The sequence below is a fragment of the Winogradskyella ludwigii genome (assembly GCF_013403985.1).
GTDB classification, from domain to species: domain Bacteria; phylum Bacteroidota; class Bacteroidia; order Flavobacteriales; family Flavobacteriaceae; genus Winogradskyella; species Winogradskyella ludwigii.
This window is the reverse complement of sequence record NZ_JABFDF010000008.1, coordinates 115,344-173,014: the sequence shown is the minus strand read 5'-3', so window position 1 is coordinate 173,014 and position 57,671 is coordinate 115,344. Positions and strand designations below refer to the sequence as shown.

Below are 57,671 nucleotides of genomic sequence, written 5' to 3'. Positions count from 1 at the left end.
ACGACAGCCGTGTAATTACAACAGGTTTACCGTTTATGCTTATTTCTCCAGATGCAAGATCTGCTTCTATGGGAGATATGGGAGTTGCAACGTCAGTAGATGGCTTTTCGCAGCAATACAACCCAGCAAAATATGCGTTTTCAGAAACTAAACAAGGAGTTAGTTTAAGTTACACTCCTTATTTAACACGATTGGTAAATGATATTTCATTAAGTTATGTGACGTATTTTAATCGTTTAAACGATTACAGTGCGTTTTCAGCAAGTCTTAAGTATTTTTCACTTGGAGAAATTGTATTAACGCAAGATGCTAATGATCCTGGAACAGCGGTAAAACCTAATGAATTTGCAATAGATGCAGCCTATTCGTTACGATTAGGTGAGCAGTTTTCTATGGCTGTTGGTTTACGTTATATGCGCTCTGCTTTACGACTAGGTGCCGTAGATTCTAATGCTAACGCAGGTAGTACATTTGGAGCAGATATTACAGGATATTACCAAAGTGAGGAAGAAGCGTATAATGATTTTAATGGGCGTTGGAGAGCTGGTTTTGCTATCCAAAACTTAGGACCAAAGTTCACTTATGATGATGCAGGACAAGATGTATTTCAGCCAACCAATTTAAGACTTGGTGCTGGTTTCGATTTTATTTTCGATGAATATAATAAATTAGGTGTATCTGCAGAGGTTACTAAGTATTTAGTGCCAACACCTCCTATTTATGGAGATAAAATTGTGTTTACTGATGTTGATGAAGACGGAGTCTTTAATGAAGATGCTGGTGATTTTCAAACAGACGATCAGTTAGCTGCATCTGAAGATAATGTTATAATTGATGGTCAAAGTAATGATGTTAGTTTTTTAAATGGGGTATTTCAGTCATTTAGTGATGCACCAGGTGGTTTAAGTGAAGAGCTAAGAGAATTTACTTGGGCATTAGGAGCAGAATACACCTATCAAGATAGTTTTTCTTTCAGAACAGGTTATTTTAACGAAGCAGACGATAAAGGTGCTCGTAAGTTTTTCGCTCTTGGAGCAGGATTTAAATACACCACTGTAAATATTGATTTATCGTATTTGTTTTCAGCCTCAAAAATTCAGAGTCCATTAGAAAATACATTACGTTTTTCTTTAACCTTTAATTTTGGTGCTGGAGAATATGATGAATATTAAAATTTATTAGTAAATTTCGATATAAAAAAAACTATTGTTTAACAGAACAATAGTTTTTTTGTCTAAACTAATTTGCAAACCATGAAGGAAGTAAAAATAGAAACCATATTACAAGTCTTTACAGATGTTAATGAACTTTCTAAGGACATACAGAATTTAATGGCTACTGCAATAGAAGCAAGAGAGAATGCTTATGCGCCTTATTCTAAATTTAATGTAGGAGCCGCAATCTTGCTCGATAATAATGAAGTGGTTATAGGAAGTAATCAAGAAAATGCGTGCTATCCTTCAGGCTTATGTGCAGAACGTACAGCCATTTATTATGCTGGTGCTAAATATCCAAAAGCAAAGATTTTAAAGATGGCCATAACAGCATCTTCACAAAATCAATTAACAGACAAGCCCATTCCTCCATGCGGTGCCTGTAGGCAATCTATCGCAGAATACGAAATAAAACAAGACCAACCCATAGAATTGTACTTCATGGGAGCTGAAGGCAAGGTGATAAGATCAAATTCTCTAGCGAATTTATTGCCACTTCTTTTTGAAAATTCAGTGTTATAGGCTTTTCATTGCAAAAAAATCAGTAATCACTTCTTTTTTTTATGAGATAGTGTTTCTTCATTGTTGCCTAAAGTGTTATTTTTGTTAATTGATATTAAAGAACTCATCAAGAAATGCAAAAGATAACCAAAGAAGTTTACCTAAAGTGGTACGAAGACATGTTATTCTGGAGAAAGTTTGAAGACAAACTTGCTGCAGTATACATTCAACAAAAAGTTAGAGGATTCCTTCATTTATATAATGGACAAGAAGCTGTATTAGCAGGTGCTCTACATGCTATGGATTTAACTAAGGATAAAATGATAACGGCATACCGTAATCATGTTCAGCCAATAGGTATGGGAGTAGATCCTAAACGCGTCATGGCAGAATTATTTGGAAAAGCTACAGGAACGTCAATGGGTCTTGGTGGATCTATGCATATTTTCTCAAAAGAACACCGTTTTTATGGAGGTCACGGTATTGTAGGTGGTCAAATTCCATTAGGAGCAGGTATTGCTTTTGGAGATAAGTATCATGATAAAGATGCTGTAACTATTTGTTGCTTTGGTGATGGTGCTGCAAGACAAGGATCGTTACACGAAACCTTTAACTTAGCTATGCTTTGGAATTTACCAGTAGTATTTGTTTGTGAAAACAATGGTTATGCGATGGGAACTTCAGTAGCACGTACTGCAAACCATACAGATATTTGGAAACTAGGATTAGGTTATGATATGCCTTCTGGACCGGTAGATGGAATGAATCCGATTAAAGTTGCCGAGGCTTTTGATGAAGCTATTCAACGTGCAAGAAAAGGTGGTGGACCAACATTCTTAGAGGTTAAAACATACCGTTATAGAGGTCATTCAATGTCTGATGCACAACACTACAGAACAAAAGATGAGGTAGCTGAGTACAAAAAGATAGATCCAATTACACAAGTAAAAGATATTATTCTTGAAAACGAATATGCTTCTGAAGCAGATTTGAAAGCAATTGATAAGGATGTGAAAAAACGCGTTGCAGAATGTGAAAAATTTGCAGACGAATCTCCATATCCAGATAAAAACATCATGTACGATGTTGTATATGAGCAAGAAGACTATCCATTTATAGACCACAAAATTAAGTAAGCTATGGCAGAAGTAATTAACATGCCGCGTTTGAGCGACACAATGGAAGAAGGTACAGTTGCCACTTGGTTAAAAAGCGTTGGTGATAAAGTTGAAGAAGGTGATATTTTAGCAGAAATAGAAACTGATAAAGCAACGATGGAGTTCGAGTCTTTTAACGAAGGAACTTTACTTCATATTGGAATTCAAGAAGGTGAAACTGCAAAAGTAGATACCCTTTTAGCTATTATTGGTGAAGAAGGCGAAGATATTTCTAGTTACTTAAATGGAAGCGCATCAGAAGCATCTGAAGAAAAAATAGAAGATACTGAGAGTGCTGCTGAAGAATCTCAAGAAGCGGAATCTGCAAGTGAAGTTGAAATTCCAGAAGGTGTTACAGTGGTTACCATGCCGCGTTTAAGCGATACCATGGAAGAAGGAACTGTAGCTACTTGGTTAAAGAATATTGGAGATGAGGTTGAAGAAGGTGATATCTTAGCTGAAATCGAAACAGATAAAGCGACTATGGAATTTGAGTCTTTTCAATCTGGGAACTTATTATACATTGGTTTAAAAGAAGGTGAGTCTGCTAAAGTAGATTCATTATTAGCGATTATTGGTCCTAAAGGAACAGATGTTTCTGGGATTGCTAAAAACTTTAAAGCCGAAGGTGAAGAGGTTAAGAAAGAAGCTCCAAAAGCAGAAGTTAAAAAGGAAGCTCCAAAAGCTGAACCTAAAAAAGTAGAAGCAAAGAAAGAAGCACCAAAGGTTTCTAAGCCTACATCAACATCAGGACGCATTTTTGCATCTCCATTGGCTAAGAAAATGGCTGAAGAAAAAGGTGTAGATTTAAGTCAGGTTAAAGGTACTGGTGAAAATGGACGAATTGTAAAGAAAGATATTGAAAACTTTACACCAGCAGCACAATCAGCTTCGCTTGGAAAATTTGTACCAACAGGACAAGAAGATTTTGACGAAGTACCAAACTCAAATATGCGTAAAGCAATTGCTAAAAATTTAGCAAAATCTAAATTTACAGCACCACATTATTATTTAAATGTGGAATTTGATATGGAGAATGCTATAGCGTTTAGAGTACAGTATAATTCTATTCCTGATACTAAAATCTCATATAACGATATGATTGTAAAAGCTTGTGCTTTAGCTTTAAAACAGCATCCACAAGTTAACTCTCAATGGTTTGATGATAGAATGCAATTAAACAATCATGTTCATGTTGGTGTCGCAGTTGCAGTGCCAGATGGTTTATTAGTACCAGTAGTGAAATTTGCAAACGAGCAGAGTTTAACACAAATTGGTGGTGCAGTAAGAGAATTAGCAGGAAAAGCAAGAAATAAAAAGTTAGGTCTAGACGAAATGGAAGGTAGTACATTTACCATTTCTAACTTAGGTATGTTTGGTATTGATAGTTTTACGTCAATTATTAATCAACCTAATTCAGCTATTTTATCTGTTGGTAATATTGTTGAAAAGCCAGTAGTTAAAAACGGACAAATTGTAGTTGGTAACACTATGCAACTTTGTTTAGCTTGCGATCACAGAACAGTAGATGGAGCTACAGGAGCTCAATTCCTTCAAACATTAAAAGGGTATATTGAAAATCCGGTAACTATGTTAGTATAATACATGCTATGTAGTATAACGTATGTTTTTAAAGATAAAACCTGTTTCATGAATTTGAATCAGGTTTTTTTATTGTAAAAGCCATATTATAAGATTATTTTCGATGTTCAATTAAACTAAAAACTAATACCATGAAAAATTTAAAAGCAATCCTGTTAATTGCATGTCTTTCTCTATTGACTATTGGAAATGCGCAAAAGAAAAAAGTAGCTGTCGTATCATTTTATGCAGATAAAATGATAGATCTATCTGCTCTTGATGCTTCTGCAGATTTACTTGCAAAAAACTCAAACTTAAGTGATGATCCAGATTTTAACTTAACTGAGCCACTTAATAAATTGCACAAGGCTTTTTTAAGTGAATATATTGAGAATTTTGATTTTGAATTTATAGCAGAATCCGATGTGTTTTCTAATGAAAAGTATAAGACATTTAAACCTACTTATGAAGAACCCGGTAGTATTAATAAAGATATAGAATCAACGACATCTATCGAAGGTTATAATGTAATTCCTAATTACAGACAGAATGTTAAAGATTTAAAAGAAGTAGCTGAAGATTTAGGTGTGGATGCCATTATGTTTATTCATTTAGATTTTGGCTTTGTTAAAACCGGAGTTGGTAGTTTTGGATATGTTAGCATCCAAGCAAGGTTTAGCATGGATTTATACACTAAAGACAATAATAGTATCTTTCAATTTCATGAGGTCGCTGGATCATCTAAAAAAGCAGCTATGGTAAAAGGAATTCCTGTAATGAAAACAGATAAAATTCAGCCAATGTGTGAAAGTGCAGTAGATAAATTAATGAAAGATTTAAATAAAAAAGTAGCGCGTTTAGCAAAAAAAGCAAATAAAAAAATGTAATCTTTTATTCAAAATATTTTTTAAAACCTATATCATTAGTTTGGTGTAGGTTTTTTTATCTTTAAACCTTAATAATATAATATGATGAAGAAATTACTTTCAATACTTATAATAGCACTAGTTTGCTCATGTTCACTTGGTCAAAAAGGAAAAGATGGTGCACCTGGTAAACCTGCTGAAATTCTAAAACCTACCATCACAAAAGAAGCTATTAAAGCAAGTATGGAATATTTAGCTTCTGATGAATTAGAAGGTAGAGCAACAGGAAGCCAAGGTATAGAGAAAGCAGCCGTTTTTATCGAAAATTATTTTAAGACTAATAATATTCAACCTTATTTTGAAACGTATAGAGATTCATTCAAATTAGATAATGTAGATGGTTATAATATTGTTGGGATGATTGAAGGAAATGATCCTATACTAAAAAATGAATTTGTCATTTTAGGTGGTCATTATGATCATATAGGAAAAGGAAAAACTGTAGAAGGAGATTCTATTGCTAATGGCGCAAATGATGATGCTTCAGGAACTATTGCAGCTATGGAATTTGGAGCTTATTTTTCTAAGACCAAGACTAATAAACGTAGTATTTTAATTACGCTTTATGCAGCGGAAGAATTAGGTTTAAAAGGCTCTGGTCATCTAGCTACGCGTCTAAAAGCAAAAGGTATCAATGCGTATACTATGATAAATTTTGAAATGATTGGTGTGCCAAGAGATTCAACTGAGGTAATGGCTTACATGAGTGGTTACGAGCGTTCTAATTTTGGTGAGACTTTAAATAGATATGCAGGAGAAGAGGTTGTTGGTTTTTTTCCAGGAGCAAAAAAGATGAGTTTATTTTTTAGATCAGATAACTTTCCTTTCTTTAAAGAATTGAATATGCCTGCACATGCCATTTCTACTTTCGATTTTACCAATTTTGATTATTATCATCACGTAGATGATGAAGCCGATGAAATGGATTATGACCACATGGCCAATTTTATAAACAAGATGATTCCTGCTTTAGAAGGAATGATGAACGCAGCAACAAAAGAAGTGGTATTAAAAGAAGAAGTTTTAAAAGATGAGTAAAAATATAATTATTACAGGCACAAGTCGTGGAATTGGTTTTGAATTGGTTCATTTATTAGCCAATCAAGGTCATAATGTGTTAGCATTATCTCGTAATGCTAACCCTGTTTCTAACCTTCATTTTGATAATATTTCGTCATTTGCATTTGATTTATGTAATGAAGAAGATTACCAGAAAGTAGTAGACTTTGTAAAGAGTGAATGGAAGCACGTCGATATTTTAATTAATAATGCTGGTGCGATTATAAATAAGCCTTTTGCAGAAACTACATTTAAAGATTTTGAAAAAATATACCAAACAAATGTATTTGGTGTGTCAGAATTAACAAGAACCGTTTTGCCATTTATGAAAAGTGATGGACACGTTGTAACTATTAGTTCAATGGGTGGTATTCAGGGCAGTATGAAGTTCCCTGGATTATCTGCCTATAGTTCTAGCAAAGGAGCTGTAATAACCATGACAGAATTGTTAGCTGAAGAATATAAAGAAACAGGTCCGCAATTTAATGTATTAGCATTGGGAGCTGTGCAAACAGAAATGTTGGAAGAAGCTTTTCCTGGTTATATAGCAGGAACGACACCAAAAGAGATGGCAGAATATATTCAAAATTTTGCTTTAACCGGAAACAAGTATTATAATGGTAAAGTATTACAGGTCTCTAATTCTACTCCTTAATCGTTTGATTAATTACTAATTAATGAGTAATATAAGTTTACCGTATCACTTAATTATTGCAGGGCTAATCTTCAGTGTTATTTTAGCAGTGTTATTTTATAAGCGTAAAAAAATATTTAAATCAGGAAAGCTGAAATGGTTTTGGATAAGTTTTACTGTTTTTTGTATGATTTACCTAATTCTAGTTGGTGGAGCAGCTTATTCAGATATTTCTTCAAAATTAGCTTTACAACAATTTGATTTGAATGGAGACGGATTTTTCAATGGAAATGAAATTACATCGGAACAAAAGACAGCAATGACAAATGTGATTTCTGATACAAGTAGTACTTTAGTGATTTTTACAGGATTAATTTTTTCTGGAATGATTTCAGTTCTAATTTTTATAACAGGAAAAATATATGAATATATCAAACTGAAAAAGGGTAGTGCGTAAAGCCTTTTATTAGATGTCTTCAAACCTCCTCAATCTATTTTGTGTTGTTATCAATTCAGATTTTAAACTATCAATTTTATTTAAAAGATTAAAGACAGCATCAATACCTTCAAAATTTAATTGAAGTTCTTGGTGTAGACGAATCATTTTTTCGACATCTGCTATTTTATCTTGGTGAATGCAAAAGGTTTTTTTTACTGAAACAAATTCTATAAGTCCATAATCATTGAGTCCATTAAAAAAGGACATTTCTAATTGGTAATGTGTGCATAAACTTGTTATTGGTATAAGTTGAGTCTCTTTCATAACTATTGTAATTTTGCTAGTTCTTCAAAAAGTTCTTTTTGTTTATCAGATAGTTTTTTTGGCAGTTTAATAGTGTAAGTAATATACAAATCTCCAAATTCACCATCTTTTTTGTATTTAGGGAATCCTTTGCCTTTTAATTTTACACGTGTGTCGTTTTGCGTAAGTTCTTTTACGTTTAATTTTACTTTACCATCAAAAGTGTCAATGGTAACCTCTCCTCCAAGAACCGCTTTATATAGATCTAAATTAATGGTTTTGTAAAGATTAGCCCCATCACGTTTAAAATCGGTATTGTTTGTAATATTAAATTCAATTAATAAATCTCCGTTTGGTCCGCCATTTACACCTTCACCACCTTTACCTTTAATTTTAATAATTTGTCCGTTAGTGACTCCTGCAGGTATGGTCAATCTTATATTTTTTCCGTTTACGGTTAATACACGCTTTTCTGTAGTGTAAACATCTTTAAGGTTAAGCTGAAGTGTTGCATTGAAATCTTGACCTCTAAATCTTGCACTACTACGATTATTCCCATAGCTTCCGCCACCTCCAAACATAGATTCAAAGAAGTCAGAATACTCACCATTTCCAAAATCTTGAGATCCAGAAGTACGTTGATAGTTTTGTTGCGATTCACGATGTTCTCGTTGTGCCTGCTCGTGAGCTTCACCATGTTGCCAGTTTTCACCGTATTTATCGTATTTTTTTCGATTCTCCTCGTTACTCAATACCTCGTTGGCTTCGTTAATTTTCTTAAATTGTAATTCGGCCTCCTTGTCGTTAGGGTTTAAATCAGGATGGTGCTTTCGGGCTAATTTCCGATACGCTTTTTTTATGTCGTTTTTAGATGCATTTTTATCTACACCAAGTGTTTTATAATAGTCGATAAATGCCATAATTCTATGTTATAAACGTGTTTTTTATTCTGATTAAGTACCATTACTAAGTTACGAATTTTTTATGCCAAAATCAATAGTTTTCCTGTTAAGAATAATCTAAAAATAATAATTTTAAGAAGTGTAAAAATCTTGTTTTGAAGGGAATAAAGAATTGTGAGGATTTAAATTTAGATCTCGATTGTGTGTTCGTTATTCTAAATAAATATAAAATAATTTAAGAGTTAATTTGAAGTTTTGGATTCGTTGTAAAAGAATAGAAAAGTTATAATTTTACACTTATTTTTGTGATAATGGAAAGACCTCTTTTAAATTTTATTCCTACTGCGTCACAACCATTAGTTACTGAGCTTTTGGCTATTGATAACTTAATAGTGAAAGTGAAAAACGAGCGTAAAACGCGTCATGGTGATTATAGAGAATTACCAAATGGGAAGCATCAAATTACCGTAAATTCTAATTTGAATAGCTACAGGTTTTTAATAACCTTAATTCATGAAATTGCACATTTCGAAGCTTATAGAAAGTATGGTCGTTTTATAAAGCCACATGGAAAAGAATGGAAGCAGACATTTCAACACTTGATGTTGCCTTTTTTACATCCAGAAATTTTTCCATCAGAATTATTACCTTTATTAGCCAAACATTTTAAAAACCCAAAAGCCTCTAGCGATACCGATACAGAACTATCATTTGCTTTAAAGCAATTTAATGAAGACAACGATAAGACCTATGTTTTTGAAGTGCCATTGGATAAAACATTCAAGATTCACAACGGAAGAGTGTTTAAAAAGGGAAATAAAAGAAGAAAACGGTATGAATGTATGGAAGTTACAACAAGTAAATTATATTTGTTTAACCCAAATGCGGAAGTAGAGCTTATAGATTAATAAAAAGTAGAGATGAGTAGCAAAAAATCAAATTATTATGCCATACTTATGGCAGGTGGAGTTGGATCAAGGTTTTGGCCTGTAAGTACACAAGAATTTCCAAAGCAGTTTCACGATATGTTAGGAACTGGAGATACATTGATACAAAAAACATTTAACCGTTTAGCACGATTAATTCCAGAAGAAAATATATTTATTCTAACTAATGAACGTTATAACGATCTTGTGTTTGAGCAATTACCGAGCGTTACCAAACGACAGGTAGTTTTAGAACCAGCAATGCGAAACACAGCTCCTTGTATTTTGTATGCATCATTAAAAATTCAGAAAGAAAACGAAGATGCTGTAATGATAGTCGCTCCAAGTGATCATTGGATAGAAGATGAACAAGCATTTTCTGACAATGTAAAAACAGCGTTTGATTATTGCGAATCTAATGATGCTTTAATGACATTAGGTATTACTCCAACATTCCCAAATACAGGATATGGTTATATCGAATATGATAAAACAGCAACTACAGAAATTAAATCGGTAAACCAATTTAGGGAAAAACCAGATTATGAAACGGCAAAATCGTTTATAAGTCAAGGCAATTTTTTATGGAATGCTGGGATTTTTATGTGGAGTGTGAAATCTGTTGTTTCGGCTTTCAAAAATAATCAACCAAAATTGTTTCAATTGTTTGAAAGTGGATATAGCGTTTATAATACGGATCAAGAAGATGCTTTTATAAAAGATAATTACAAAAACGCAGAAAATATTTCTGTCGATTATGCTTTAATGGAAAAGAGTAATAATGTTTATGTGATTCCTGCAACCTTCGATTGGAATGATCTTGGTACCTGGGGAAGTCTATATGATAAATTAGATAAGGATAGCGATGCTAATGCAATTGTTAATGCTAAGACTTTATTAGAGGATTCTAGTGGAAATATGATACGCTCTAAGCAAGGTAAAGTTGTCGTTGTAGATGGTTTAAAAGACTATATCATTGTAGATAAAGAAGAAGTTTTACTTATCTATCCGAAGTCAAAAGAACAGGATATTAAAAAAGTACTTCAAAATGTAAAAGCGAAATTTGGAGAACATTACGGTTAAACGTTTTTGATTCCATTATATGTAGATCTGTCTAAATTCTGATTTTAGAACCATGAGTGAAGAAAATAAATTTAACTTTTCTGAGGAAGAGGAGCAGCGTATCACTAACGAAATGAATAAGGATAAAGCTGTTGAAGAAAAGAAAGATGCTATTAAAAAAGATGCACAAGGCCTATTTGCAAGTGTGAAAACTTTTTTGAGTGAACTTCTAGATTTTAGAGAAGACACAGATAGAGACGCTACCATTACGGCTATAAAAGCAGATATTTCGTTTAAGGGAGCAACGGCTTGGATTTTGGTCTGTTCTATTTTTGTGGCATCTATTGGTCTTAACGCAGATTCTACAGCAGTTGTAATTGGTGCCATGTTAATTTCACCATTAATGGGACCTATTTTAGGTATAGGGTTGTCTATTGCTATAAATGATATTGATACGTTAAGAAAATCACTTATCAACTTAGCCACCATGATTGTGCTAAGTTTATTAACGGCCTTTTTATTCTTTTGGTTATTTCCACTTAGTGAAGATACTAATGAATTAATGGGACGTATACGTCCAGATATTCGAGATGTACTTATTGCATTTTTTGGAGGTTTAGCCTTAATAATAGCGCGGACCAAAAAAGGAACTATAGCTTCTGTTATTTTTGGTGTGGCAATTGCTACAGCATTAATGCCGCCATTATGTACAGCGGGTTACGGACTTGCTATAGGAAATTGGGAGTATTTTGGTGGAGCCATGTTTTTGTTTACCATTAATACTATATTTATTGCATTAGCAACATTCTTGGTGCTAAAACTTTTACGTTTCCCGATGCTTAAATATGCTAATTCGGCAAAGCGTAAGCGTATTTCTAGAATTGCGATGGGTGTTGCCATTATTGTAATGATTCCTGCGATCTGGACATTTTTAACGGTATTACAAGAAAGTAAAATTGATAGAGCTTATAAGAGTTTTATTAATGATGAAATTACTGAAAATAGAAGTCTATGGCTATATGATGAAGATCTTGATATGGATACCAAAAAGATAAACTTATATTTTAACGGTGAAATTAGTGATGAAATAGTTACGGCTTGGCAAAATGCTAAGAATAAATCTGAAGATCTGAAAGGGTTTGAGCTAGTGGTTAATGCCAATAAAACAAGAAGTGTAGATCGTATGGCGCAGTCATTAGATAGAGCTTATGCCGATTTAGATAGAAAAGATAATGTGATTGATGGTCTTCAAAAACAATTAGAAGAACTGAAAGTAAATATCTCTAATTTAAATAGAGTTATAGAATCTAAAAATACAAATGGAAATGCAGTCTCATTTACTACGCTGTCTCGAAATGCTAAAGTTAAGTTTAGTGACTTAGAATTTTTTGGGTATGCAAAAATGCTTGAATCTAAAGATTTTATTAATATAGATACCACTACTGTCGCTAATGTTAGATGGAAAGTATCGTTGCCAGATAGTACTGTTTATACAAGAGAAAGAGAACTTCAAAAATGGCTTAAAAACGAGCTGAAAGTAGATACTGTTTTTATCAAAAGAAATTAAAACCTAAATAATATTGAAAAGGGTGCTAATTATTTAGCATCCTCTTCAAGGTACATTTTACGTACTTTTCTAAATAATTCTGAAGAATAGACGAAGTCAGTAACGGCTTCGTTTTCAGTTTTAAATATAGTTTCATTAGAGCCTTCCCATTCTAATAATCCATCTTTTAGGAATACAATTTTCTTTCCTATTTCCATTACAGAATTCATATCATGTGTATTAATCACTGTAGTAATATCAAATTCTTCAGTGATTTCTTGAATTAAGTTATCAATTACTATAGCTGTTTTAGGATCTAGACCAGAGTTTGGTTCATCACAAAATAAAAATTTAGGTCTATTTACAATTGCTCGTGCAATGGCAACCCGTTTTTGCATACCTCCAGAAGCTTCACTTGGCTTTTTATTATGAGCGTTATCCAAGTTTACACGTTTTAAAACAATGTCTACACGATCTTCCATTTCGCTTTTACTTTGTTTAGTAAACATGCGCAGCGGAAACATTACATTTTCGGCAATAGTCATAGAATCAAAAAGTGCACTTCCTTGGAAAACCATTCCCATTTCTGAACGTAAACTCGTTTTTTCATTTCTCGTTAATTTGCTAAAATTTCTACCTTCATAACAAATAGAGCCTTCTTCATATTCAAACAATCCCAAGAGACATTTTAGAAATACTGTTTTACCAGATCCACTTTGTCCAATAATTAAATTAGTTTTTCCTTTGTCAAAAGACGTTGTAATGCCTTTCAAAATATGAGCATCTCCAAACGATTTATGTAAGTTTTTAACCTCTATCATAATTATCCAAGTAATAAGCTGGTTAATAAAAAGTTAACAAGAATAACCATAACGCTAGTCCATACAAATGATGTTGTACTAGCTTTACCAACTTCTAAAGCTCCTCCTTTCATAAAGTAGCCGTAATAGGATGGGATGGTTGCTAATAAGAACGCAAAAACAAAAGTTTTTACAAAAGCATATATAAAGTGAAATGGAATAAAGTCCATTTGTACTCCTTCAAGATAATCTTCCATTGTACCATAACCACCATATACACAAGCCATAAGTCCGCCTAGAATACCAAGAAACATAGCAATAGAAATCACAAATGGATATAGTGTTAATGCAATAAATTTAGGAAAGACAAGATAGTTAATAGCGTTTATGCCCATAACTTCTAAAGCATCAATTTGTTCTGTAACACGCATAGTACCAATACTAGATGTGATAAAAGAACCTACTTTACCTGCCATAATTATAGAGATAAAAGTGGGAGCAAATTCTAAAATAATAGATTGGCGCGTTGCAAAACCAACTAAGGATTTTGGCATTAATGGACTCGTCATGTTTAACGAGGTTTGAATGGCTACAACACCACCAACGAAAAATGAAATAAAGGCTACAATTCCTAAGGAGCCAATAATTAGGTCATCAATGTCTTTTAGTATTAAAGGTTTCATCACGGACCATTTTGTTGGTCTGCGAAAAATATCTTTAATCATTATAAAATAGGTTCCTATATTTTGTAGGTAAGTCATCTTAAAATTTATTAATGCTAAAGTATAAAAAATGATTAGTTATTAATGTTAATTTAAACTAAGATAATTTTAAAATTGTACTTTTGAGACTCAAAATAATGTTTTATTCAAATGAAAAATTTCTTCACTTTAGTTGCTGCTCTATTTTTATTTATATCCTGCGGAGCACAAAGCAACACTACAGATTCTAAAAGTCAAAAGACAACTATAGAAACTAACGAAGGGCCAAAATTAGTGGTTGGTATTGTAGTAGATCAAATGCGTTATGATTATTTAACACGTTTTCAATCTAAATTTGGTGATGGTGGTTTTAATCGTATGATTAGTGAAGGTTTTAACTGTAAAAACAACCATTTTAATTATGTGCCAACATATACAGGTCCAGGACATGCCTCTGTTTATACAGGAACAACACCAAAAACCCATGGTATTATAGGTAATAACTGGTACGATAAGGAAACTAAAGAAATGGTGTATTGTGCAGGCGATGATAATGTGACTTCTGTAGGAACAGAAAATAGAGCAGGTAAGATGTCACCACACAGAATGCAAACAACAACCTTTGGAGATGAGAATAGACTTTTTACTCAAATGAAAGGTAAAACAATAGGAGTTTCTCTAAAAGATAGAGGCGCAATTTTACCTGCTGGACATACAGCAAATGCAGCCTATTGGTTTCATGGTAGAGATGAAGGGAGTTGGATTTCAAGTTCGTTTTATATGAATGAATTACCACAATGGGTTAAGGATTTTAATATTTCGGAAAAAGCAGAATCGTATTTAAAAGAATGGGATACGTATTATGATATAACAACGTATACGGAAAGTGGAGTTGATGAGAATACTTTTGAAGGTGGATTTAAAGGCAAAGACAAAGCCACCTTTCCTTATGATTTAAAAACCTTAAGTAAAGACAACAGAGGTTTTGATATTTTAAAGGCAACACCTTACGGAAATAGTTTAACCACAGATTTTGCAATGGCTGCCATTAAAGCTGAAAATTTAGGACAAGATAATATTACAGATGTGTTAGCGGTTAGTTTTTCTGCGACGGATTATGTAGGTCATAATTTTGGTGTTAATTCTAAGGAAGTTCAGGATACTTACATTCGTTTAGATAAAGATTTAGAACGTTTATTTAATTATTTAGATTCAACAGTTGGATCTGGAGAGTATACTGTTTTCTTAACCGCAGATCATGGTGCTGTAGATGTGCCTTCTTATTTAAATTCTGTAAAAGTGCCTGCAGGTTATGTAGATAACAAGGGTAGAAAAGTTAAATTAAATGCTTTTTTAAATACAACTTACGGAACAAAAGATATTGTAGAAAATATTAGTAACGATCAAATATTCTTAAATAGAGCTAAAGTAAAAGAGTTAGGTCTAAAGCTTAGTGATGTTCAAGATGCTATTGCAATGGAGGAGTTAAGTTATGCAAGCGTATCTAAAGTTTATACAGCAACTACTATGAGTACAACGAGTTTTTCAAAAGGAGTAGAAGAATTATTACAAAATGGTTTTAACCAAAAGCGTTCTGGTGACGTGATCTTAGTTAACGACGCTGCTTTTATTTCATATGGTAAAACGGGTTCTACACACGGAAGTGCATTAAATTATGATACTCATGTGCCATTATTATTTTTTGGAAAAGGCATTAAACATGGTGAAACATTTACTAAAACTGTAATTCCGGATATTGCACCTACAATTTCTGCGTTGTTGGGAATTAGTTTTCCTAATGGAGCTTCTGGTGAGCCTTTAGGATTTGTGATTGATTAATTTATAGATTTGAAAAGAAAACCAATTTACACCATACTTGCCATTATCATAGTTATTGGCATATATAGCTACGAACATTTTTTAAATTCTGAAGAAAAAGCCGAAATTGTAAGTGAAGGCCAAACCGTTAAAGAAAGTACCAACGAGTACTTTTTACCTACGAGTACAACAAATCAAATTATACACCATCAAAATTATTCTTTGTCTTATAATGAAGCTCATGAACAAGCCGAATGGGTGGCTTATGAGTTAAAAACATCTCATTTAAGTTCTACAAATCGTAAAAGACCCTATTTTGAGATTGATGGAGCCGTAAAAACAGGAGCTGCACATTGGCGCAATTATAAAAAATCGGGTTACGATAAAGGTCATTTATGTCCTGCAGGAGATAGACGCTTTACAAAAGAAGCCCATGATGAAACCTTTTTAACAAGTAACATAACTCCGCAAGAACATAAGTTTAATGCTGGAGTTTGGAACCGATTAGAACAAAAAGTAAGGTATTGGGCAAAAAAAAATAATGGTGTTTTTGTAGTTACTGGAGGTGTTTTAGAATCTAATTTAAAATCCATTGGAGATGAAAATGTTTCTGTACCTAATCAATTTTATAAAGTGATTTTAGATAACACAAATGGAGACGTTAAGATGATAGCCTTTTTAATGAATCATAAAGATTCAAATTTACCATTGTACAAATTTGTAGTTTCAGTTGATGAGGTTGAGGGGTTAACAGGAATTGATTTCTTTCCGGAACTAGAGGATAATATAGAAAATAAATTAGAAGCTTCTAGTAGCTATAAGCGTTGGAGTTTTTAATAAAAGTCAAATGTGTTTTGTGATGCTTAATGATATTAAGTATACAATTATAGGAACTTACTTTTAATCCCTTTCCAGCGTAAATCCCTTATAAATTTTCCTTCATCTTTAGAAACAAGAAATTCTATTTTATTAGATTTAGCTCTAAAATAGCCAGACATATAATCTTTAAATAATCTGAAACTTCCTTTTTTGTTCGCTAGTTTAATTGCCGAAATTAAAGTGATCGAAAATCCATAGCGCATTTTATACATAGCCTCACCTTGCATGTACTTAGAGGCTTTATTGTAAGATTGTCCTGTAGGTTTTAAATGCTTTACATGAAGTGTTTCATCTGTTAGAATTCCCCAACCATGATATTTGGCTAATAGCTCATCAACGGTGTCCCAACCCATGGATGGTTTTAAGTGACCTATTTGGTTAAAGCAGTCTTTTCGGTAGGCTTTTAAAGCCCCTCTTATATGGTCTTTATTGGTTAAGTTTTCGAGAATCCATTTGTTGTTTTTTTCAACATAGCAGAAACCAGAAGCCATACCTAATTTGGTATTGGCCTTAAAATGATTAGCTATTTTTTCTAAATAGTCTTTAGGGAAAATAAGATCGGCATCAAACTTACAGATTATGTCGTAATCATTGTCTAGAACAGCTAGACCTTTATTAAAGGCATTAATAATTTTTGATCCAGGTAAATGCTTATTAGAAGATGTTGAGTTTAAAACAGAGATATATGGATGTGTTGAAGCGTAATCTTCACAGATACGTTGTGTTTGGTCTGTTGAGTTGTCATTCACGACAATCACTGCTTTTGGAAGCAAAGTTTGTTGTACTAAAGATTCTAAAGTTTTACCAATGTAATCTTCTTCGTTATGTGCCGGAATGATGATGTGGAAATTCAAAGTTTAAGATTTAAAATTCAAAGTTAAACTTTTAATACTTCAAACATTAGTTATAAAGAATTGGAATTTGAAGCTCTTTCAGCATAAACAATATAGTAACGCGGAGTAAAACGTCTTAATATTGGTCTAACACCGAGTTTATTTACAGGGTTAGTCCATTTCTGTCTATCTATAATATTCCAACCTGTTTTTTCTAAAAGCCAATCGAGTTGCCAGTCTTCAAATTCATGATAATGTCTGTCTCGCATATCTGTTTTACTTCTATAGGCAGAAGCAAACCACAACTTTAGTGGTACACTGATCAAAATCTTATCTGCTTTAATAGATTTTAAAACTTCATAAGGAGATAAAAAATGTTCAAAAATTTCAAAAGCGGTTACAACTTTAGCGGAAGAGTTTTCAATTTCAGACCGTTCTTCATCTAAATCTTCTCCTGAGGTATTTTCAACTGAAAACCCTTCAGAAATCATAATTTCAGAAAACGGATTTTTAACTCCCAAATCTAAGATTGATTCTGATGTATTAACGTGTTTTTTTAGAAACTGAAGTGTGAGCTTAAATCGCTTATTAGGATATGTTTTTTCGTACATATTAGTTTTCTGAGAAATCGGAAACCTTTTAGTTAATATTGATATACAATGGCATTGATATTCATACCAGCACCAACGCTAGCAAACATAATAATATCACCTTTGTTTATTTCTTGATTTTCTAATTCTCCTTTTAAAATTGAATCTAATAATGTAGGTATGGTTGCGACACTAGAATTACCAAGTCTATTGATTGTCATTGGCATAATCCCTTCAGGCATTTTCATGTCGTACAATTTATAAAATCGCTTAACAATGGCCTCATCCATTTTTTCATTAGCTTGATGGATGAGTATTTTTTTGACATCATTTATAGAATGTCCACTTTTTTCAAGACACGATTGTAACGCCTTAGGAACATTAGTAATAGCAAATTCGTAAATTTTACGACCATACATTTTAATGTATCTACGATCTGCTTTAGTTTCCGGATTGTTGGTTTCACCAAAGTAGATAAAATGAGCTTCATCTAAAGTATAAGTCGCTGTTTCGTGCGCTAGAATACCACCTTCTTCATCGCTATCTTCTACTATTACTGCACCAGCTCCATCACTGTAAATCATAGAATCTCTATCATGTTCATCTATAACCCTAGATAGTGTTTCTGTTCCAATAACCAAACAACGCTTAGCAATGCCTGACGCTATAAAAGCTTTGGCTTGTATAACACCTTCTATCCAACCTGGACAACCAAAAAGTAAATCGTAACCAACACATTTTGGGTTTTCAATTTGCAATAAATGCTTAACACGAGACGCTATACTTGGTACAGTATCACTTTGTTCTGCATTGTGTTTTACGTCTCCATAATTATGTGCTACAATGATATAATCGATAGTTTCTTTATCAATTTTAGCATCTTCAATGGTTTTTTGTGCTGCGAAAAAGGCAATATCAGAATTTACTAAATCTTCTTTAACATAACGACGTTCTTGTATTCCTGTAATAGCTTTAAATTTTTCTACAATAATTTCATTAGTGCTATTAATAGGAGATCCATCTGCATTCAAAAACTGATGATTATAAAAATCCGAATTCTTTTTTATGGTAGTGGGAATAAAACTTCCAGTACCTATTATTTTAATTGCCATCGTTATTTCTTTTCGTATTTACGAAACTAATTAATATTATAGAGTTTTCTATAATTTACAGTTTTAATGCTTTAATTTTTAGTGAATTCGTAATTATTAGCATTCATAATTTATAAAACACAAAAAAAAGCAAGTATAATGATTTTTTAAAAGTCTATTACGCATCCATATAAGCTTCGATTGGTGCACAGCTACAGATTAAGTTACGATCTCCGTAAGCATCATCTACACGTCTTACACTTGGCCAAAATTTATTATCACTTACAAATTCCAATGGAAAGGCAGCAGCTTTTCTACTGTATGGTAATACCCACTCATCAGACGTTAACATGTCTAAGGTGTGAGGTGCATTTTTTAGGACGTTATTAGGTTCATCTTTAGTGGTTGCATCAATTTCTTTTCGAATTGAAATCATGGCATCACAAAAACGATCCATTTCTGCTTTGCTTTCGCTTTCAGTAGGTTCAATCATCATGGTTCCTGCAACAGGAAATGATACTGTAGGTGCATGGAAACCATAATCCATTAATCGTTTGGCTATATCTGTAACTTCTATACCATTGGCTTTAAAATCACGACAATCAATAATCATTTCGTGAGCAGCTCTTCCCATTTCTCCAGAATATAATGTTGGATAAGATCCTTCTAAGCGCTCTTTAATATAGTTGGCATTTAGTATCGCAACTTCGGTTGCTTTCTTTAAACCACCATAACCTAACATTTTGATGTAACCATAAGAAATTAGACAAGCTAATGAAGATCCAAAAGGAGCTCCAGAAATCGCAGAAATAGCTTGATGACCACCTGTTTTAACAATTGGGTTTCCTGGTAAAAATGGTACTAATTGCTTAGCAACACAAATAGGGCCAACTCCTGGTCCACCACCTCCATGAGGAATAGCAAAAGTTTTATGTAAGTTTAAGTGGCAAACATCTGCACCAATATTTCCAGGATTAGTTAAGCCTACTTGTGCATTCATATTGGCACCATCCATATAGACTTGGCCACCGTTATCGTGAATAATTTGTGTAATATCTTTAATTGCAGATTCGTAAACTCCATGTGTAGATGGATATGTTACCATGATAGCTGCAAGATTATCTTTATGTAATTCTGCTTTCTCTCTTAAATCATCAACATCGATGTTTCCATTATCAGAAGCTTTAGTTACAACCACTTTCATACCAGCCATAACTGCACTTGCAGGATTTGTTCCGTGAGCAGATGATGGAATTAAACAAATGTTTCTGTGATGATCTCCACGAGATTCGTGATAAGCTCTAATAACCATTAAGCCTGCAAATTCACCTTGAGCACCAGAATTTGGTTGTAATGATGTAGCTGCAAAACCAGTGATTTCTGATAATTGATTTTCTAATGCATTCAACATTAATTTATAACCTGTAGCCTGATCAGTGGGTACAAATGGGTGTATATTTCCCCAACTTGGCCAACTTAATGGTAGCATTTCTGAAGCTGCATTTAATTTCATAGTACAAGAACCTAATGAAATCATAGAGTGATTAAGTGCTAAATCTTTTCGTTCTAAACGTTTGATGTAACGCATAAGTTCCGTTTCAGAATGGTAGCTGTTAAAAACATCTACAGTTAAAAAATCGGATTGACGTTTTAGGTGATCTGGTATTGTTTTAATTTTCGAAAGTGATTCAATCTTATCTGTTGTCTGTCCTGTAACAGTTTCAAAAATTGAAATAATATCATTTAAGTCTGAAATTGTAGTGGTTTCATTAATAGAAATAGTAACCGTATTGGTATCTGGATAATGAAAATTCACTTCTTTTTTCTCTGCTTCATATTTTACTTTAACCGCGTCTGCTTTTATTTGAAGCGTATCAAAGTAATGTGAATTCACTTGTTCTAGTTCTAACTTAGCTAAAGCAGTTGCTAATGTTGCCGTAGAGTTCTTAACTTTATCTGCAATAAAACTTAGACCTTTTGGACCATGGTAAACAGCATACATTCCTGCCATAACCGCTAAAAGTACTTGTGCAGTACAGATATTAGAGGTTGCTTTATCACGCTTAATGTGTTGCTCTCTAGTTTGCAATGCCATACGCAAAGCTCTATTGCCATTCACATCTTTAGATACTCCGATGATACGACCAGGAACATCACGTTTATAAGCTTCTTTAGTAGCAAAGTACCCAGCATGAGGTCCGCCGTAACCCATTGGGATTCCAAAACGTTGTGTGGTTCCAACAACAACATCAGCTCCAAATTTACCAGGTGCTTCAAGTTTTATTAAGCTTAGAATATCTGCTGCTACAGCTACTTTTACATTTTCTGCATTCGCTTTTTCTATAAATGATTTAATGTCTGTAATCTGTCCGTTTTTACCAGGATATTGTAATAAAGCACCAAAATACTCACTAGAAAGATTGTATTCTGCTTCATTACCAATAATTAGTTCTATCCCAATAGGGTTTGCTCTCGTTTCTAATAAAGCAATGGTTTGTGGTAAAACCATATCTGAAACAAAAAACTTGTTGACCTTAGCTTTCTTTTGGCTACGATCTCTCACAGCAAATAAAAGTGCCATAGCTTCAGCAGCCGCAGTACTCTCATCTAAAAGAGATGCATTAGCAATTTCCATACCTGTTAAGTCAATAACCATAGTTTGGAAATTTAACAAGGCTTCTAATCGACCTTGCGCAATTTCAGCTTGGTATGGTGTATATGCTGTGTACCATCCTGGATTTTCTAAAATGTTACGCTGAATAACGGCTGGTAAATTAGTTGGGTAATACCCTAAACCAATATACGTTTTGTAAACTTTATTATGTTGTGATAGTTTATTAATATGGGTAAGATACTCTTGCTCACTCAATGCAGCATCGAGATTCAAATCTTTTTCAAGACGTATATTGTCAGGAATAGTTTCGGTAACTAACTGCTCAATACTTTTAACACCAATAGTGTCTAGCATGGCTTGTTGGTCGTCTGAATTAGGGCCAATATGTCTGAGTGCAAATGAAGTAGTATCCATAAAGAAAAATATCGTTTTTTTAGTTCCACAAAAATAAGAATTTAGCTTGTTTTCGGTTAAGGATTATTATTTTTTTAACTGAATATTGATGGTTTATTTTTCTTATTTAAATTCAAAGAAAAAGAAGAAAAAGTTTTGCTCTAGATTTTTAAATTAGAGTTGTTTGTTTTTGTTGTTTTGTGCTTGAAGTTTAGTTGTTTAATAATGAAGCAGTACTTTTTTTACTAAACTTAAATCATGAGAATAGACTTTTGATAGCCGTATTTTTTGAATTTGAAATGGTATTAAATAACACATTGCCTATTTTTGTTTTATGCAAGTTGTAAAACGCATTTTTCATTTTTATTTAAATAGTAGCGTCCATGTCGCATTTGCAGCTTCTGCAATGGCTTGGGTTACACTTGTAGAATTAAATTTGGCGTATGATAAATACCTTTTAAGTTTTATTTTTTTTGCGACTATTACAGGCTATAATTTTGTGAAATACTTTGGGCTTGCTAAGTTTCATCATCGCAGATTGGCAGGTTGGTTAAAAGTGATTCAGGTTTTTTCTTTTATCGCTTTTTTATCCATGTGTTATTTTGCTATTTATTTAGAAATTAACACGCTAACTCTTATAGGAATTCTTGGGCTTGTTACGTTCTTTTATGCCATACCTGTTATGATTCCAAAACATTACATGTTTGATAGTCACAAAAATTTACGACAAATTGGTGGGTTAAAAGTTTATGTTATCGCATTAGTTTGGACATTTTCTACCGTTTTTTTGCCTGTTGTAAATAATGCGATTTCTATAGATACAGATATTGTAATTATAGGAATTCAACGGTTTTGTTTTGTTCTTGTTATAATGCTACCTTTTGAAATTAGAGATTTGAATTATGACAGTTTAAAACTGGCTACTATTCCGCAAAAAATAGGTATAGAAAAAACGAAGATTTTTGGTGTTCTGCTTTTAACAGTGGTGATAATGTTGGAGTATGCTACAGAAGAATTAAGCGTGAATAACAAAGTTTCTACACTAATTATTGGGCTTGTAACGTTACTATTTCTGTTATTTTCAAATAAAAATCAGTCGCAATATTACAGTGCGTTTTGGGTAGAGAGTTTACCTATAATTTGGTTAGGTATTCTATTGATTATTAGTTAAGTCTTCTTCAAATTTCTTTTGAAGCTTTTCACGCTCTTCTAATTTTAAGCCGCTTACATGTGCTTTTTCTATTGCATCTGTAAGTTTGGAGTTACTCTTAGAGTACGATTTTGTAAACTTACACCACATTAAGCGAAGGCTAAGTTGCACTTGTTCCCAACCTGTAGCTTCCCCATATTGTACTTTATCGCAAATATGTTTTGCTTCGTCACAGCTAATAAATAAAAACTTTTTTTTCATCTCAATTAAAACCAATTTTTTTCCATGCAATCAGCTAATGCTGTTCTTGCTCGATGGATAATAACCCAAAGGTTAGACGCAGTAATATCTAATTCATTACAAATAGTTTCAGTATCGTAGCCTAAAATTGTTTTCATTTTAAAAACATCGGCCTGTTTTTCTGGTAATTTTTCTAAGCAATCGTAGATAGCATCACCTAATTCAGAATTTTCCAAAGTGTCTTCAGCTGTTTTATCAAAAGGGTCTGCAACACGTTCTTCTAGCCAATCGCCATCAGAATCTTCATTATTGTTATAATTCATTCTAACTTCAGCTTTGCCTTTATTAGAATTTATTTTTCTATAATGATCTATGATTTTTCGTTTTAAAATTGAAATTAGCCACGTACGTTCACTAGCCTCACCTTTAAAATTAACCATAGATTTTAACCCTGCCAAAAAGGTTTCAGAAATTAAATCTTGTGCAATCTCTCTATCATTCACACGCGTTATGGTGTAATTGAAGAGGTAATCGGAATACTGTTTTACCCAATTATTTGGGTTTATTAAGTGTTTAGGCATTGTTGATTTTCATTGCTGATCCAAAAATAAGTTAAAAAGTTGAGAATTAATTTAGTTATGTTAGATTACTTATAGCCTGTTCTATAGTTTGATGTTTAAATGTGAATTCTTTTTGAATTAATTTTTTAGGAATGACGTTTCTACTTTTTAGAACCAATTCAGGTTCTGTACCTATAATTTTTGCACCCAACTTGATGAGCCATTTTGGTTGGGGAATTCCGAAAGGAACTTTAAATGATCTTCTAAGTGTAGTCATTAATTTAGCATTTGTAGTTGGTTTTGGTGAAACAATGTTAAAGACTCCGTTGAGGTTGTTCTCTATTAAAAAATCAATAGCTCTTACAAAATCTGTTTCGTGAATCCAACTAACTTTTTGTTTGCCATGCCATTGTTTTCCTCCTAATCCAAATTTTGTTAATTGTTTTAGAGGGATTAATGCACCTCCGTTTTTACCTAATACAATTGAGGTTCTTAAGATGACCTTTCTTGTCTGTGGTATTTTTATATTATTAAAAGCAGCTTCCCAAGATTTAGCAATATTCATAGAAAAGTCGTTACCAACATCACCGTTTTCTTCCGTCATTTGTTTTTGATATGAACCTTTATAAATTGTTGAAGTAGACATGTTAAGCCAAACCTTTGGTGGTTTTTTGCTTTTAAGAATTGCTTTTCCTAATACGTTAGTAGAATCTATACGAGAATCGTGAATAAGTTTTTTATTAGCTTCAGTATATCTACAATCTACAGATTTACCTGTAAGGTTGATGAGTGCATATGTACCCTCAAGTGCTTTGGTCCATTGGTCTAGATTTTTTGCGTTCCAGTAAATATGATTTGATTTGGTGGGTTTTCTAGTTAAGATTATAATGCCGTAACCATTAATTGTAAAATAGTTTTCTAAAACTTGGCCTAAGAAGCCAGTGCCTCCTGCTATGATGATTGTTTTCATGGTTAAGACGCTTTAGTTGTTGTGAATACTGATTTCGATTTTCTTCGTCCTCGAAAAAACAAGTATAGATTTAAGAATAACATCACGCCTAAATAGATAGTGAATCCACCAATTTTTTTACTCAATATTTCCATCAAGGTTTGATAGCTTATGGTTGAGTATGCGCTAGAGTAAATTTTCATAATATATAATGCGAATCCGATATTTATGAGGTAAAATCCAATTTCGAATAACTTATTGGTTGCTAATGCTATTTCTTCTTTGCCTTTAAAAATATCGATCATAAATATTTTGCCATTTTTAAATAGCATTTTAGAAATGTAAATTGTTAGTAAAATGACTATTGGTAAGTAAATAATGTAGCCGATAATGATTTTAGAATTTTCCATAATTTATTGATTTAAAAGTTTTTGTTTGTGAATGTATTTTAAAATAAAAATGTTGTTATAGTGCATTATTGCTAATGCGATGATAATTCTTCCTAAGGTTAGACTTAAAGAGTTGATGATGTCTGTTACGCTTTCTAAATGTTCCCAATAAGCAATAGTTAAGATGGCGTATCCAATATTTAGTAAGTAATAACCAATTAATAAGAGTTTATTAATACTGGTGACTAAGGGGCGGTTTTGGTTGAATAAATTCAGTAAAAAAACTTCGCCATTTTTATAAAACAGCCAGCCAACCTTAAGCATAATAAAACTAATTAGAGGTAAATACAAGAGATATGTTATGGCGTTGTAAGTCATCTTATAAAAATAAAATTAGTAGTGAAACGAGAAGGCGGTAAAGTATCCAAGTTGCAGATAAATGCTTTGGTAACGCTAATAGTTTAATACGTCTTATATGCTCACACAACATAAATGAGACTGTTAGCCCAAACCAAAAAAGTAATGCTATTTGTGGTAGTTCTATGATTGGGTTTAGGATTAATACAGGAATCAATATGAAACTTCCCACCAGTGAAATAGTCATAAGATTACCAAAGTAATTCAGTTGCTTTTTAAAGTTTAATTTTGAAATGAATAAAGCTTGAAACCCAATTTGACCGAATGCAATTAAACTTTCTCTTAATAAATTAGATGCCGGAATTATAGTAATTAATTTACTGAATTTAAAGAGTACAATACTTGTAATGATGGCTGCAAATACAATATAAATTAACCTGTATTTAGTATTAAAACTTGGTACACACTGTAACGTTTCTGTTTTGTCTATTTTACTCGGGATAATTACTTTTCTATTATATGAAATGAATGCATATAATTTTTTGAGTCCAAACTTTATAGGTTTAAAATTCCCTATGCTTTCTACTAGAGGTATTGAATGACCAATCACTTTAAGTAAACTATCTACTCCATAAATTACTGTTTTGCTTTGGTTGTCAAAAAGAGCAATTTCGTTTGAAGCTCTATTTAAATCTATGAAATTTTGTTCTTCATCAGTTAAATTGCAAAAGGCTTTTCTACCATTATGATCTAACATTTTAGTTTTTATGAATCCACTTGTATAAACATTGCATAATGGGCAATCTCTGTCGTAAAGTAAGGTTTGGTTTTGTAGTGTTTTCATTCTTTTTGTTTGTTTTAAACTTTCAGAAAATACTGAAAGTTTTATTTAAAAAAAATATAATCTTATTTCCTTTGTTTTTGTTTATTGCTTTTCAATTGTCATATAGAGCATTCATTTAATAATCTTTATTGAGATTATTAGTTGGGCTATTTAATCAGCTTCATAACTGATTTTGTTAACCAATTCTGTTTCTGATTGACCATTTTATTCATTAAGGTATCTAAGTCTTGTGTAAGTAGATTTAAAGCTTTGGTTTGTTTTATTAACTCTTTTGTTTTTTCCGTGCCATCATCTTTAATAGAAGAGACGTCTTCTAAAACTTTTATTACAGGTCTTATTTCTCTTCTGCTTCGTTCTTTTGCGATAATACGTGCTAATTCTTGTACATCTTTTTCGGTAGTAAAGAATTCTTTTCGTTCACCAGAAACTAAAACTTTAGTAACAATTCCCCAATCCATTAATTGTCTTAAATTCATACTCGTATTACCACGAGAAATTTTAAGCTCTTCCATAACCTCTTCCATAGACAGTGGTTTGGTAGAAATAAAAAGCAATGCTTGTATTTGTGCCATAGCTTTGTTTATGCCCCAAAGTGACCCTAAACTTCCCCAAGTACTAATAAACTTTTCTTTTGCTTCTTGATATTCCATACGCAAATATATAATAATTTTTGAACTTTCAGTAACTATTGAAAGTTTATTTTATTTGATAATGAATATGGTCGTCGTGTCTTACTGCTTGGCAGCCGGTAAATCTAATTTTAGATTGATGACGTAATCCCAAAGATTGTTTAAGATGAGGTTCTATAAATATCTTTTCCGTTGTTGGGATTGATAGTAGTTGTTCTATTAATAATTTAGTGTTTTTAAGATCTAGTTCTTCATTGTTAATAGTGCCAAGGGTAAGATATTTAGTGAAATCATATTGCCAATACCCTTTTTTTATACAATTTACAGAGGTGTGATTATGATTAGAGTTAGCATAAACACCATAACCAGAAACAGAGGGTTTTTTATTGATTGAATTTCCATCTTTATCTAAATACATCAACGAAATATCTATCTTTTTTCCATCATTATGACTTAAATGCGGAAGCAAAGGGAATCCATTAGTAAAAGGAAAGTTAGCATCTAAATAAGTAATCTTAATATTTGATGCAGCTAAAGTATGAGCAGAGTTTTCTAATTCACTTTTTAAATCTGGATTAACGTAATTTCTAAACGCTAATGGATAAAACCAATTATGAGGTTTCAAATTCTCTTTAAATGTTGGTAGTTTTTCTCGTCCTAAATAAGATGCAATAGGTGGAATAATTACGAGATTGAAGAGTAGATAAAGTAAAGGGAAAACAATGCGCTTTCCCTTTTTTATTTTATATGAAATAATAATAGCAAGCAACCATATTAATCCACCAACTTGAGTAATTGTTGTTAAAATTATAACGATGATAATGTGTCCAATACATTTTAATAGTTTCATAAATATTGAACGCATAAGCTTCTCATTTTATTTCAACAAGCCAGCACGTCTCAATAAGGCTTCAGGTTTTGGTTCTTGTCCTCTAAATTTTTTATATAAAGTCATTGGGTTTTCAGTTCCACCTTGAGATAAAACAAAAGTTTTAAATTTATCAGCAACCGTTTTATTGAAAATGCCTTCTTCTTTAAAGTATTCAAAAGCATCGGCATCCAAAACTTCGGCCCATTTGTAACTGTAATAACCAGAAGAATATCCACCTTGAAATATATGAGAGAATGCTGTGCTCATGCAATTCTCAGCAACATCTGGATATAAACTTGTATCACCAAAAGCTTTAACTTCGTAAGCTTTTACATCTTTAATTTCTGAAGGGTCAACACCATGCCAAGACATGTCTAATAATCCAAAGCTTAACTGACGTAGTGTTTGCATACCTTCGTGAAACGTCGCAGAGGCTTTAATTTTTTCAATCAATTCCATCGGAATCACTTCACCTGTTTCATAATGCGTAGCAAATAACTCTAAGGCTTCTTTTTCGTAACACCAGTTTTCTAGCACCTGACTTGGTAATTCGACAAAATCCCAATACACACTTGTTCCCGATAAACTTGGGTAAGTTGTGTTGGCTAACATGCCGTGAAGTCCGTGACCAAATTCATGAAACAAGGTAGTAACTTCATTAAACGTTAATAAAGAAGGTTTACTTTTTGTTGGTTTAGTGAAATTACAAACGTTAGAAATGTGTGGTCTTTCGTTTTTACCATCTTTAATCATTTGCGGTTTGTATGAGGTCATCCATGCTCCGTTTCGTTTTCCTGCTCTTGGAAAAAAGTCAGCATAGAATATAGAAACTAATTCGCCATCAGCATCTGTAACTTTATAAGTTAAAACATCTTCGTGGTATTTATCAATGGTATCAATTTCTTCAAATTGTAATCCAAATAATTTTTCAGCAACGGTAAAAGCACCGTTAATAACGTTTTCTAATTTGAAATAAGGCTTCAACTGTTCATCATCTAAATTGAATAATTTTTGTTTCAATTTTTCAGAATAATAACCAGAATCCCATTTTTGAAGTTGGTCAATATCATCTAAATCTTTAGCAAAATCTTCAAGTGCTTTAAATTCATCTTTAGCAGCAGGTTTTGCTTTTTCTAATAATTCATTTAAAAAAGACGTTACTTTTTCTGGCGTTTGTGCCATACGTTCTTCTAAAACAAAATGTGCATGCGTTTTATAGCCTAAAAGTTGAGCGCGCTCAAAACGTAGCTTTGCAATTTTAAGAACGATATCTTGATTGTCTAATTCATTATTCTGAAATCCTTTTCTACCAAAAGCCTTAGAGAGTTCTTCTCTTAATTTTCTATTGTCCGTATACGTCATAAACGGAATATAACTTGGGTAATCTAACGTAATTAACCAACCGTCTTTATCCTTGCTTTCTGCTAATTGCTTAGCGGCTTCTTTTGCACCTTCAGGCAAACCTGAAAGATCGTTTTCGTTGGTAAGGTGTAATTCGTAAGCGTTGGTTTCGGCAAGAATATGTTCGCCAAATTTTAATTTTAATTGACTTAATTCTTTGTCAATCGCTCTTAGTTTGGTCTTTTTGTCTTCAGCTAAATTTGCTCCGTTTCTAGAGAATCCTTTATATCTTTTATCAAGAAGTGTTGCTTGTTCTGTAGTTAAATCTAAAGTAGATTTAGAATCGTAAACTGCTTTTACACGTTTAAATAAAGCTTCATTTAAAGTGATGTCATTACCAAATTCTGATAAAAGTGGTGAAACTTCTTGTGCTATTTTCTGAATTTCATCATTAGTTTCAGCTGAATTCAAATTGAAGAAAATACTAGAAAGACGATCTAATTCTTCGCCAGAATAATCTAAGGCTTCTATTGTATTTTTAAAAGTTGGTGCTTCAGTGTTTGTTGTTATAGCATCTATTTCAGCTTTAGATTTTTTAATGCCTTCTTTAAAAGCCGGTAAATAATCTTCTGTTTTTATTTCTGAAAAAGGGGCTGTGTTATATGGTGTGTTGAATGCTTTATTAAGAATTGTCATAAATTCAAATTTTAAATTAAGTATTTGATTAACAATATTTTAACTTTGTGTTTTGTAATCAAAAGTTCAATATTTAATATCTTTGCAGTACTAATACGTAGATTAAGAATATACGAGATTAGAATTGATTAATAGCTAAGAAGCCTTGACGAAAGTTGAGGCTTTTTTATAAACCCTTAGCAGAATCAATAACCTTTGCTTTCAACCCTTCCTTATAATCTACTATTTTGTTTAAAATACTTTGGTCTGCACTACCTAATATCTGAGCCGCTAAAATCCCAGCGTTTTTAGCGCCATTAAGAGCTACAGTTGCTACAGGAACTCCGCCTGGCATTTGTAAAATAGATAATACAGAATCCCAACCGTCAATAGAATTACTACTTTTTACAGGCACTCCAATAATTGGTAATGGTGATAAAGAGGCAACCATACCTGGTAAATGTGCAGCTCCACCAGCACCAGCGATAATAACTTTGATACCTCTAGTGTGTGCGTTTTTACTGAAATCGAATAACTTTTCGGGTGTACGATGTGCAGAAACGATATCAACTTCAACTTCAATATCAAATTCTTTTAATATATCTATAGCGTCTTGCATTATTGGCATGTCGCTGTTACTTCCCATTATTACGGCTACTTTACTCATTCTCTGTGTTGATTATTTTTTGATAATATTACTTTTGGTATCCTTGGTTATAGGGTACAAAATGATGATACCAAAGTTAAGGCAACTAAGGTAGTAATACCAATTTTTTTGAATCTGTTAACAGAAAGTAATAAAATAGGTTTTGGTCTTTCTTAAAGTTGAAATGTAATGATTTGCTAAATGAAATAATAAAACTATTGAAGGTGCTTAAACTTTAGTTATTCACTGATAACTTCGATCATTTGTTTTACTTGTCCTGCAATTTCTCGTGCTACTACAATATCTTTATTTACAATAGTAACATGCCCCATTTTTCTAAAAGGCCGTGTTTGCTTTTTACCATAAATGTGAGGTGTAACGCCGTCCATAGCTAAAATGTTTTCTATATTCTTATAGACTACATTACCAGTATAACCTTCTGCGCCTACAAGATTTACCATAACACCAGCGACTTTACTTTCTGTATTACCAAGAGGTAATCCTAAGACACATCTAATTTGTTGTTCAAATTGAGACGTGTAGCTTGCTTCAATACTGTAATGGCCAGAGTTATGTGGTCTTGGTGCAACTTCGTTTACTAAGATTTCATCGTTTTCAGTCTGAAACATTTCAACAGCCAATAAACCAACGTGTTTAAAAGTAGAAGCGACCTTTAAAGCGACTGCTTCTGCTTTTTTTGCAATGGCATCAGGAATACGAGCCGGACAAATAACATATTCAACTTGGTTAGCTTCTGGATGAAATTCCATCTCTACCACAGGATATGTTTTTACATCTCCTTTTTCGTTTCTCGCAACGATGACAGCTAATTCATTTTTAAAAGGAATTAACTTTTCGGTGATACATTCTACATTGGGTAAATCACTTAAATCCGAAAGACTTCTAACCACTTTTACACCTGTGCCATCATAACCAAATCGCGCACTTTTCCATACAAAAGGATAGCTTAATCCTCCATTGTCAACCGCTTCATCAATTTCAGAAGTGTAAGCAAATCTTGAAAATTCAGCAGTTGGAATGTCATTATCGCGATAAAATAATTTTTGAGTCGCTTTATTATGAATGGTTCTTAATGTTTTAGAAGAAGGGAAAACTTTTACACCTTCTTTTTCAAGGGTTTCTAAGGCATCAACATTAACGTTTTCAATTTCAAAAGTTAAAACATTTACTTTTTTTCCGAAGTCTACAACGGTTTGGTAATCCATTAAATCACCAATAGTAAATTCATCGCAAGCGAGTCGTGATGGTGCTTCTGGACTAGGATCTATAACGCAAGTGTAAATATCAAATTTGCGTGTGTCAGAGAGCATCATTTTACCAAGTTGACCACCACCAAGAATACCGAGTTTGAAATTAGAAGAAAAATAGTTCATACTTATTTTCCAGAGAATTGGAAATGTTTTTTAAAATTCGACCTTATTTACCACAAAAATAAACTAAAAATGATACATACTTCTAAATTCGTAAATCAAAAAATGGGCAATCGGCTATCAAATATGTATCTTTGCAATTCTAAAATATGATAACTGTGATAAAGCTTCACGATTTATACTTCAAACCGTTTATATCTGCAAAAGAAATAGATATTGCTGTCCAAAAAATGGCAGATGATATCGCAGCTGATTTAGGTGACGAAGTACCCGTTTTTATTGGAATTTTGAATGGTTCATTTATGCTAGTGAGCGATTTTGTAAAGAAATACCCAAAAGCATGTGAGGTTACTTTTATTAAACTAGCGTCTTATGAAGGTGTAAAGTCTACTGAAGACATTCAACGTCTTATTGGATTGACTCAGGATTTAACAGATAGAACCGTTGTTATTTTAGAAGATATTATAGATTCTGGAAATACATTAGAAGAAGTACATCGTATTTTTGAAAATGAAAATGTAAAACAATTACTCATTGCAACTTTGTTTTACAAACCTGAAGCTTACAGCAAAGATTTTAAACTTCATTATATTGGTAAAGAAATTTCAGATAAATTTATCGTGGGCTATGGACTAGATTACGATGGTTTAGGAAGAGATTTACCAGATGTATATCAATTAAAAACCACACAACATATGACGAACATAGTACTATTTGGCCCTCCAGGTGCAGGTAAAGGAACGCAAGCTAATTTCTTAAAAGAGAAATACGATTTAATACACATCTCTACAGGTGATGTTTTTAGATATAATATCAAAAACAAAACCGCTTTAGGAATGTTAGCAAAATCTTTTATAGACAAAGGAGAATTAGTGCCAGATCAAGTTACTATTGATATGTTGAATAAAGAGGTCGAGAAAAATGCCGATGCCAATGGTTTTATTTTCGATGGTTTTCCAAGAACAAATGCACAAGCTAAAGCATTAGATGAGTTAATGGATAACAAAGATTCTCAAATAGATGCTATGGTAGCACTTGAGGTTGATGATGAGGTTTTAGTTAAACGTTTACTTGAAAGAGGAAAAACAAGCGGAAGACCTGATGATGCCGACGAGAGTATTATAAGAAACCGAATTAAAGAATATTACAATAAAACAGCGATATTAAAAGACTATTATTCTGCTCAAAATAAATATTTTGGTGCTGATGGTGTTGGTAGTATTGAAGAAATTACAGTGCGATTAAGTACTGTAATTGATAAATTGTAAGACGTTATTGAGTTCTAATCATAAGAACTTAAACAAAGCATAATATTTTAACTAATAAGATTCCCATGTTTATGGGAAGGTAAGTATGACTGAAGGAAATTTTGTTGATTACGTAAAAATGCACGTATCTTCTGGTAATGGAGGTAAAGGATCTGCGCATTTGCATCGCGAAAAATATATAATGAAAGGTGGACCAGATGGAGGAGATGGAGGTCGTGGAGGTCACGTAATTATTCGCGGTAACTCTAACCTTTGGACACTTATTCACTTAAAGTTTAAAAGACACTTTAAAGCAGGTCATGGTTCTCATGGTAGTTCTGGGAGATGTACAGGTGCAGACGGAGAAGATACTTACATAGATGTGCCATTGGGTACTGTAGTAAGAGATTCTGAATCGGATACTATTTTATTCGAAATCACGGAAGAAGGTGAAGAAAGGATCGTTGCTCAAGGTGGTATGGGAGGCCGAGGAAACTGGCATTTTAAAAATTCAGTAAATCAAACTCCGCGTTATGCACAACCTGGTATTCCACTTGAAGAAAGTGATATTACTTTAGAATTAAAAGTATTGGCAGATGTTGGCCTAGTAGGTTTTCCTAATGCAGGTAAATCAACGTTACTTTCTGTTTTAACTTCTGCAAAACCTAAAATTGCAGATTATGAGTTTACAACATTAAAGCCCAACTTAGGGATTGTAGAATATCGCGATTTTAAATCTTTTGTAATGGCAGATATTCCTGGTATTATTGAAGGTGCAGCAGAAGGTAAAGGTCTAGGATATTATTTCTTAAGACATATTGAACGTAATTCTATTCTATTGTTTTTAATTCCTGCAGATGCTGCAGATATTGTTAAGCAATATGAAATTTTAGTTGATGAATTAAGACGTTACAATCCTGAAATGTTAGATAAAGACCGTTTCGTTGTGGTATCAAAATCGGATATGTTAGATGACGAATTAAAAGGTGAAATATCTACAATTCTAGATAAAGATTTAGAAGCTGATTATATGTTTATCTCTTCTGTAGCACAACAAGGACTTACTCAGTTAAAAGATACGCTTTGGAAGATGCTTAATGTCTAAATTTTAGAATGAAAGCATATCTTAAAAATCTAGTAGAACTGAATGATAATAAAGAGAGCAAACGCTTTGCTTATTTCATTCAGTTTTTAATTGTTTTTTCGGTCATCACTTTTTCGATAGAAACATTACCAGATTTAAAGCCTCAAACACGATTAATCTTAAATGTAATTGAAGCATTTTGTGTTATCATTTTTACCTTTGAGTATCTAGCACGTATTTATGTTGCAGATAGTAAACCTAAATTTATTTTTAGTTTTTTCGGAATAGTAGATTTTCTGGCTATTCTACCATTTTATCTTTCTTTTGGTATTGATTTACGTTCCTTACGTTTACTTAGAATGTTCCGCTTATTTAGACTGTTCAAATTAGTACGCTATAATAAGGCGATGCGCCATTTTGCAAATGCAATGATACTAGCAAAAGAACAGATCATCTTATTTATGATTATTACCTTAATGCTTATCTATTTTACAGCTGTTGGCATTTATTATTTTGAAAACGAAGCACAACCAGAGCATTTTTCTTCTATATTTTCTAGTCTTTGGTGGTCTATAGTGACGTTAACAACAGTTGGTTATGGAGATGTTTATCCAATAACTGTTGGAGGTCGCATTTTTACATTTTTTATGTTATTAATAGGTTTAGGGGTTGTGGCTATTCCTACAGGTATTATTTCGTCTTCTTTGACGAAAGCTATTGAACCTGAGGAAGAAGGTAAGTAATTGTAGGGTTTGTAACCATCTTTTTTTGTAATTTGAAGCTCTTAAAATGAATCTTTTTAATCAGCTTTGTATGAAAAAAATATTACTCGTATTCTCTTTGTTTTTTGCTATTATTGGTTTTGGACAGTGTCCTGAAGGCAATGTTGTTTTCACTAGTCAAGCAGAAGTAGATAGTTTTGTGAGCTTATATCCAAATTGTGAATCTATAGATGGCTTTCTTATTGTATTAGGTAATGATGTTGTAGATGTTTCAGGATTATCTGAAATTAATTCTGTAGGAGGTCTTTCAATTACAGATACTTCTCTTGAAAATATGCAAGGATTAGATGCACTAACAATAACAAGCCTCAACGGTGAGGATTCTTTTATTGTTATAGATAATAATCCAATGCTTCAGGATATATTGTTTCTAAATAATTATATAGTTAATGTTCCTGTGGTATTTTTAATAAGAGATATGTCTGCACTAACTTCTTTAGATGGTGCAAGTAGTATCAGTGAATTTGTTACCATTTATTTAGAAAATAATGATGTATTAACTGATTTAGATGGTTTAAACGAAAACTTAAATATAAGTGGTGGAGTTCAAAACCCTTATTTATACCTCTCAGAAAACGCAATTTTGTCTGATATTTCACGATTGAATACAGCGCAATGGAATCCAGCTTTGACACTGGAAATTACTAATAATACGCAACTAACAGTTTGTGAGAATAACTTGGTCTGTTCAATCTTAAATGATAATTCTGGTATTATTTTAAATAATGCATCAGGTTGTAATTCAATTTCTGAAGTTATTATGGCATGCGAAAATTTATCTTTAGTTAAGGTTAAAAATAATCTAATCAATATTTATCCTAATCCAGTTTCAGATGTTCTTTTTATTTATGGATTAAATAATGAAAATTTTGAGTGTTTAAAAATTTATTCGAGTAATGGACAGAAAATTATTGAAACTAAGACTATGAGGTATGATATGTCTGTTTTGAAAGCTGGAATTTATTTTCTTGAAATTACAACCATCTTCGGGAGTTTAACAAAACTTGTTGTAAAGGAGTGATCTGTTTTTAGTAATTTTAAAGTAAAAAGATGAAAAATTTAAAATTTCTATTTATAGCATTTATCATAACCTCTTGCGGAACCATAGTCAACTACGATTATGAAAAATCAACTGATTTTAGCAATTACAAAAGCTATGATTATTTTGATGATATGAAAACAGGTTTATCAGAATTGGATACCAAGCGTTTAATAAAAGCTCTCGATGCTCAACTGAACCTCATGGGATTAACACGATCAGAAAATCCCGATTTCTTTATCGATATACAAAGTCAAGACATTCAAAATAGAAGTAACAGCAATGTTGGTGTTGGAGTAGGAGGTACAGGTGGAAATATTGGTGGTGGTATTTCTGTAGGTTTACCGTTAGGCGGAAACAAAAATACCAGAGAAATAAGTATTGAATTCGTCGATGATACTAAAACAGGTATGTTTTGGCAAGCTGTTAGTGAAAGCACATATAGCCCAAACGCTAGCCCGGAAAAGCGCGAAGAAAAGTTTAAAGTATTAATAGAAAAAGTCCTATCTAGCTATCCTCCAGAAATTAAATAATTAGTCTTAATTTTTAATCAGTTTTTTACTTGAGATTAAAACTCCATCTGTGTAGAAATTAGTGATGTATAAACCATTACTAATGGTGCTAATATCTATAGTAGTGGTTTCATTATTAAAAAGTGGCGCTGATTTTATTCTCTTTCCATCTAGACTAACAATTTCAACAGTAACATCTTTATTCAATAGGTTATCAAGTTTTATATTAAGTGTCGTATTTGCAGGATTTGGAAATAGGGTTAAACTAAAATCGTTAGCCGCAATATCTTGTATGCCTAAAGTATTATCTATAGTCCAAGTTATGGTAGAAACATGAATGGTTTCATGGTTATCTATATTAAGAAAAGGCGTGGCATCATGCACCACAACAGTTAAGGTATTTGTCCCAGCAGATAAATCACTTTCTTCAATGTCAACTGTATTGCTATTCGTTTCAAAATCTGTTGTGTTAAGCGTCCACGTATTTTCTATCGTATTTGTAGGAAGTGTTTCAATAGTATTTATTTCAAAATTAAGTGGAAATGAAACGGCACTAAGCGTTGTTTCAATTGGACTAAAAGAATCAATAGGAGAAACTAAACTATGAATCTTCTCTATAATACCTTCCTTACAAACCGCACAAAAATCATATCCAAGATAACGCATTTTACAAGTTTGATGAGGTCTGTTCCAAGTTGCTGCAGTGCCAGAAGTTGCATAAGGATAAATCCCAACATTACCTGTTCCTATCCAATTTTTCCATTTTACAAGTGCAGGATCTGTTTCTTGAGTCATGTTTATAGCTTCACCAGCGTAGGAATCTCCAGGGTAATATTCGTCCTTTAAATCTACAAAGGAATGACCTAATTCGTGGATAGCTATTTCACTAGCGCTTGTGCCTAGGGATGCTACAGGATAAAGACCACCACTTCCTCCATAGTAAGTTGAATTTACGATAATAAGTGCTTGATCGAATTGTGGGAAATTGTTAGCCAATACAGTACTAATTAATGCCGTATTAGACGTAAATAGTAATCTGTGAATATTATAACTGTCGTAAGCAGTTCCAAAATAATTATCTACAGCTATTGTTGGAACTACTGTAGTAGGTTCGTCTGGTGCTGTTCCTGGATGTGTTGCTCCACTTTCATTAGATGGTACTTTTATAATATAGACATTAAAATAATTCTCATAGCTGGCAAAAGGTTCTTGAGAAAACATATCATTCATAAAATTGGTAGCATCGATTTCAAATTGAGGTAATTCACTAGTTTGATAACCGTCACTTAAAATCACAAGGTTAATGCGCTTGTCATCAGCACCAGAATTTTTTATAGATTGTACATCAAAAATTTGAGAATAAACAAATTGAAAATTATAAGAAAGAAGTATTAAGAGTAGAAGTTTTTTCATATTTATTCAATGGTTGTTGTACTCAGTTTTATAATTCCTTTTGTGGTTATTTCGTTAATAACTACATATTTGGCACGAGGCTGAAGTTGTAATTTTAATGAAAATTGAGCTTGGTCTAAATCTAATGTTTTTTTCTCAAACTCTCCTGAGTCGTTTATAAATTCGACTGTTTTTCTTAACGGATTTTGTATGCTATGTGTCTCTAACGGACTAAGATCTTGGTCTAAAATGAGATATTCTAAATCTCCAATGTTTGTATAACTGTGAGCCGAATTCTTAATTTTCAATTTACCATCTGTTTTTATTTGATTAATAAGTGAAATGCTTCTTACGTCATTTACTTTATTAATTTCATAATTTAAGAAGAGTAGTTTCTGTTCTATCTTTTCCGGAGTTTCTTCAGCCAAAACAGCTTGTTTAGTAACACAAGATAGTAATAGCATTATCAGAAATAAGAAGCTTGTATGCTTTATAATGTTTGAAATCCTCATCTGCTAAACCGTAGTTTTTTAAAGGGTTAAAGTTAGGTATTAAAGTGGTTGTGCGCAAACGGCTTATCGTTTAAATCTTTACAACGTTATATTAAAGAGAATAGTTACATGTATTCTTAACCGTGTTTTCTGCTTGTTTAAAAGAATTTTAAGCAAGCCATTATTGGTCTATCAATTAAAGTTTGTTATTCAGTTTTCCGTTTACCATAATCAAATAACCACTCGTCATATTTTCGATTTTATAAGCCTAAAGCTGTTTTATATTTACACTATCAATTAGAAATCGAATAGTATTCATCAATCAAAAAACAACAGTATTATGATCAATTTAGTGAAAGTAGTTATCGAATTTATTATTGAAGTTGTATTTAGTTAATCAATCAATCAATCAATCAATCAATCAAATCAAATCAAATCAAATTATGAAAAATTCAAACCAAACCAAGCAAGACACTTTTCAAAAGCAATTGAAAACATTTGAAAAATTATTAATAGGAGCAAAAATGGCCAAGCTTTCGTCGTTTATATTAATTGGAGTATCAATTGGACTTGCCATTCGATACAGAGAAAATAACCTTTATGTGATGCTATTACTTATGGGCATTTTAGCCATAGTATTTTTTATAGATAAATTTTTATCCCTAAAAGATATTAAGCAAAAATCATATACACAAACCTCTTTAGTTTCAAGTATCTCTAAATTCAAAACCTATATGATTAATCGAAAAAAATATGAAATGTATTTTATCGCGTTTTGGGTGTTAACACTAATACCTTCAGCATCTATTCATTTTGACTCTAATGTTTCAGGTATTTTAAGTATATCGGCGTATATATCTTTCGTAGGTGTTTTTGGATATGTATCATACAAAAAAACAGAAAAAGAAATTGCATCATTAGAAAGCACAATGGAATATGAACTACAGTTGCAATAAACACGTTTTATCTCATATCTTGCAAATAATAGGTACATACACTAAAAAGCGTAAATGAAACTTTTAACAAATTATAAATACTGGATAATAAACTTTTTTGGGTGGATTTTATTTGCGCTTTTTATGTTAACCATAGATAAGATTACCTATGGTGGTGGAGATTCACCTAATAGAATGTATTACCTTTTGTCAGAAGGTGTCTTGTGCGGATTATTGGGTTTTGTTTTGTCTTTTATTATTCTATATTTTATCGAAAATTATTTTAATATAGGTGATTATTCTAAAAGCGATATTTATAAACTTATAGCTGTTATAGTGGTAACCCAAGTTATTTATCACTGTTTACTATGGCCAATGTTAAATATTCCGGCTAATTATTTTTTGAATGAGAGTGTAGACTTAACCTTAGTACAAAAGTTAACCAATGTGCCTCATTTTTTTGCCTACTTTGTGGTTTGGTTGTTTGTGGTATTAACACTTAAATTAGTGTATTATATTAATACTATTAAAGTAAAACAATTACAATTAGAAGCCAATTTAAAAGAGTCCCAACTCAATACCTTGAAAGGGCAAATAAATCCACATTTTATGTTTAATAGCCTAAATAATATTCGTGGATTAATGTTAGAGGATGCTGATGTGGCTAGAAATATGTTGACTAATTTATCTGAGACCTTAAGGTATTCACTGACTAAAAGTGAGTTGAATTCTATTTCATTAGAAGATGAATTAGAAATGGTAGAAAATTATGTTGAAATTTCTAAAATTCAGTTTGAAGATCGTTTACAATTTGAAACTCATATTGATGAAGACGCTTTAAACAAACAAATTCCACCAATGATTATTCAAATGTTGGTCGAGAATTCACTAAAACATGGTATTTCGAATATAAAGAAAGGTGGTCAGGTCACCTTGTCAACTTTTATAAAAGATGGTCAATTACATATAGAAGTGACTAATTCTGGAACACTTCAAAAAAGCGAGAATTCTACACAAGTAGGTTTAAAAAATATAAAGAAGCGTTTAGAATTGCTTTATGGCCAAAATGCGACTTTTACTTTAAAAGAATTAGAAAATAATGTGGTTGCCACTATTAAAATGCCAGTTGTATGAAAACATTAAATGCTGTTATTGTAGAAGATTCACGTTTGGCTCGTAATGAGTTAAAAGAGCTATTAAAAGCACATAATGAAATAGAGCTTATTGGTGAAGCAGAAAATGTAGATGAAGGTTTTGAGTTGATTAATAAAACAAATCCTGATTTACTTTTTTTGGATATTAATATGCCAGAAAAAGATGGTTTTGAGCTTCTAGAAATGCTAGATAACGTACCAATAACTATTTTTACAACCGCTTTTGATGATTATGCCATTAAATCTTTTGAGTACAATGCCTTCGATTATTTATTGAAGCCTATTAGCCAAAAACGTTTTTCGAGTTCTATCACTAAAGTCATTGAAAAAAGTACTTCTACGTCTGAGACAACCGAAAGAGTAGAAGAAGGAGGAGGCGGACTAACATTAGAAAAACAGATCTTTATTAAAGACGGTGAAAATTGCTGGTTAGTTAAAATTAAAGATATTTCACTTTTTGAAATTGTTGGTAATTATACTCGCGTCTTTTTTGATTCCAATAAACCTTTAATCTATAAATCATTGGCTCAGATTGAAGAAAAACTACCTTCAGATGTGTTTTTTAGAGCTAATAGACAGCAGATTATTAATATAAATCATGTAAATAAAGTGGTGTCTTGGTTTAATGGGAAACTTAAAATAGAAATGAATTCTGGAGAAGAAGTTGAAATCTCCAGAAGACAATCTTATATTTTTAAAGATCAATTAAGTTTTTAGTCCACTAAAATTCGTACACCTTCACTATGACTGCTAAATTCTGGCGCATACATTGATTGAATGGTACTAATGCCATTACTCATATCACCAGCATTATTTACACGTAAATCGTATTCAAATACATAAATGCCTTTTGGTAAATAGTCCATAAAGAAATTAGTGGCAGCGTCTTTAGTGCTTTCATAATAACCTAAACCATCTTGCCATTTGTATTGCGATAAAACGTTAATAGGTTCAAAACCTGCAGCTCGCATATCTTTTAAGTGCACAAACTCCATAGTTCGGTCTGTTCTTAATTCTATTCTCACTCTTACTAAGTCACCAACTTTTAATTTTGAGTCTTTCGTAATCTCAGTAATCTCTTCGCCTTTTTCTGTATTGGTTTTTAAGAATAATTTCTTGCTCAATTTTAATGGTGTCTCTGCTGAGGTGATTTTATCTAAATTTTCAAAATATTGCCAGTATAAAGCTCCCCAAGCAATACCTTCTCCTTTTTTAGTAATAGTTACATCAGCCTGTTCTGATTTAATTTCAGAACCTGTCCAAGAGGTTTTATAATAACCAGTACCAGCCTCCACTTTTACGTTGTCTAATGTTTCAGGCGAAATAGTTTCATTACCAACTTTAACGTCCACTTGTTCCGTAACGCTAAGCCAATCGCTTCCTTGAAGTAGTAAAGCATATACTGCTTCAGTCGTTGCTTTAGTGGTTTTCCATTGATTGGTTTGTTTGTTCTTTAGTAACCAAATTTTTAGGTTATCAATGTCTGTGAGATTTTTCGCTTCACTCTGTATTTCATTTCCAACTTCAGAAAATGCTTCAATCATGAGCGCTTGTGTTTCAATTGGTGCTTGGTACCAATGCCAAGAATTTGTATTTGCTTTCCAGTACATGCCTAATTCATCTGAAGTAATACTATTTTCTTTTAAAGATTTTATAATCTTACCAGCTGTTTTAGAATCGTCCATTCGGTTCATGGTTAAAGCCATTAATCCTTTGGCATATAATGAACGTTTTAACCAATAGTTTTGAATCTGAGTCTGATAATAATCCATAATTTTCTGCACTTCAGAACTAGGCTTTACTTCAGGATAAAAACTACGTGTGTATAAATAATGCAGTTGCATTTGCGATAAATGGTCTTTACTCAAATCGGCATCTTTATTATATTTTCTGATGTCTTTATATTCTTGAATAAACTCTATATCTAAATAACGTACTGCATTTTGAATCATAGATTCCTCGCTATTGCTCTGAATGACATTTAGTTTCTTAAGATGCCCAAATCCAGCAATAATATGTTGCGTGATGTAGCGATTATCGCGTCCACCATTAAACCAAGGCCAAGCTCCAGAACTGTGTTGGTTGTTCTTTAGGTTTCTTATGGCAGATTGTAATTCGTTATTCATTTTATTTAGGTCGAATAATAACCCAATACGTTTTTTCTGTTCGGTTTCAGATTGTGCATCACGTAACCAAGGTGTTTCTTGAATCAATAATGATTTCAATTCTTGGTTCTTTTCTAAATTTGAGAGTAATGCATCAGTCGATTTCCATTGATTGAATACTGCTTCAATTTTAGGATTCGATTTTACAATATGTTGTGCTAATGCATTTGCATAATAACGCGAAAATGTTTGCTCATTACACTCATAAGGATATTCCATTAAATACGGCAACGCTTGTACAGCATACCAAGCCGGATTTGAAGTCATTTCTAATGTCAACTTATGATTGGTAAGTGTTGTTGACGTAGTATTCTTCAGTTTATCTAAAGTGAATGTTTTGGTCTCATTAGAACGAATCCACATTGGCATCGTTTCCGTAACTAGCATTCTGTTAGATAAAACAGGCAAGGCATTTTGTTCGCCATCACTAAAATCACCAGCTTTAGCAATAATTTTATATTGTACAGCTTGTATGCCTTTTGGGATTTCTAAATTCCAAGTTACTTGTGTATTGCCTTTGGCATCTACTTTAAAACCTAAATCATTATAAGCATTAGATAATTCACCATCAATCGATTTACCTGTAATTGGGTCTGTAAGCAATAATTGAGCAACACCATCTAAAGCGTTTTCTGTAAGATTAGCAATTTTAGTGCTGATTCTAATTTTATCACCTTCTCTTAAAAAACGAGGTGTATTAGGTATTACCATTAACTCTTTTTGTGTAACCGTAGTTAATTGTGTAGTGCCACTTTCTAAAGTTTTAGTGTGCGCCAATAATTGCAATTTCCATTTAGTTAAAGCCTCTGGTGCTGTAAAGTTGAAACTGACGTTACCTTCTTTATCGGTTTGTAATTGTGGAAAGAAGAAGGCTGTTTCGTTTAGGTTTTTTCGGACTTTTATTTGTTCAGTGTTCAGAAAAGCACGCGATGTTTTAATTAGTATTACTCCACCAGCACCTCTGTCTCCATATAGGGCAATAGCTTCTTCGCTTTTTAAAACTTTTATTTCTGAAATATCACTTTCATTCAATTTACGAAACGTTATTTCATCAACCGGAACACCATTTATAATGTATAAAGGGCTAGTTTCACCATTTACGGAATTTCTGCCTCTAATTATTATAGTCGTATCTTGGTCTGGTTGACCAGGTGCAGTTGATACATTTACTCCAGCCGCTTGTCCTGAAAGTACTTCGTTTAATGACATTGTAGGAACATCATCTTCTACTGCACTAAGTGTTTTCCGTTTAAACATGTAACGGCTGTTATTTCCAATATAAAAACCAAACCAGTTTAATTGGTCGTAACCTTGGTAAGGGTAAGATGCTGTAGTTTTGAATTGATTATGAATTCTAAAGCTTGTGTGTCCAAAACTCTGTCTTGAGTTTTTATAAATTCTTCCAGAATAATTGGGATTGCTAATAGGATTAAAACTCCAATGGTGTCCTTTAAATTCATCTAAAGAGGCATCATACATGCTTGCTAATAATTCGGCAGACACTTTATCTCCTTTAGGTCCTTTAATTTTAAAACTCCAAGTTTCATCTTGTCCTGGTTGTAATTTATCTCTAAAAGTGGTGGTTTCAATGTCTAAATCAGTACTCGGATAAGGTACGTTAATGTTAAAACTTTGAGATTTAAATTCGTTAAAAGCGGCAAAAGATGTATGTACTGTAAATCCGCCTAAATCACTTTCTGTTACAGGAATACTAATTGTTTTTTTAGAATTATTGAGTTGGACTAACTGTGTCATTATAATTGTGTTGTCCTTTTCAACTTCTACAGTAACTGTGATGTTTTTAGCGGCAGAACCTAAGGTTAGTTTTGCAATAGAATTCACATCGTAGGTTGTTTTATCTAACTGTACTTCATAGATTTGGTTGTCCGCTACTGTCTTATCTTTATCGCTAAAAAGCGATGTGAAGATTTGGTCTTTTATAGGTTGCCCAAATTTATCTTTACTCTCTGCAACAATAATGTATTGACCAGAATTCCATTTCTTAAGTTTTTTAAGCGTTATGGTTTTGTTCTTTTCAGTGTCAAATGTTGTGCTAAAAACTTCGTCTCCTTTTTTCCAATTGGTTAATAAACCTTCGTTGTCATAAGCTTCATGCGGAAATAGGGTTTTAAATTCTGTTTCAGAGAGTGTTTGATAATCTGGTGCTTGCCAAGGTCTTGTTCTTAAAACACGGTTTGGTGCATTGAGTTTATAGATTTTTAATTCCCCTATTGCAGGTGTAAATTGTCCATTTAGATTTTGCGAATTTATAGAGAATTCTATCTCGTTTTTACCCTTATTAATTTTCTGAGGTGCTGAAATATTGAGCGTCATAGCATGGTAACCAATATTTACAATGGTAGAGCTAGAGCGTGTTTCTCCATTTATATCAGTAACGTCTGCTGTAATTTCGTAATTAAAAACAGGAAGGTTGTCTTTAGAAACACTGTCATCTGGTAAAGCTTTAAAGCTGACTTCAAATTCGCCTTTAGCATTTGTTTTTGTTTCACCAAAGGTGATTTCTTGGGCTTCCGCATTAAAATACGAGCGCCTCCAATAGTACCAATTAGGAAAACGCACATTTCTTTTTACACGATAAACCACTTTGGCATCTGTAATGTTGCTACCAGAAAAAGCTATAGCTGTTCCGTTTACGGTAATACTATCGTTTACTTTATAAGTTTCAGTAACAGGTTGAAATTCGGTTTTAAACTTAGGTCGCTTGTATTCTTCAACTGAGATATAAGCATATGTAGAATTATGAGAAAACATTTCAATAGTGAAATTACCAGTTAAGCCATCGTTAGGTAATATAAATTCACCATGTACGGAACCAAATTCATTGGTCTGCAATAAGAGTTCACTAACCACTTCGCCATTCACATTTTTCAACCTCAATTTTGCAGCCTCATCTGCTGAAACTTCTGTTTTTCCATTTTTAGATTTAGTTGCAATACCTTTAAAGTAAACTGATTGTCCTGGTCTGTAAATACTGCGGTCAGTAAACAAGAAGTTTCTATAATGTGTATCATTATTTGGGCTGTTGTCGTAGGTCCTATTGATGTAGAATTTACCAAAATAACCAGTGTCATTTTTAGTTTTTACTTTAATTTGTACATCTCTATAGTAATTATTATCTTTTTTAATCTCGAATTTCCCAAAACGGTCTGTTGTAAATGATTTCGTTTTTCTATTGTTGTTTCTGTTATTTGAATAGGATAACTCTATGGCAGCATCTACTTTTGGTTCGCCATTATGTCTGTCTATAATCTGGTAAAAATGATGACTGTTTTCGTAGCTTTCAACCAATACCAAATCTGTAACTTGGATATGCGTAGTTGCAAAAACATTGTCTTTAGTGGCTGTGTTGGCTTTAATTAAATATAAGCCATTGGCTAAATTTGGTAATATAATTTCAGTACTGTGATTTTGATAATCATCTTCCGTTTTTAATGCACTCGAAAATGTTTCAATAGGATTCAGTTTTTTGAAAAAAGCTTCTTTTTCTTCAGTTCTGTAAATGTTATTGTAACGTTTTAATTGACTGTTAGAGACTTTATAAATTTTAAAATCTAACTTTTCTAAATTCTTATACGTCACTAAGGTTCTTGAAGGCAAATTGATTCCTATAAATTCTTCGGCTTGTAAATGTAAATTCGGTTGTTTAATCTGCTCAATTAAAACCGCACATTTTTGTGCGCCAATGCTTTCTGGGAATTTTTCAGTTACAGCATTACAAATGGCTATAGCTTCTTTTAATTTCCAACGGTTTTTATACTTGGATGCGCTGTCTTCAAGATTAAAGTAATAAGTATTGCCTTGACGTTGATATGCTAAAGCAATTTCATAATCATATAAAGCCGATAACTCAGAAGTCTTTAATGCTGCTGATTCTGACTTTAAAGTTTCAATAAGTACATCTTCTGCATTTTTGAATGTAGCATGTTGTTTTACAAAATTCAAGCGTTCTATATCTACATCTACAAATGCTTTGGTTTCTTTTTTATGACGATGGAATTTTATTAAATTCTGATATATTTTTAAAGCATTACGTTGTAGCGATAACGTGTCTTTAGAGTTTAAATCTGCATTGATAAAGATGTTGCTGCTTGCAATAAAATCTTCATTATCAATTATAAATTTATACGAAGGTTGTGTAATGCTACTTTCGTCAGTTTTGTAAAAGCTTAAGGCATTATGACTTAATAAATCATATAACGTTGGGCGAAAGTCTTTGGAGTTTTCGGCTTCATTTAATAATAAACTATAGTTGCTCAACGGTTCTTGTTGTAGCAAAATACCATTTTCTAGAGAGCGTTGGTAATAGGTATGGATTTCATTAAAAATAGTTTCTAAATCCCAGGTTCTAAAATCATCGCTTACTTTTTCAGAGGTTTTTGTTCTGTTGTAAAATTGATAACGACTTTGTTGAAAATATTGCCAATACATGGTGGCTAGCATATTCTCTAAAAGACGCTTGGTTACGATGTCTTTTGTAGCATCAATTTCAGATTTAAAACGATTAACAATGTTAAGTTGTGCATCTTCTTCGAGCGTTAACATATACTTACTTATAAATAGTAAAGCTTTTACACGTTGATTAGTGTTTTCTGCTTTTACTGCATCTTTATAAATAGTTTCAACCAAGTCAGAAGCACTTTTTGTTAATCCTTCATTTTCAAGTTTAGTCACTTCTTTCCATTGATTTTCAAAATCATTTTGAGCGTTAGAAAAAGAAGCAAAGCAGATTAACATAAATAGCGATATATAGTGTTTCATGTGATTTATATTTATAGCAAAATACATTCAAAATGTATTCCAAAAACAGGAGAAATGAGTAAAAGGTTCATTTAGATGAGTGAAGTTAACAATTTGTTGAGGAAACTGAGCGTTATTAAATTGTATTTTCGCAAAACGAGACCATTATTCTATGTATAAATATTTGTTGGTGTTTTTTATTTCTTCAATGTGCTTTTCTCAAACTTCTTTTGAGAATGCTGAGACATTTATTGCAAAAAAGGAATTTGTAAAAGCAGAAGCTGAAATGTCAGTATTCTTAGAAGACAATCCAAATGATCTAAAAGCAATTGAACTGTTAGGTGATGCTTATGGACATCAGAAAAAGTGGGACGATGCTATTGCGCAATATCAAATTTTAAAGCAAAAACGCCCAAATAATGCCAATTATCATTATAAATATGGTGGTGCTTTAGGTATGAAAGCCTTGAGTATTAGTAAAATTAGAGCACTCGGAATTATTGGAGATGTTAAAGATGCGTTCCATAAAGCGGCGCAGTTAGATCCCAAACATATTGAAGCGCGTTGGGCTTTAGTAGAATTATATGTATCCTTACCAGGTGTTATTGGAGGTAGTTTTTCTAAGGCATTAAGTTATGCGGAACAATTGGAGGAATTATCTAAAGTCGATGGTTATTTAGCAAAAGGCTATGTTTATGAATATGACGACGAACCAGAACTCGCCGAAAAATATTACAGACTCGCCATAAAAGTAGGTGGCTCTGTAACCTGTTATGAAAAGTTAACAGAATTCTACGAAGGCCAAGAACAACCTGAAAAAGCGATTAGTAATTTAGAAGAAGCAAAACAAAAGCACCAACGTAATGCCATGCATTATCAAATAGGAAAAGTTAGTGCAGATTATAATATTCAATTAGATAAAGGCGAAAAATGTTTAAAAGCATATTTGTCAAATCATTCCGCTAAAGATGGAGTGCCAAAAGAATGGGCTTATTATCGTTTATCGCAGATTTATAAACATAGAAATAATTCTACAGAAGCGTTAGTTTGGATTGATAAGGCGATTTCTGGATTGCCTGAATTGGAAGTTTTTCAGGAGTTTAAGGAGACAATTTAATTCTCAGTCCACAGTCTTCAGTAGGCAATTTGGTCAGTGAATAACCAAGTTGTTCATTTATATGTTTTTCTCAGTATATCTTTGTACCTTCTCTGTGTAATAGTTTTTTAAATTCATTTTCGGTTACAAGTTTAAGTTCTATTATATTTGTTTTATGAACGTACATTTTATAGCAATTGGTGGTGCTGCAATGCACAATTTAGCCTTAGCACTTCACAATAAAGGTTACAACGTCACAGGAAGCGACGATACTATTTTTGAACCTTCCAAATCGCGATTAGACGCTAAAGGTTTATTGCCTGATGCTTTTGGTTGGTACCCTGAAAAAATCACTTCAGATCTAGGTGCTATCGTTTTAGGTATGCATGCTAAAGCTGATAATCCGGAATTGCTAAAAGCGCAAGAACTTGGCTTAAAAATTTACAGTTATCCTGAATTTTTATACGAACAAGCCAAAAATAAAACACGCGTTGTTATTGGTGGAAGTCATGGGAAGACGACAATTACTTCAATGATTTTACATGTGATGCATTATCACGATCGTGATGTGGATTATATGGTTGGTGCACAATTGGATGGTTTTGATGTGATGGTAAAACTCACAGAAGACAATGATTTTATCGTTTTAGAAGGTGATGAATATTTAAGTTCACCAATTGACTTACGACCAAAATTCCATTTATATAAACCTAATATTGCCTTGTTAAGTGGAATTGCTTGGGATCATATTAATGTCTTTCCAACGTATGAGAACTACGTAGAGCAGTTCAGCATTTTTGTGGATTCTATTGTTAGAGGTGGAAGTATTAATTATAATGAAGAAGATCCTGAAGTAAAACGTGTGGTTGAAGCTTCGGAAAATCAGATTCGGAAAATAGCCTACAAAACTCCAGAATATACGGTTGAAGATGGTGAAACTTTATTAGAAACTCCAGAAGGACCAATGCCAATTGAAGTGTTTGGTGCACACAACTTAAATAACTTAGCTGGTGCCAAATGGATTTGCCAACATATGGGAATCGATGAAGATGATTTCTACGAAGCCATTTCTACGTTCAAAGGAGCAAGTAAACGTTTAGAGAAAATTGCCGAATCTAAGACAAGCGTAGCTTATAAAGATTTTGCACACTCACCAAGTAAAGTAGAGGCGACGACCAAAGCTGTAAAAGAGCAATATAGCGACCGTACTTTAGTCGCCTGTTTAGAATTACATACCTATAGCAGCCTTAATGCCGAATTCCTAAAAGAATACAAAGGCGCTTTAGATGCAGCCGATGTTGCTGTGGTATTTTATTCTCCACATGCTGTTGAGATTAAGAAACTAGAAGAAGTTACAGAAACTCAAATTGCGAATGCTTTTGAGCGTGATGATTTAATTATCTACACAAATCCTGAAGAATTTAAAGACTTTTTATTCGAACAAAATTTTGATGATAAATCGTTATTATTAATGAGTTCTGGTAATTATGGTGGTTTGGATTTTGATGTCGTAAAAGAACTTATAGAAAAGTAGGAGATTAGGACTTAAAAAAAACTGAGTATTGTTTTTTAAATTCAATTTATAGGTAGTAAATAATAACAATAAACAAAGGAGCTCTTAAAAAGAGCTCCTTTGTTATTTAATATATAATTTGTGTATTGGAATTCGCTTTATTTATAAGTCACTAAAACATCTGCTACTTTTTGTAAATCGGCTTCTACAATTTCAGTTTTTGGTGCTAAAGGAAATAATTGTTGACCAGGTCTGCCTACAAAAGCAGCTCTCCAACCAGCCCAAACGGCTCCGGCAACATCCCAACCATGTGCAGCAATAAGCATACATTCCTCTGGTTTTACATCCATTTTACGTGCAGCCCAAGCATAAGCATCAGTAAAGGGTTTGAATTTGCCAACGTCTTCTATACTTAAACGTTCATCAAAAAATGAGGTTAATCCGGCACTTTCAAATTGCTTTTTTACACCAGCGTTAGATGAATTGGTAAATGACACCAATTTATATCCGTCAGCCTTTAATTGCGTTAAGGCTGGTTTTACGTCTGGATGCGCAGGTAAACCTCTTAAAGAGTTTACAATAACGTTTCTAGCCTCATCTTCAGAAATTGTAATGTTATTATTTGCAGCTACCATTTGTAATGCTGCTGCTCCTATATTTCCAAAATGTTCGTATTGTCCACTTGCTGTTGTTACTAATGAATATTGTAACATGGTAGTGAACCAAAGCGATAATAAATCTTCTCGTCCGTTTAGCGCTTCACCAACTTGTTTTTTCATTTGGGTGAGATCTAAAAGCGTTTCGTTAACATCAAAAAATAATACTTTAGGTCTTGTTTGAGTTGTCATAATCGTTCTTGTTTTTTGTGTGTTTCCTAAAACTAAGTTTGGCATCAATAGTCCTGTTGTGCCCATTAAACCAAGACTCTTAATAAAAGTTCTTCTTTGTATTATTCATTATGTTTAGTTTTTAGTTCTGATAACACATTTAATATGTCTGTTGGCTCACCTCTTTTTCTGTAATCAGCATCTAAAAAGGCATATTGAATGATTCCATTTTTGTCAATAACATAAGTGGCTGCTAAAGGTAATTCATTACTAGTATCACCATTTTTTTCATTCAAACCAAATCCAGCGTTATAAATTGAAGCAACATCAGCTGTTAGAGCGTAAACAACTCCATAGTCTTTTCCAATAACGTTACCAACATCACTTAAAACACTAAATTCCAAGTTGTTTTTTTCAGAAGTATTTAATGAATTATCTGGTAACTCTGGTGTTAAAGCTAAAAGTGTAGCATCTGCATTTTTAAAGTCTGGTAACATTTCTTGTAACGCATGTAATGTAATATTACAATAGGGACACCAACCGCCTCTGTACCAAGTTAAAACTACTGGTCCGTTTTCTAATTTGTTATATAAAGAAACAGGTTCATTTAATGCATTCTTTAACGTGAAGTTAGGTGCTTTGTCACCAATTTTTAAAGCGGCATCTAGAACTCCAGAATTTGCAACACTAGTAATTCCGTCTGCATATATTTGCTTTTTCTCTTCAGTAAATTTTGCTGTGCCTTCTTGGCTTTTGGCATCTAATAATACTTTTAAATTACCTTTGCTTGTTGTTCTCATGGCTCTAAGTGATTTATTTGAAGTTCGTATTTAATATATATTCCTAAACAGTGTTGTCAATAAAAGTCTAACTTTTTTAATTTTATCCTTTTTTAAAAAGAAGTGGTTGTAACTAAATGTAAACTCAATATTTTAGTAATTTATTCCGAAAGCAATTCCGAAAGTACTTGTTTAAATGTATCTACAGGTTGTGCTCCTGTAACGGCACTTTTTCGGTTAAAAACAATAGTTGGTACAGAGTTTACACCCAAATTTTTCCAATAATCTTGTTTTTCTCTTACTTCTAATCGTGCGTCGTCGCTATCTAATTTTGCTAAGGCATCATCTGCATTTAGACCAACACTTAAAAGTGTCTCTTTTAAGACGTCTTTTTTAGATACATCTTTTCTATCACTAAAAAATGCTTTAGTGAATGCCATTTTTAGTTCGGTTTGTTTCCCGAAGTCTTTAGCATATTCTAATAAAATATGCGCATCAAAGGTATTTACCATACGCATCTCATCAAAATAATCGAATTTAAAACCTAATTCATCACCTGCATCTGCCATATGCTGTTGCGACGCTCTTTGCTGATCTAAAGTAGATCCGTATTTTTCCGAAATGTACTCTATCACATTCTGACCTTCGGCTGGCATATTCGGATTTAATTCAAAGGGTTGCCATTCTATGTCTACTTGGTTTTCTAGTCCTAATTCTGAAATCGCTTTTTCTAGACGTTTATAACCAATAGTACACCAAGGACATACAACATCTGAAACGATATCTATTTTTAATTTCTCTTTCATATTAAAATTGGATTAATTCACTAATTTGAAGTTCGGCTTGTACATTACTGTAATTTTTTACATCAGCGGCAAAGGTTGCTGCGTGTGGACCAAAAGCCTCTTGAAAAGATGTGATATCATCAAATACTAAATGAGCAATGGCTATATAGGGAGCGGACGCGTTAGGAACTTTACTTGCGATGCCTAAATCTAATTCTATACGTTTTAAAGCGCTGCCAACTAGCTTTATGACCATTGGTAAATGTTTGTTTTGGTAATACGTTGTATCAAACTGTACGTCTTTACGATTTGGATACATTACAGAAACTTTTATCATAAATTTATTTTAAAAAGATTAATAAACCTTCCGAATACACGGAAGGTTTATAACAATCAATCAAGCTGTGGTTTATAGGGATTATTTAACCACATTCTCTTTAGACCATGCAAATGGTTTAAATCCAGCATCTACAGGTGTATTTGCAATATGATTTACATAGTTACTTATTGTTTTTTGAGATAAGCCTAAGATAATCTCTAGTACTTGTGCTTCACCATAACCAGCAGCATAAAAAGCATCTAAATCATCTTGAGTTACATGACCACGATTTCTAACAATTGTTAAAGTCATAGTACGTAAAGCTTCTAATTTTGAACTTTCAAGAGGTGTTTCGTTACGTAAAGCTTCTGTGATAGCATCATCAACTTTCATCATTTTTGCAATACCTGTATGTGCAGGAACACAATAATGACATTCGTGTTCTACGTTAATCGTTTGCCATACAACCGTTAGTTCTTCTTCATTGAAAGAAGAGTCTACAAACATTTGGTGTAACGCCTGGTAAGCTTCTAATATTTTTGGTGCACCAGCTAAAACGCCATGTAAACCAGGAATCATTCCGTAAGCTTTTTGAGAATTCTCTAATAATGCTTTACCAGCTTCTGGTGCGCTTTCAATAGTGTGAATTTTTAATGTTGTCATAATTTTTCTTTTTTATTATTTATGTTAATTTTATCTAAACGTTCGTTTAGTTATTGTGTAAAAAAAAGGGTTATAGATTTTTGAACGTCATTTCAATGTAATCTTCAATTTCTTGTTGCGTATTAACTCTAGATGCAGCAGCTAAGCCATGTTTTGCTAAGAGTAAATAATTCGCTTGTTTTAAAACGGTATCTTCATCTTTTGATGGATCGATTTGTAATTTTTCTACTATAATGGTTTTTAAATTATTCATAAAAGCATCCATTTGTTCTTTTATAAGTAGGTCTTCATTTTTAGAAAACTCATTATAGGTATTGGTAACAAAACAACCTTTTTGATTACCTAATTTAAAGTTAGAACTTATAGAATCATAAAAAAACTGTTTAATGTCTTCAATTCCATTTGTTCCGTTTTTAAATTTTAATAGCGTAGCACTTATTTTAGATTTGTATTGACTTAAACTTTCAAGAAACAAACCATGTTTATTGCCAAAACTAGAATATATAGAAAACTTATTAATACCCATTTCTTTTTCGAGCATTTGCATTGACGTCGTTTCATAACCATTTTTCCAAAAAAGGTTCATGGCTTTTTCTACGACTTCGTCTTCATTATATTGTTTTTTTCTTGCCATTATTTCTAACTACGGGACAAAACTAAACAATCGTTTAGTAATAAAAAAACATTTAACGTTTATTTAGTTTTTCAACAAGAAGAAAATAAAAATCAATAATGGAATTTACAAGATAACTTATGGTACAGTAATTGTAAATTTGTTATTATGAAGACACTATACCTATCCATTCTATTCATTTTATCAGTTGTACATTCTTATGCACAGCAGGAATTTCATGTATTTCCTAAAAATCATTCAGAAACACCTGGATCTGAAACAGGAAACGGAAGTTTACAAAACCCTTGGGATTTACAAACGGCATTAAGTCAAAAATCTAAGGTTGTTAATGGCAACGATACCATTTGGCTACATGAAGGAATTTATAATGGGAGGTTTTCAAGTACACTAAATTCTACAATTGCGAATCAATATATTACAGTAAGCGCTTATAAAAATGATAAAGTAGTGCTTAACGGCAATGTGGAATCTATAGAAGAACAAACGCTTAAGGTACGCAGTACACGTGTAATATTTCAAAATTTTGAAATTACATGGTTAGGTGACTATTCAAGACAGATTAGCAAAGATGGTAGTTTAAAGCAGTTTGTTGTTGGTATTAATCATCTAAGTGGTACCAATTGCAAGTTCATTAACTTAATGATTTATAATAATCCAGGACTTGGTGTTGGCACTTGGAAACATACAGGTGGCACTGTAATTGCCAACTGTATGGTGTTTAATAATGGAGCAATTAGGGGCAATGGTAAAGCAGTAGGCGAAGGGTTTTATGTACAGAACAATAGCGATACTGAAACACGACTTATAAAGGATAATATTATTTTTAATAACTACTACAAAGGCATAGAGGTTTGGTCTGCATCTAAACACGCCACAACCGAATGGGTTAAAAATATAACGCTAGATAATAACGTGATATTTAACAGTGGTTTGCCTTCTAAAGACCGTATTGTAGATAATATTATTGTCGCTTCAGATGATAGAGAAGGTATTAATATCCCTAAAAATATTACGGTAAAAAATAATATACTATATCATAATACTAATTTTAAGAAAAATGAAGTGAACGGCGACGCTGCCTCATTAACACTTGGGTTTCATAAAAATGCACCTATAGAAAATGTTGTTGTAGATAATAATATTATTATAGGAAGAAATAATGCCTTTCGGATTTTATATGCCAATTCATTAACCTTAACCAATAATAAAGTTTACTCTGGTTATGTTCATATTTTTGATTTCAAACCAGATCTTTGGAATTTTAATAACAACTTATATTATACTAAAAATAGTAAACCGTTTAGAACAACGACTAATGGTAGTTATGATTTTAATACTTGGAAATCTAAGTTTAACTTAGATACTAACAGCCAATGGAAAAATATTAAAGAATTTGATCTAGATAACGTTTTAGACATTACAGAAAATGCCTATAAATCAAATTCATTTAGAGTCGTGTTGTTCAATAAAAATGAAGCTGATGTTACAGTAGGTTTTTCTGAATACAAAATAGCAGAAGGAACCAGTTACACCATTAGAGATGTAGAGAATTATAAGACCATTTTAAAAACGGGACGTTTAGATGATACTTATAAAATTACATTTCCTATGACTTTAAACGGAGGTGATGTGAATAAGACCTCAAACAATTTTGGTGTATTTATTATCGAATTTAAAGAAGACATAGTCGCTGAAACTACTGAAGACGACAATGATGGTTTTTTTAATAGAATATTTCGTTTTCTTGGGTTTTAGGACAATAAATATTCAATAATTGTATTTTTAGTCTCAAGTTAGTAACAAATAGACTGTTTTCTATACTTATTAGTTAGACCCTATTAACCATGAAGTTCAATCGTATCTTTTATGATTCTCAAGTCAACTTCAAATCAATTTCTAAGAAGAGAATTGTTTTGTCTATTTTACTTGGGCTAATTTCTGCGATAGTTCTCTATAGCTTTTATTATGTTTTAAGAGAAACAGATCGGATGCTATTTCTAGATTTTGAGGGTAGACCTACAATAATTTCAGAATCTGATAGGTATTTGTACAATCTTTTCTTTGCATCAATTTCAGTTATTTTGGGAAATTCTGTTGCTATTAGTTATTTGTTTTCTCGTCCACAACACGTATTTTCGAGAAGAAACAATAAACGTACAAGGATTTTAAATGATCAAGCATTTTTAGGCCCTAATTTTATTTATTGGTTTACAAAAGTGTGGTTTTTATTTGGGATTTTTACTTCGCAGTTTATGGGGTCAGAATTCATACCTAATTTTATGCTCCCTACAATATTAGTAGTTATAGTGCTGTATTTAGATTCATGGAAAAGCCTTATTCTAGTTATAAAAAAGCAGCGTTGGAAAATTCAACTGGTTCACTTATTCACATTAGTTATTTTAATTTTAGTTCTTAGTAAAATTAATATTACAGATTATAAATCTTATGATGAGAACATGTTAGCTTTAAACCCAACAGTAGATGTGCCTTCGAGTTTGTATCAAATTGACGATCATCCTAAATATTATTATGAAGACCTTGTTTTTAAAATGAATTTTCTTTCTAAATCAGAGATCGGACTTTTTAACTCTGAAAATGAACAAATCCAATTATATGAGCTATATAGTTATATCAATAAATGGGAGGAATATGTTCCAGAAGAACTGCAGTCAAAGATGTCACCAAAATTGAGGGCGAATAAAAATATACCGATTAAATATATAAAACAGTTCGAATTAAAACTATTGGAGTTTAGTCATATTAATATAATTTATGAAGTCGCTAATAAAGATGAAACGACATCAGGATTTTATAACCGTCAATTAAAACATAGAATTTCACCTTCGTTACAAGACGAAATAGCTTTGATTTCAGAGGGACCTCCGAGAATTCCAATTTTGGGTTTTTATAAGGACTATAAGTTTCAAGATACATTAAGATTACATGTTTCAAATAAGATAGAAATTGAAAATCATGAAGTACCGTTGAAGATGCTTCCAAGAGCATTGAAAAATTACATTAATAAGTCTACTATTATTGAGTATGTTTATGATGATTCTACAACGTATCAAGATTATATTAATGTGTTTTCAGTACATAAAACAGCTGTTTGGGAATATCGAGTGACTGAAAATTATGACGAGATAGATTCCCAGTATCATAGAAATCAATTTAGTAGAGATGAAGAACTTAATAAAGAAAGATCTCGAATAAAAGAAAAGTATCCAATCAACATTACAGAACGATTTGAGTAAGCTCAAAAACGATTACTCATTCTCAATTTTATCAATCATTTCTCTAAACAAATTAAGTAAATAGGTCAACTTGCTAGCATCACCAGCAGCTCTAAACCGTTGGTTTTGAATTTTTACACCATACCAATCTTGTTTCCCGTTTTCATTGAGAATCCATTTGATATCGAGATTAGCAATAGATGTTTTTGAAATATCAATTTCAACATCCCAACCTAACGGACTGTCGATAGT

54 protein-coding genes (2 of these 54 cut by a window edge) are annotated in these 57,671 nt (G+C 32.4%); 26 read left to right on the top strand and 28 right to left on the bottom strand.

Annotation, left to right across the window (positions count from 1 at the left end; translation table 11 throughout):
* The 8 genes from porV to HM981_RS16940 form a co-directional block, all read left to right on the top strand.
* Positions 1–1,172 carry the 3' portion of a type IX secretion system outer membrane channel protein PorV gene (porV, locus tag HM981_RS16975; RefSeq protein ID WP_179339994.1) on the top strand. 88 nt of this gene lie to the left of the window's left edge, so 1,172 of the gene's 1,260 nt are visible here — the last part of the coding sequence; its start codon lies off the left edge, out of view; it ends in the stop codon at positions 1,170–1,172.
* A gap of 81 nt (positions 1,173–1,253) precedes the next feature.
* Entirely contained in the window at positions 1,254–1,736 is a 483-nt protein-coding gene (gene cdd, locus HM981_RS16970; RefSeq protein ID WP_179339993.1) for a cytidine deaminase, read from the top strand.
* A 113-nt stretch (positions 1,737–1,849) separates the two neighbouring features.
* A complete protein-coding gene (gene pdhA / locus HM981_RS16965; protein ID WP_179339992.1) occupies positions 1,850–2,851 on the top strand; it encodes a pyruvate dehydrogenase (acetyl-transferring) E1 component subunit alpha in 1,002 nt (333 codons plus the stop codon).
* 3 nt (positions 2,852–2,854) lie between these two features.
* Complete coding sequence (locus tag HM981_RS16960; RefSeq protein ID WP_179339991.1) at positions 2,855–4,474, top strand: pyruvate dehydrogenase complex dihydrolipoamide acetyltransferase; 1,620 nt, start codon at positions 2,855–2,857, stop codon at positions 4,472–4,474.
* A gap of 131 nt (positions 4,475–4,605) precedes the next feature.
* Entirely contained in the window at positions 4,606–5,340 is a 735-nt protein-coding gene (locus tag HM981_RS16955; protein WP_179339990.1) for a hypothetical protein, read from the top strand.
* A gap of 81 nt (positions 5,341–5,421) precedes the next feature.
* Complete coding sequence (locus tag HM981_RS16950) at positions 5,422–6,417, top strand: M28 family metallopeptidase (RefSeq protein WP_246286344.1); 996 nt, start codon at positions 5,422–5,424, stop codon at positions 6,415–6,417.
* Positions 6,410–7,093 (top strand): SDR family NAD(P)-dependent oxidoreductase, encoded by a 684-nt coding sequence (locus tag HM981_RS16945; protein ID WP_179339989.1) that lies wholly within the window; start codon positions 6,410–6,412, stop codon positions 7,091–7,093. Before HM981_RS16950 ends, HM981_RS16945 begins: the two co-directional genes overlap by 8 nt.
* A gap of 166 nt (positions 7,094–7,259) precedes the next feature.
* Positions 7,260–7,529 carry a hypothetical protein gene (locus tag HM981_RS16940; RefSeq protein WP_246286342.1) on the top strand — a complete coding sequence of 90 codons (270 nt, stop codon included), beginning with the start codon at positions 7,260–7,262 and terminating at the stop codon, positions 7,527–7,529.
* A gap of 9 nt (positions 7,530–7,538) precedes the next feature.
* Here the strand turns inward: HM981_RS16940 and HM981_RS16935 are convergent, their stop codons facing one another.
* Positions 7,539–7,835 carry a chaperone modulator CbpM gene (locus tag HM981_RS16935; protein ID WP_179339987.1) on the bottom strand — a complete coding sequence of 99 codons (297 nt, stop codon included), beginning with the start codon at positions 7,833–7,835 and terminating at the stop codon, positions 7,539–7,541.
* A gap of 2 nt (positions 7,836–7,837) precedes the next feature.
* Positions 7,838–8,734 (bottom strand): DnaJ C-terminal domain-containing protein, encoded by an 897-nt coding sequence (locus HM981_RS16930; RefSeq protein ID WP_179339986.1) that lies wholly within the window; start codon positions 8,732–8,734, stop codon positions 7,838–7,840.
* Positions 8,735–9,027: 293 nt separating this feature from the next.
* On the opposite strand from HM981_RS16930, the gene HM981_RS16925 reads away from it, so the two are divergent.
* The 3 genes from HM981_RS16925 to HM981_RS16915 are packed head-to-tail and all read left to right on the top strand — an operon-like array spanning position 9,028 to position 12,271.
* Entirely contained in the window at positions 9,028–9,624 is a 597-nt protein-coding gene (locus HM981_RS16925; protein WP_179339985.1) for a SprT-like domain-containing protein, read from the top strand.
* 12 nt (positions 9,625–9,636) lie between these two features.
* Positions 9,637–10,725: a mannose-1-phosphate guanylyltransferase gene (locus tag HM981_RS16920; RefSeq protein WP_179339984.1), complete on the top strand. Its 1,089-nt coding sequence runs from the start codon at positions 9,637–9,639 to the stop codon at positions 10,723–10,725.
* Positions 10,726–10,777: 52 nt separating this feature from the next.
* On the top strand, positions 10,778–12,271 hold the full coding sequence (locus HM981_RS16915; RefSeq protein WP_179339983.1) for a DUF389 domain-containing protein: 1,494 nt from the start codon (positions 10,778–10,780) through the stop codon (positions 12,269–12,271).
* Positions 12,272–12,300: 29 nt separating this feature from the next.
* On the opposite strand, the gene HM981_RS16910 is transcribed toward HM981_RS16915, so the two are convergent.
* Positions 12,301–13,071, bottom strand: a complete 771-nt coding sequence (locus HM981_RS16910) for an ABC transporter ATP-binding protein (RefSeq protein WP_179339982.1) — start codon at positions 13,069–13,071, stop codon at positions 12,301–12,303.
* A 2-nt stretch (positions 13,072–13,073) separates the two neighbouring features.
* Positions 13,074–13,811, bottom strand: a complete 738-nt coding sequence (locus HM981_RS16905; protein ID WP_179339981.1) for an MlaE family ABC transporter permease — start codon at positions 13,809–13,811, stop codon at positions 13,074–13,076.
* A gap of 111 nt (positions 13,812–13,922) precedes the next feature.
* On the opposite strand from HM981_RS16905, the gene pafA reads away from it, so the two are divergent.
* Together pafA and HM981_RS16895 are read left to right on the top strand one after the other, a co-directional pair.
* Positions 13,923–15,590 (top strand): alkaline phosphatase PafA, encoded by a 1,668-nt coding sequence (gene pafA / locus HM981_RS16900; protein ID WP_179339980.1) that lies wholly within the window; start codon positions 13,923–13,925, stop codon positions 15,588–15,590.
* Positions 15,591–15,599: 9 nt separating this feature from the next.
* Positions 15,600–16,406 (top strand): DNA/RNA non-specific endonuclease, encoded by an 807-nt coding sequence (locus HM981_RS16895; protein ID WP_179339979.1) that lies wholly within the window; start codon positions 15,600–15,602, stop codon positions 16,404–16,406.
* 47 nt (positions 16,407–16,453) lie between these two features.
* Here the strand turns inward: HM981_RS16895 and HM981_RS16890 are convergent, their stop codons facing one another.
* From HM981_RS16890 to gcvP, 4 genes are all read right to left on the bottom strand, one after another.
* Positions 16,454–17,302, bottom strand: coding sequence for a glycosyltransferase family 2 protein (locus tag HM981_RS16890; protein WP_179339978.1), 849 nt, complete (start codon positions 17,300–17,302; stop codon positions 16,454–16,456).
* Positions 17,303–17,352: 50 nt separating this feature from the next.
* Positions 17,353–17,892, bottom strand: a complete 540-nt coding sequence (locus HM981_RS16885; protein WP_179339977.1) for a class I SAM-dependent methyltransferase — start codon at positions 17,890–17,892, stop codon at positions 17,353–17,355.
* A gap of 32 nt (positions 17,893–17,924) precedes the next feature.
* Positions 17,925–18,983 carry a 3-oxoacyl-ACP synthase III family protein gene (locus tag HM981_RS16880; protein WP_179339976.1) on the bottom strand — a complete coding sequence of 353 codons (1,059 nt, stop codon included), beginning with the start codon at positions 18,981–18,983 and terminating at the stop codon, positions 17,925–17,927.
* 157 nt (positions 18,984–19,140) lie between these two features.
* The gene (gene gcvP, locus HM981_RS16875) at positions 19,141–21,990 is read right to left on the bottom strand and encodes an aminomethyl-transferring glycine dehydrogenase (RefSeq protein ID WP_179339975.1); all 2,850 of its coding nucleotides are present in this window, start codon (positions 21,988–21,990) and stop codon (positions 19,141–19,143) included.
* Positions 21,991–22,303: 313 nt separating this feature from the next.
* Between gcvP and HM981_RS16870 the strand changes: the two genes are divergently transcribed.
* A complete protein-coding gene (locus HM981_RS16870) occupies positions 22,304–23,140 on the top strand; it encodes a UbiA prenyltransferase family protein (RefSeq protein WP_179339974.1) in 837 nt (278 codons plus the stop codon).
* Here HM981_RS16870 and HM981_RS16865 read toward each other — a convergent pair.
* The 10 genes from HM981_RS16865 to HM981_RS16820 form a co-directional block, all read right to left on the bottom strand.
* Entirely contained in the window at positions 23,123–23,380 is a 258-nt protein-coding gene (locus HM981_RS16865) for a hypothetical protein (RefSeq protein WP_179339973.1), read from the bottom strand. The two genes, HM981_RS16870 and HM981_RS16865, sit on opposite strands and share 18 nt — an antisense overlap.
* Before the next feature lie 5 nt (positions 23,381–23,385).
* Positions 23,386–23,940 carry a sigma-70 family RNA polymerase sigma factor gene (locus HM981_RS16860; protein WP_179339972.1) on the bottom strand — a complete coding sequence of 185 codons (555 nt, stop codon included), beginning with the start codon at positions 23,938–23,940 and terminating at the stop codon, positions 23,386–23,388.
* A gap of 55 nt (positions 23,941–23,995) precedes the next feature.
* Entirely contained in the window at positions 23,996–24,889 is an 894-nt protein-coding gene (locus HM981_RS16855; RefSeq protein ID WP_179339971.1) for a TIGR01777 family oxidoreductase, read from the bottom strand.
* A 2-nt stretch (positions 24,890–24,891) separates the two neighbouring features.
* Positions 24,892–25,278, bottom strand: a complete 387-nt coding sequence (locus HM981_RS16850) for a hypothetical protein (protein WP_179339970.1) — start codon at positions 25,276–25,278, stop codon at positions 24,892–24,894.
* 358 nt (positions 25,279–25,636) lie between these two features.
* Complete coding sequence (locus HM981_RS16845) at positions 25,637–26,458, bottom strand: DCC1-like thiol-disulfide oxidoreductase family protein (protein WP_179339969.1); 822 nt, start codon at positions 26,456–26,458, stop codon at positions 25,637–25,639.
* 146 nt (positions 26,459–26,604) lie between these two features.
* The gene (locus tag HM981_RS16840; protein ID WP_179339968.1) at positions 26,605–27,108 is read right to left on the bottom strand and encodes a GbsR/MarR family transcriptional regulator; all 504 of its coding nucleotides are present in this window, start codon (positions 27,106–27,108) and stop codon (positions 26,605–26,607) included.
* Positions 27,109–27,154: 46 nt separating this feature from the next.
* On the bottom strand, positions 27,155–27,937 hold the full coding sequence (locus HM981_RS16835) for a hypothetical protein (protein WP_179339967.1): 783 nt from the start codon (positions 27,935–27,937) through the stop codon (positions 27,155–27,157).
* Between the two features lie 27 nt (positions 27,938–27,964).
* Entirely contained in the window at positions 27,965–29,995 is a 2,031-nt protein-coding gene (locus tag HM981_RS16830) for a M3 family metallopeptidase (RefSeq protein WP_179339966.1), read from the bottom strand.
* Between the two features lie 166 nt (positions 29,996–30,161).
* The gene (purE, locus tag HM981_RS16825; protein WP_179339965.1) at positions 30,162–30,641 is read right to left on the bottom strand and encodes a 5-(carboxyamino)imidazole ribonucleotide mutase; all 480 of its coding nucleotides are present in this window, start codon (positions 30,639–30,641) and stop codon (positions 30,162–30,164) included.
* Positions 30,642–30,859: 218 nt separating this feature from the next.
* Positions 30,860–32,014, bottom strand: coding sequence for a 5-(carboxyamino)imidazole ribonucleotide synthase (locus HM981_RS16820; protein WP_179339964.1), 1,155 nt, complete (start codon positions 32,012–32,014; stop codon positions 30,860–30,862).
* 155 nt (positions 32,015–32,169) lie between these two features.
* Between HM981_RS16820 and HM981_RS16815 the strand changes: the two genes are divergently transcribed.
* From HM981_RS16815 to HM981_RS16795, 5 genes are all read left to right on the top strand, one after another.
* Complete coding sequence (locus HM981_RS16815; protein WP_179340009.1) at positions 32,170–33,279, top strand: adenylate kinase; 1,110 nt, start codon at positions 32,170–32,172, stop codon at positions 33,277–33,279.
* Positions 33,280–33,364: 85 nt separating this feature from the next.
* Positions 33,365–34,363, top strand: a complete 999-nt coding sequence (obgE, locus tag HM981_RS16810; protein WP_179339963.1) for a GTPase ObgE — start codon at positions 33,365–33,367, stop codon at positions 34,361–34,363.
* 8 nt (positions 34,364–34,371) lie between these two features.
* Positions 34,372–35,085 carry an ion transporter gene (locus HM981_RS16805; RefSeq protein WP_179339962.1) on the top strand — a complete coding sequence of 238 codons (714 nt, stop codon included), beginning with the start codon at positions 34,372–34,374 and terminating at the stop codon, positions 35,083–35,085.
* Between the two features lie 70 nt (positions 35,086–35,155).
* The gene (locus HM981_RS16800) at positions 35,156–36,145 is read left to right on the top strand and encodes a T9SS type A sorting domain-containing protein (RefSeq protein WP_179339961.1); all 990 of its coding nucleotides are present in this window, start codon (positions 35,156–35,158) and stop codon (positions 36,143–36,145) included.
* 29 nt (positions 36,146–36,174) lie between these two features.
* Entirely contained in the window at positions 36,175–36,696 is a 522-nt protein-coding gene (locus HM981_RS16795; protein ID WP_179339960.1) for a DUF4136 domain-containing protein, read from the top strand.
* A gap of 6 nt (positions 36,697–36,702) precedes the next feature.
* Here HM981_RS16795 and HM981_RS16790 read toward each other — a convergent pair whose 3' ends face one another.
* Together HM981_RS16790 and HM981_RS16785 are read right to left on the bottom strand one after the other, a co-directional pair.
* Entirely contained in the window at positions 36,703–38,088 is a 1,386-nt protein-coding gene (locus HM981_RS16790; protein WP_179339959.1) for a T9SS type A sorting domain-containing protein, read from the bottom strand.
* A gap of 2 nt (positions 38,089–38,090) precedes the next feature.
* A complete protein-coding gene (locus tag HM981_RS16785) occupies positions 38,091–38,579 on the bottom strand; it encodes a hypothetical protein (RefSeq protein ID WP_179339958.1) in 489 nt (162 codons plus the stop codon).
* Between the two features lie 422 nt (positions 38,580–39,001).
* On the opposite strand from HM981_RS16785, the gene HM981_RS16780 reads away from it, so the two are divergent.
* Genes HM981_RS16780 through HM981_RS16770 form a run of 3 tightly spaced genes read left to right on the top strand, consistent with a single transcriptional unit; the run spans position 39,002 to position 41,364 of the window.
* On the top strand, positions 39,002–39,514 hold the full coding sequence (locus HM981_RS16780) for a hypothetical protein (protein WP_179339957.1): 513 nt from the start codon (positions 39,002–39,004) through the stop codon (positions 39,512–39,514).
* A gap of 54 nt (positions 39,515–39,568) precedes the next feature.
* The gene (locus HM981_RS16775; RefSeq protein WP_179339956.1) at positions 39,569–40,627 is read left to right on the top strand and encodes a sensor histidine kinase; all 1,059 of its coding nucleotides are present in this window, start codon (positions 39,569–39,571) and stop codon (positions 40,625–40,627) included.
* Positions 40,624–41,364, top strand: a complete 741-nt coding sequence (locus HM981_RS16770; RefSeq protein ID WP_179339955.1) for a LytR/AlgR family response regulator transcription factor — start codon at positions 40,624–40,626, stop codon at positions 41,362–41,364. The genes HM981_RS16775 and HM981_RS16770 overlap by 4 nt, the downstream gene beginning before the upstream one ends.
* Here the strand turns inward: HM981_RS16770 and HM981_RS16765 are convergent.
* Positions 41,361–47,591: an alpha-2-macroglobulin family protein gene (locus HM981_RS16765; protein WP_179339954.1), complete on the bottom strand. Its 6,231-nt coding sequence runs from the start codon at positions 47,589–47,591 to the stop codon at positions 41,361–41,363. The two genes, HM981_RS16770 and HM981_RS16765, sit on opposite strands and share 4 nt — an antisense overlap.
* 151 nt (positions 47,592–47,742) lie before the next feature.
* Between HM981_RS16765 and HM981_RS16760 the strand changes: the two genes are divergently transcribed.
* Both HM981_RS16760 and HM981_RS16755 read left to right on the top strand, forming a co-directional pair.
* Positions 47,743–48,687 (top strand): tetratricopeptide repeat protein, encoded by a 945-nt coding sequence (locus tag HM981_RS16760; protein ID WP_179339953.1) that lies wholly within the window; start codon positions 47,743–47,745, stop codon positions 48,685–48,687.
* Between the two features lie 154 nt (positions 48,688–48,841).
* Positions 48,842–50,200 carry a UDP-N-acetylmuramate--L-alanine ligase gene (locus HM981_RS16755; RefSeq protein WP_179339952.1) on the top strand — a complete coding sequence of 453 codons (1,359 nt, stop codon included), beginning with the start codon at positions 48,842–48,844 and terminating at the stop codon, positions 50,198–50,200.
* Positions 50,201–50,337: 137 nt separating this feature from the next.
* Here the strand turns inward: HM981_RS16755 and HM981_RS16750 are convergent, their stop codons facing one another.
* From HM981_RS16750 to HM981_RS16725, 6 genes are all read right to left on the bottom strand, one after another.
* A complete protein-coding gene (locus HM981_RS16750; protein WP_179339951.1) occupies positions 50,338–51,093 on the bottom strand; it encodes a haloacid dehalogenase type II in 756 nt (251 codons plus the stop codon).
* Between the two features lie 35 nt (positions 51,094–51,128).
* Positions 51,129–51,806 carry a peroxiredoxin-like family protein gene (locus HM981_RS16745; RefSeq protein ID WP_179339950.1) on the bottom strand — a complete coding sequence of 226 codons (678 nt, stop codon included), beginning with the start codon at positions 51,804–51,806 and terminating at the stop codon, positions 51,129–51,131.
* 140 nt (positions 51,807–51,946) lie between these two features.
* Complete coding sequence (locus HM981_RS16740; RefSeq protein WP_179339949.1) at positions 51,947–52,591, bottom strand: DsbA family oxidoreductase; 645 nt, start codon at positions 52,589–52,591, stop codon at positions 51,947–51,949.
* 1 nt (position 52,592) lies between these two features.
* Positions 52,593–52,907: an EthD family reductase gene (locus HM981_RS16735; protein WP_179339948.1), complete on the bottom strand. Its 315-nt coding sequence runs from the start codon at positions 52,905–52,907 to the stop codon at positions 52,593–52,595.
* Between the two features lie 81 nt (positions 52,908–52,988).
* Positions 52,989–53,552 (bottom strand): carboxymuconolactone decarboxylase family protein, encoded by a 564-nt coding sequence (locus HM981_RS16730; RefSeq protein ID WP_179339947.1) that lies wholly within the window; start codon positions 53,550–53,552, stop codon positions 52,989–52,991.
* Positions 53,553–53,622: 70 nt separating this feature from the next.
* On the bottom strand, positions 53,623–54,186 hold the full coding sequence (locus HM981_RS16725) for a TetR/AcrR family transcriptional regulator (protein WP_179339946.1): 564 nt from the start codon (positions 54,184–54,186) through the stop codon (positions 53,623–53,625).
* Positions 54,187–54,333: 147 nt separating this feature from the next.
* Here HM981_RS16725 and HM981_RS16720 point away from each other — a divergent pair, with 147 nt between their 5' ends.
* Entirely contained in the window at positions 54,334–55,941 is a 1,608-nt protein-coding gene (locus HM981_RS16720; RefSeq protein WP_179339945.1) for a right-handed parallel beta-helix repeat-containing protein, read from the top strand.
* Between the two features lie 89 nt (positions 55,942–56,030).
* Complete coding sequence (locus tag HM981_RS16715) at positions 56,031–57,440, top strand: hypothetical protein (RefSeq protein WP_179339944.1); 1,410 nt, start codon at positions 56,031–56,033, stop codon at positions 57,438–57,440.
* A gap of 12 nt (positions 57,441–57,452) precedes the next feature.
* Here HM981_RS16715 and HM981_RS16710 read toward each other — a convergent pair whose 3' ends face one another.
* On the bottom strand, positions 57,453–57,671 hold the 3' portion of the coding sequence (locus tag HM981_RS16710; protein ID WP_179339943.1) for an immunity 53 family protein. 84 nt of this gene lie beyond the right edge of the window; 219 of the gene's 303 nt are visible here — the last part of the coding sequence; its start codon lies off the right edge, out of view; it ends in the stop codon at positions 57,453–57,455.

Bases quoted from the DNA above. Each gene is read 5' to 3' on its own strand.
- HM981_RS16780 (WP_179339957.1), top strand. From the start codon at position 39,002: ATGAAAAATTCAAACCAAACCAAGCAAGACACTTTTCAAAAGCAATTG.
- HM981_RS16775 (WP_179339956.1), top strand. From the start codon at position 39,569: ATGAAACTTTTAACAAATTATAAATACTGGATAATAAACTTTTTTGGG.
- HM981_RS16945 (WP_179339989.1), top strand. From the start codon at position 6,410: ATGAGTAAAAATATAATTATTACAGGCACAAGTCGTGGAATTGGTTTT.
- obgE (WP_179339963.1), top strand. From the start codon at position 33,365: ATGACTGAAGGAAATTTTGTTGATTACGTAAAAATGCACGTATCTTCT.
- HM981_RS16720 (WP_179339945.1), top strand. From the start codon at position 54,334: ATGAAGACACTATACCTATCCATTCTATTCATTTTATCAGTTGTACAT.
- HM981_RS16885 (WP_179339977.1), bottom strand. From the start codon at position 17,892: ATGTACGAAAAAACATATCCTAATAAGCGATTTAAGCTCACACTTCAG.
- HM981_RS16725 (WP_179339946.1), bottom strand. From the start codon at position 54,186: ATGGCAAGAAAAAAACAATATAATGAAGACGAAGTCGTAGAAAAAGCC.
- HM981_RS16830 (WP_179339966.1), bottom strand. From the start codon at position 29,995: ATGACAATTCTTAATAAAGCATTCAACACACCATATAACACAGCCCCT.
- HM981_RS16925 (WP_179339985.1), top strand. From the start codon at position 9,028: ATGGAAAGACCTCTTTTAAATTTTATTCCTACTGCGTCACAACCATTA.
- HM981_RS16800 (WP_179339961.1), top strand. From the start codon at position 35,156: ATGAAAAAAATATTACTCGTATTCTCTTTGTTTTTTGCTATTATTGGT.
- HM981_RS16785 (WP_179339958.1), bottom strand. From the start codon at position 38,579: ATGAGGATTTCAAACATTATAAAGCATACAAGCTTCTTATTTCTGATA.
- HM981_RS16740 (WP_179339949.1), bottom strand. From the start codon at position 52,591: ATGAAAGAGAAATTAAAAATAGATATCGTTTCAGATGTTGTATGTCCT.
- HM981_RS16745 (WP_179339950.1), bottom strand. From the start codon at position 51,806: ATGAGAACAACAAGCAAAGGTAATTTAAAAGTATTATTAGATGCCAAA.
- HM981_RS16840 (WP_179339968.1), bottom strand. From the start codon at position 27,108: ATGGAATATCAAGAAGCAAAAGAAAAGTTTATTAGTACTTGGGGAAGT.
- HM981_RS16935 (WP_179339987.1), bottom strand. From the start codon at position 7,835: ATGAAAGAGACTCAACTTATACCAATAACAAGTTTATGCACACATTAC.
- HM981_RS16850 (WP_179339970.1), bottom strand. From the start codon at position 25,278: ATGGAAAATTCTAAAATCATTATCGGCTACATTATTTACTTACCAATA.
- HM981_RS16715 (WP_179339944.1), top strand. From the start codon at position 56,031: ATGAAGTTCAATCGTATCTTTTATGATTCTCAAGTCAACTTCAAATCA.
- HM981_RS16770 (WP_179339955.1), top strand. From the start codon at position 40,624: ATGAAAACATTAAATGCTGTTATTGTAGAAGATTCACGTTTGGCTCGT.
- HM981_RS16955 (WP_179339990.1), top strand. From the start codon at position 4,606: ATGAAAAATTTAAAAGCAATCCTGTTAATTGCATGTCTTTCTCTATTG.
- HM981_RS16765 (WP_179339954.1), bottom strand. From the start codon at position 47,591: ATGAAACACTATATATCGCTATTTATGTTAATCTGCTTTGCTTCTTTT.
- HM981_RS16915 (WP_179339983.1), top strand. From the start codon at position 10,778: ATGAGTGAAGAAAATAAATTTAACTTTTCTGAGGAAGAGGAGCAGCGT.
- HM981_RS16845 (WP_179339969.1), bottom strand. From the start codon at position 26,458: ATGAAAACACTACAAAACCAAACCTTACTTTACGACAGAGATTGCCCA.
- cdd (WP_179339993.1), top strand. From the start codon at position 1,254: ATGAAGGAAGTAAAAATAGAAACCATATTACAAGTCTTTACAGATGTT.
- HM981_RS16950 (WP_246286344.1), top strand. From the start codon at position 5,422: ATGATGAAGAAATTACTTTCAATACTTATAATAGCACTAGTTTGCTCA.
- HM981_RS16795 (WP_179339960.1), top strand. From the start codon at position 36,175: ATGAAAAATTTAAAATTTCTATTTATAGCATTTATCATAACCTCTTGC.
- HM981_RS16790 (WP_179339959.1), bottom strand. From the start codon at position 38,088: ATGAAAAAACTTCTACTCTTAATACTTCTTTCTTATAATTTTCAATTT.
- HM981_RS16860 (WP_179339972.1), bottom strand. From the start codon at position 23,940: ATGCCTAAACACTTAATAAACCCAAATAATTGGGTAAAACAGTATTCC.
- HM981_RS16960 (WP_179339991.1), top strand. From the start codon at position 2,855: ATGGCAGAAGTAATTAACATGCCGCGTTTGAGCGACACAATGGAAGAA.
- HM981_RS16910 (WP_179339982.1), bottom strand. From the start codon at position 13,071: ATGATAGAGGTTAAAAACTTACATAAATCGTTTGGAGATGCTCATATT.
- HM981_RS16905 (WP_179339981.1), bottom strand. From the start codon at position 13,811: ATGACTTACCTACAAAATATAGGAACCTATTTTATAATGATTAAAGAT.
- pafA (WP_179339980.1), top strand. From the start codon at position 13,923: ATGAAAAATTTCTTCACTTTAGTTGCTGCTCTATTTTTATTTATATCC.
- HM981_RS16920 (WP_179339984.1), top strand. From the start codon at position 9,637: ATGAGTAGCAAAAAATCAAATTATTATGCCATACTTATGGCAGGTGGA.
- HM981_RS16760 (WP_179339953.1), top strand. From the start codon at position 47,743: ATGTATAAATATTTGTTGGTGTTTTTTATTTCTTCAATGTGCTTTTCT.
- HM981_RS16835 (WP_179339967.1), bottom strand. From the start codon at position 27,937: ATGAAACTATTAAAATGTATTGGACACATTATCATCGTTATAATTTTA.
- HM981_RS16930 (WP_179339986.1), bottom strand. From the start codon at position 8,734: ATGGCATTTATCGACTATTATAAAACACTTGGTGTAGATAAAAATGCA.
- HM981_RS16730 (WP_179339947.1), bottom strand. From the start codon at position 53,552: ATGACAACATTAAAAATTCACACTATTGAAAGCGCACCAGAAGCTGGT.
- HM981_RS16855 (WP_179339971.1), bottom strand. From the start codon at position 24,889: ATGAAAACAATCATCATAGCAGGAGGCACTGGCTTCTTAGGCCAAGTT.
- HM981_RS16865 (WP_179339973.1), bottom strand. From the start codon at position 23,380: ATGAAAAAAAAGTTTTTATTTATTAGCTGTGACGAAGCAAAACATATT.
- HM981_RS16880 (WP_179339976.1), bottom strand. From the start codon at position 18,983: ATGGCAATTAAAATAATAGGTACTGGAAGTTTTATTCCCACTACCATA.
- HM981_RS16735 (WP_179339948.1), bottom strand. From the start codon at position 52,907: ATGATAAAAGTTTCTGTAATGTATCCAAATCGTAAAGACGTACAGTTT.
- HM981_RS16940 (WP_246286342.1), top strand. From the start codon at position 7,260: ATGATTTACCTAATTCTAGTTGGTGGAGCAGCTTATTCAGATATTTCT.
- purE (WP_179339965.1), bottom strand. From the start codon at position 30,641: ATGAGTAAAGTAGCCGTAATAATGGGAAGTAACAGCGACATGCCAATA.
- HM981_RS16805 (WP_179339962.1), top strand. From the start codon at position 34,372: ATGAAAGCATATCTTAAAAATCTAGTAGAACTGAATGATAATAAAGAG.
- gcvP (WP_179339975.1), bottom strand. From the start codon at position 21,990: ATGGATACTACTTCATTTGCACTCAGACATATTGGCCCTAATTCAGAC.
- HM981_RS16820 (WP_179339964.1), bottom strand. From the start codon at position 32,014: ATGAACTATTTTTCTTCTAATTTCAAACTCGGTATTCTTGGTGGTGGT.
- pdhA (WP_179339992.1), top strand. From the start codon at position 1,850: ATGCAAAAGATAACCAAAGAAGTTTACCTAAAGTGGTACGAAGACATG.
- HM981_RS16750 (WP_179339951.1), bottom strand. From the start codon at position 51,093: ATGGGCACAACAGGACTATTGATGCCAAACTTAGTTTTAGGAAACACA.
- HM981_RS16755 (WP_179339952.1), top strand. From the start codon at position 48,842: ATGAACGTACATTTTATAGCAATTGGTGGTGCTGCAATGCACAATTTA.
- HM981_RS16870 (WP_179339974.1), top strand. From the start codon at position 22,304: ATGCAAGTTGTAAAACGCATTTTTCATTTTTATTTAAATAGTAGCGTC.